57 protein-coding genes and 1 pseudogene (2 of these 58 running past the window's edge) are annotated in these 55449 nt (G+C 67.3%); 29 read left to right on the plus strand and 29 right to left on the minus strand.

The window, feature by feature from the left end; all coding sequences use genetic code 11:
• Positions 1 to 735, plus strand: the 3' portion of a protein-coding gene (locus tag AB0M14_RS09905) for an MFS transporter (protein ID WP_364991657.1). Its footprint begins 717 nt before the window's first position; the window shows 735 of its 1452 coding nt (coding positions 718-1452); its start codon lies beyond the left edge, outside the window; its stop codon occupies positions 733 to 735.
• Positions 736 to 756: 21 nt separating this feature from the next.
• Complete coding sequence (locus AB0M14_RS09910) at positions 757 to 1653, plus strand: TIGR03619 family F420-dependent LLM class oxidoreductase (protein ID WP_364991660.1); 897 nt, start codon at positions 757 to 759, stop codon at positions 1651 to 1653.
• Between the two features lie 9 nt (positions 1654 to 1662).
• Here AB0M14_RS09910 and AB0M14_RS09915 read toward each other — a convergent pair whose 3' ends face one another.
• Positions 1663 to 2550: an NmrA/HSCARG family protein gene (locus AB0M14_RS09915; RefSeq protein WP_364991663.1), complete on the minus strand. Its 888-nt coding sequence runs from the start codon at positions 2548 to 2550 to the stop codon at positions 1663 to 1665.
• A gap of 113 nt (positions 2551 to 2663) precedes the next feature.
• Here AB0M14_RS09915 and AB0M14_RS09920 point away from each other — a divergent pair, with 113 nt between their 5' ends.
• Complete coding sequence (locus AB0M14_RS09920) at positions 2664 to 3494, plus strand: helix-turn-helix transcriptional regulator (RefSeq protein ID WP_364991666.1); 831 nt, start codon at positions 2664 to 2666, stop codon at positions 3492 to 3494.
• Between the two features lie 48 nt (positions 3495 to 3542).
• Here the strand turns inward: AB0M14_RS09920 and AB0M14_RS09925 are convergent, their stop codons facing one another.
• From AB0M14_RS09925 to AB0M14_RS09935, 3 genes are all read right to left on the minus strand, one after another.
• Complete coding sequence (locus tag AB0M14_RS09925) at positions 3543 to 5495, minus strand: restriction endonuclease (RefSeq protein WP_364991668.1); 1953 nt, start codon at positions 5493 to 5495, stop codon at positions 3543 to 3545.
• 289 nt (positions 5496 to 5784) lie between these two features.
• On the minus strand, positions 5785 to 5991 hold the full coding sequence (locus tag AB0M14_RS09930) for a hypothetical protein (protein ID WP_364991671.1): 207 nt from the start codon (positions 5989 to 5991) through the stop codon (positions 5785 to 5787).
• Positions 5992 to 6267: 276 nt separating this feature from the next.
• Positions 6268 to 7404, minus strand: a complete 1137-nt coding sequence (locus AB0M14_RS09935; RefSeq protein ID WP_364991674.1) for a helix-turn-helix transcriptional regulator — start codon at positions 7402 to 7404, stop codon at positions 6268 to 6270.
• Positions 7405 to 7651: 247 nt separating this feature from the next.
• Here AB0M14_RS09935 and AB0M14_RS09940 point away from each other — a divergent pair, with 247 nt between their 5' ends.
• From AB0M14_RS09940 to AB0M14_RS09950, 3 genes are all read left to right on the plus strand, one after another.
• Positions 7652 to 7903: a hypothetical protein gene (locus AB0M14_RS09940; protein ID WP_364991677.1), complete on the plus strand. Its 252-nt coding sequence runs from the start codon at positions 7652 to 7654 to the stop codon at positions 7901 to 7903.
• Positions 7900 to 8214 carry a hypothetical protein gene (locus AB0M14_RS09945; RefSeq protein ID WP_364991680.1) on the plus strand — a complete coding sequence of 105 codons (315 nt, stop codon included), beginning with the start codon at positions 7900 to 7902 and terminating at the stop codon, positions 8212 to 8214. Before AB0M14_RS09940 ends, AB0M14_RS09945 begins: the two co-directional genes overlap by 4 nt.
• 432 nt (positions 8215 to 8646) lie before the next feature.
• On the plus strand, positions 8647 to 9375 hold the full coding sequence (locus AB0M14_RS09950; protein ID WP_364991682.1) for an SDR family oxidoreductase: 729 nt from the start codon (positions 8647 to 8649) through the stop codon (positions 9373 to 9375).
• A 6-nt stretch (positions 9376 to 9381) separates the two neighbouring features.
• On the opposite strand, the gene AB0M14_RS09955 is transcribed toward AB0M14_RS09950, so the two are convergent.
• The 3 genes from AB0M14_RS09955 to AB0M14_RS09965 are packed head-to-tail and all read right to left on the minus strand — an operon-like array spanning position 9382 to position 10686.
• Positions 9382 to 9708 (minus strand): hypothetical protein, encoded by a 327-nt coding sequence (locus tag AB0M14_RS09955; RefSeq protein ID WP_364991685.1) that lies wholly within the window; start codon positions 9706 to 9708, stop codon positions 9382 to 9384.
• Positions 9709 to 9733: 25 nt separating this feature from the next.
• Positions 9734 to 10081 (minus strand): hypothetical protein, encoded by a 348-nt coding sequence (locus AB0M14_RS09960; RefSeq protein WP_364991688.1) that lies wholly within the window; start codon positions 10079 to 10081, stop codon positions 9734 to 9736.
• Between the two features lie 35 nt (positions 10082 to 10116).
• Positions 10117 to 10686, minus strand: coding sequence for a TetR/AcrR family transcriptional regulator (locus AB0M14_RS09965; protein WP_364991691.1), 570 nt, complete (start codon positions 10684 to 10686; stop codon positions 10117 to 10119).
• 100 nt (positions 10687 to 10786) lie between these two features.
• Here AB0M14_RS09965 and AB0M14_RS09970 point away from each other — a divergent pair, with 100 nt between their 5' ends.
• On the plus strand, positions 10787 to 11224 hold the full coding sequence (locus tag AB0M14_RS09970) for a hypothetical protein (protein ID WP_364991693.1): 438 nt from the start codon (positions 10787 to 10789) through the stop codon (positions 11222 to 11224).
• A gap of 159 nt (positions 11225 to 11383) precedes the next feature.
• Here AB0M14_RS09970 and AB0M14_RS09975 read toward each other — a convergent pair whose 3' ends face one another.
• Complete coding sequence (locus AB0M14_RS09975; RefSeq protein WP_364991695.1) at positions 11384 to 12133, minus strand: SDR family oxidoreductase; 750 nt, start codon at positions 12131 to 12133, stop codon at positions 11384 to 11386.
• A 19-nt stretch (positions 12134 to 12152) separates the two neighbouring features.
• Entirely contained in the window at positions 12153 to 12524 is a 372-nt protein-coding gene (locus AB0M14_RS09980) for a hypothetical protein (protein WP_364991698.1), read from the minus strand.
• A 232-nt stretch (positions 12525 to 12756) separates the two neighbouring features.
• Here AB0M14_RS09980 and AB0M14_RS09985 point away from each other — a divergent pair, with 232 nt between their 5' ends.
• The 3 genes and pseudogenes from AB0M14_RS09985 (at position 12757) to AB0M14_RS09995 (ending at position 16020) form a co-directional block, all read left to right on the plus strand.
• Positions 12757 to 13236, plus strand: coding sequence for a sigma-70 family RNA polymerase sigma factor (locus AB0M14_RS09985; protein WP_364991701.1), 480 nt, complete (start codon positions 12757 to 12759; stop codon positions 13234 to 13236).
• Positions 13237 to 13370: 134 nt separating this feature from the next.
• Positions 13371 to 14153: pseudogene (locus AB0M14_RS09990) on the plus strand (N-acetylmuramoyl-L-alanine amidase); the annotation flags it as partial.
• An 829-nt stretch (positions 14154 to 14982) separates the two neighbouring features.
• A complete protein-coding gene (locus tag AB0M14_RS09995; RefSeq protein WP_364991703.1) occupies positions 14983 to 16020 on the plus strand; it encodes a GTP-binding protein in 1038 nt (345 codons plus the stop codon).
• Between the two features lie 135 nt (positions 16021 to 16155).
• Here AB0M14_RS09995 and AB0M14_RS10000 read toward each other — a convergent pair whose 3' ends face one another.
• The 4 genes from AB0M14_RS10000 to glp form a co-directional block, all read right to left on the minus strand.
• Complete coding sequence (locus AB0M14_RS10000) at positions 16156 to 17127, minus strand: AraC family transcriptional regulator ligand-binding domain-containing protein (protein WP_364991706.1); 972 nt, start codon at positions 17125 to 17127, stop codon at positions 16156 to 16158.
• 81 nt (positions 17128 to 17208) lie between these two features.
• Entirely contained in the window at positions 17209 to 17637 is a 429-nt protein-coding gene (locus AB0M14_RS10005; protein ID WP_364991709.1) for a molybdenum cofactor biosynthesis protein MoaE, read from the minus strand.
• Positions 17630 to 18652, minus strand: coding sequence for a bifunctional molybdenum cofactor biosynthesis protein MoaC/MoaB (gene moaCB, locus AB0M14_RS10010; protein ID WP_364991712.1), 1023 nt, complete (start codon positions 18650 to 18652; stop codon positions 17630 to 17632). The genes AB0M14_RS10005 and moaCB overlap by 8 nt, the downstream gene beginning before the upstream one ends.
• Positions 18653 to 18685: 33 nt before the next feature.
• Positions 18686 to 19891 (minus strand): gephyrin-like molybdotransferase Glp, encoded by a 1206-nt coding sequence (gene glp, locus AB0M14_RS10015; protein ID WP_364991715.1) that lies wholly within the window; start codon positions 19889 to 19891, stop codon positions 18686 to 18688.
• A 169-nt stretch (positions 19892 to 20060) separates the two neighbouring features.
• Between glp and moaA the strand changes: the two genes are divergently transcribed.
• The 4 genes from moaA to AB0M14_RS10035 all read left to right on the plus strand — a co-directional run bounded on the left by moaA (position 20061) and on the right by AB0M14_RS10035 (position 23414).
• The gene (gene moaA / locus AB0M14_RS10020) at positions 20061 to 21119 is read left to right on the plus strand and encodes a GTP 3',8-cyclase MoaA (RefSeq protein WP_364991718.1); all 1059 of its coding nucleotides are present in this window, start codon (positions 20061 to 20063) and stop codon (positions 21117 to 21119) included.
• A complete protein-coding gene (locus tag AB0M14_RS10025) occupies positions 21112 to 21354 on the plus strand; it encodes a MoaD/ThiS family protein (RefSeq protein ID WP_364991721.1) in 243 nt (80 codons plus the stop codon). The genes moaA and AB0M14_RS10025 overlap by 8 nt, the downstream gene beginning before the upstream one ends.
• Before the next feature lie 102 nt (positions 21355 to 21456).
• Complete coding sequence (locus AB0M14_RS10030) at positions 21457 to 22170, plus strand: YciI family protein (protein ID WP_364991725.1); 714 nt, start codon at positions 21457 to 21459, stop codon at positions 22168 to 22170.
• 5 nt (positions 22171 to 22175) lie between these two features.
• Positions 22176 to 23414 carry a sigma-70 family RNA polymerase sigma factor gene (locus AB0M14_RS10035; RefSeq protein WP_364995617.1) on the plus strand — a complete coding sequence of 413 codons (1239 nt, stop codon included), beginning with the start codon at positions 22176 to 22178 and terminating at the stop codon, positions 23412 to 23414.
• A 7-nt stretch (positions 23415 to 23421) separates the two neighbouring features.
• On the opposite strand, the gene nadE is transcribed toward AB0M14_RS10035, so the two are convergent.
• Both nadE and AB0M14_RS10045 read right to left on the minus strand, forming a co-directional pair.
• Positions 23422 to 24246 carry an ammonia-dependent NAD(+) synthetase gene (gene nadE / locus AB0M14_RS10040; RefSeq protein ID WP_364991728.1) on the minus strand — a complete coding sequence of 275 codons (825 nt, stop codon included), beginning with the start codon at positions 24244 to 24246 and terminating at the stop codon, positions 23422 to 23424.
• Positions 24247 to 24252: 6 nt separating this feature from the next.
• A complete protein-coding gene (locus AB0M14_RS10045; RefSeq protein WP_364991731.1) occupies positions 24253 to 24879 on the minus strand; it encodes a helix-turn-helix domain-containing protein in 627 nt (208 codons plus the stop codon).
• 99 nt (positions 24880 to 24978) lie between these two features.
• Between AB0M14_RS10045 and AB0M14_RS10050 the strand changes: the two genes are divergently transcribed.
• The 4 genes from AB0M14_RS10050 to nrdE all read left to right on the plus strand — a co-directional run bounded on the left by AB0M14_RS10050 (position 24979) and on the right by nrdE (position 28813).
• A complete protein-coding gene (locus AB0M14_RS10050; RefSeq protein WP_364991733.1) occupies positions 24979 to 25548 on the plus strand; it encodes an NAD(P)H-dependent oxidoreductase in 570 nt (189 codons plus the stop codon).
• A 392-nt stretch (positions 25549 to 25940) separates the two neighbouring features.
• Entirely contained in the window at positions 25941 to 26174 is a 234-nt protein-coding gene (locus tag AB0M14_RS10055; RefSeq protein WP_364991736.1) for a redoxin NrdH, read from the plus strand.
• 36 nt (positions 26175 to 26210) lie between these two features.
• A complete protein-coding gene (gene nrdI, locus AB0M14_RS10060) occupies positions 26211 to 26666 on the plus strand; it encodes a class Ib ribonucleoside-diphosphate reductase assembly flavoprotein NrdI (protein WP_364991738.1) in 456 nt (151 codons plus the stop codon).
• A 65-nt stretch (positions 26667 to 26731) separates the two neighbouring features.
• Positions 26732 to 28813: a class 1b ribonucleoside-diphosphate reductase subunit alpha gene (gene nrdE / locus AB0M14_RS10065; protein ID WP_364995620.1), complete on the plus strand. Its 2082-nt coding sequence runs from the start codon at positions 26732 to 26734 to the stop codon at positions 28811 to 28813.
• A gap of 65 nt (positions 28814 to 28878) precedes the next feature.
• Here the strand turns inward: nrdE and AB0M14_RS10070 are convergent, their stop codons facing one another.
• The 9 genes from AB0M14_RS10070 to AB0M14_RS10110 all read right to left on the minus strand — a co-directional run bounded on the left by AB0M14_RS10070 (position 28879) and on the right by AB0M14_RS10110 (position 38301).
• On the minus strand, positions 28879 to 29871 hold the full coding sequence (locus AB0M14_RS10070) for an LLM class F420-dependent oxidoreductase (protein ID WP_364991741.1): 993 nt from the start codon (positions 29869 to 29871) through the stop codon (positions 28879 to 28881).
• Positions 29872 to 29937: 66 nt separating this feature from the next.
• Positions 29938 to 30264 (minus strand): ferredoxin family protein, encoded by a 327-nt coding sequence (locus AB0M14_RS10075; RefSeq protein ID WP_364991743.1) that lies wholly within the window; start codon positions 30262 to 30264, stop codon positions 29938 to 29940.
• On the minus strand, positions 30261 to 31835 hold the full coding sequence (locus tag AB0M14_RS10080; RefSeq protein WP_364991746.1) for an FAD-binding protein: 1575 nt from the start codon (positions 31833 to 31835) through the stop codon (positions 30261 to 30263). Before AB0M14_RS10080 ends, AB0M14_RS10075 begins: the two co-directional genes overlap by 4 nt.
• Positions 31832 to 33064, minus strand: coding sequence for an MFS transporter (locus AB0M14_RS10085; RefSeq protein ID WP_364991748.1), 1233 nt, complete (start codon positions 33062 to 33064; stop codon positions 31832 to 31834). The genes AB0M14_RS10080 and AB0M14_RS10085 overlap by 4 nt, the downstream gene beginning before the upstream one ends.
• Positions 33065 to 33113: 49 nt before the next feature.
• On the minus strand, positions 33114 to 34454 hold the full coding sequence (locus AB0M14_RS10090) for an LLM class flavin-dependent oxidoreductase (protein WP_364991751.1): 1341 nt from the start codon (positions 34452 to 34454) through the stop codon (positions 33114 to 33116).
• Positions 34455 to 34471: 17 nt separating this feature from the next.
• Entirely contained in the window at positions 34472 to 35350 is an 879-nt protein-coding gene (locus tag AB0M14_RS10095) for an ABC transporter permease (protein ID WP_364991753.1), read from the minus strand.
• Positions 35343 to 36200 (minus strand): ABC transporter ATP-binding protein, encoded by an 858-nt coding sequence (locus tag AB0M14_RS10100; RefSeq protein WP_364991756.1) that lies wholly within the window; start codon positions 36198 to 36200, stop codon positions 35343 to 35345. The genes AB0M14_RS10095 and AB0M14_RS10100 overlap by 8 nt, the downstream gene beginning before the upstream one ends.
• Entirely contained in the window at positions 36197 to 37276 is a 1080-nt protein-coding gene (locus AB0M14_RS10105) for an ABC transporter substrate-binding protein (protein ID WP_364991759.1), read from the minus strand. The genes AB0M14_RS10100 and AB0M14_RS10105 overlap by 4 nt, the downstream gene beginning before the upstream one ends.
• Before the next feature lie 308 nt (positions 37277 to 37584).
• Positions 37585 to 38301, minus strand: a complete 717-nt coding sequence (locus tag AB0M14_RS10110; RefSeq protein ID WP_364991762.1) for a helix-turn-helix domain-containing protein — start codon at positions 38299 to 38301, stop codon at positions 37585 to 37587.
• A 119-nt stretch (positions 38302 to 38420) separates the two neighbouring features.
• Here AB0M14_RS10110 and AB0M14_RS10115 point away from each other — a divergent pair, with 119 nt between their 5' ends.
• The 5 genes from AB0M14_RS10115 (at position 38421) to AB0M14_RS10135 (ending at position 42585) form a co-directional block, all read left to right on the plus strand.
• Positions 38421 to 38942 carry a hypothetical protein gene (locus AB0M14_RS10115; protein WP_364991765.1) on the plus strand — a complete coding sequence of 174 codons (522 nt, stop codon included), beginning with the start codon at positions 38421 to 38423 and terminating at the stop codon, positions 38940 to 38942.
• A 296-nt stretch (positions 38943 to 39238) separates the two neighbouring features.
• Complete coding sequence (gene mgtE / locus AB0M14_RS10120) at positions 39239 to 40618, plus strand: magnesium transporter (RefSeq protein ID WP_364991766.1); 1380 nt, start codon at positions 39239 to 39241, stop codon at positions 40616 to 40618.
• A 157-nt stretch (positions 40619 to 40775) separates the two neighbouring features.
• Positions 40776 to 41591: an intradiol ring-cleavage dioxygenase gene (locus tag AB0M14_RS10125; protein WP_364995623.1), complete on the plus strand. Its 816-nt coding sequence runs from the start codon at positions 40776 to 40778 to the stop codon at positions 41589 to 41591.
• An 82-nt stretch (positions 41592 to 41673) separates the two neighbouring features.
• A complete protein-coding gene (locus AB0M14_RS10130) occupies positions 41674 to 41943 on the plus strand; it encodes a hypothetical protein (protein WP_364991768.1) in 270 nt (89 codons plus the stop codon).
• 120 nt (positions 41944 to 42063) lie between these two features.
• Positions 42064 to 42585 (plus strand): hypothetical protein, encoded by a 522-nt coding sequence (locus AB0M14_RS10135; protein ID WP_364991771.1) that lies wholly within the window; start codon positions 42064 to 42066, stop codon positions 42583 to 42585.
• 42 nt (positions 42586 to 42627) lie between these two features.
• On the opposite strand, the gene AB0M14_RS10140 is transcribed toward AB0M14_RS10135, so the two are convergent.
• Positions 42628 to 43776, minus strand: a complete 1149-nt coding sequence (locus AB0M14_RS10140; protein ID WP_364991773.1) for a DUF3089 domain-containing protein — start codon at positions 43774 to 43776, stop codon at positions 42628 to 42630.
• Between the two features lie 53 nt (positions 43777 to 43829).
• Positions 43830 to 44792 carry a class 1b ribonucleoside-diphosphate reductase subunit beta gene (gene nrdF / locus AB0M14_RS10145; protein WP_364991776.1) on the minus strand — a complete coding sequence of 321 codons (963 nt, stop codon included), beginning with the start codon at positions 44790 to 44792 and terminating at the stop codon, positions 43830 to 43832.
• Between the two features lie 406 nt (positions 44793 to 45198).
• Here nrdF and AB0M14_RS10150 point away from each other — a divergent pair, with 406 nt between their 5' ends.
• Positions 45199 to 47289 carry an MMPL family transporter gene (locus tag AB0M14_RS10150; protein WP_364991779.1) on the plus strand — a complete coding sequence of 697 codons (2091 nt, stop codon included), beginning with the start codon at positions 45199 to 45201 and terminating at the stop codon, positions 47287 to 47289.
• Positions 47290 to 47302: 13 nt separating this feature from the next.
• Positions 47303 to 48175 (plus strand): glycosyltransferase family 2 protein, encoded by an 873-nt coding sequence (locus AB0M14_RS10155; RefSeq protein WP_364991782.1) that lies wholly within the window; start codon positions 47303 to 47305, stop codon positions 48173 to 48175.
• 1 nt (position 48176) lies between these two features.
• Here the strand turns inward: AB0M14_RS10155 and AB0M14_RS10160 are convergent, their stop codons facing one another.
• The 3 genes from AB0M14_RS10160 to AB0M14_RS10170 form a co-directional block, all read right to left on the minus strand.
• Positions 48177 to 49196 (minus strand): TIGR03617 family F420-dependent LLM class oxidoreductase, encoded by a 1020-nt coding sequence (locus tag AB0M14_RS10160; protein WP_364991784.1) that lies wholly within the window; start codon positions 49194 to 49196, stop codon positions 48177 to 48179.
• An 8-nt stretch (positions 49197 to 49204) separates the two neighbouring features.
• A complete protein-coding gene (locus AB0M14_RS10165) occupies positions 49205 to 50254 on the minus strand; it encodes an ABC transporter substrate-binding protein (protein ID WP_364991787.1) in 1050 nt (349 codons plus the stop codon).
• 71 nt (positions 50255 to 50325) lie between these two features.
• Positions 50326 to 51123, minus strand: coding sequence for a VOC family protein (locus AB0M14_RS10170; RefSeq protein WP_364991789.1), 798 nt, complete (start codon positions 51121 to 51123; stop codon positions 50326 to 50328).
• Positions 51124 to 51328: 205 nt separating this feature from the next.
• On the opposite strand from AB0M14_RS10170, the gene ctaD reads away from it, so the two are divergent.
• From ctaD to AB0M14_RS10190, 4 genes are all read left to right on the plus strand, one after another.
• Positions 51329 to 53068 carry a cytochrome c oxidase subunit I gene (gene ctaD / locus AB0M14_RS10175; protein ID WP_364991791.1) on the plus strand — a complete coding sequence of 580 codons (1740 nt, stop codon included), beginning with the start codon at positions 51329 to 51331 and terminating at the stop codon, positions 53066 to 53068.
• A gap of 121 nt (positions 53069 to 53189) precedes the next feature.
• Positions 53190 to 54425 carry a phosphoserine phosphatase SerB gene (gene serB / locus AB0M14_RS10180; RefSeq protein ID WP_364991794.1) on the plus strand — a complete coding sequence of 412 codons (1236 nt, stop codon included), beginning with the start codon at positions 53190 to 53192 and terminating at the stop codon, positions 54423 to 54425.
• 100 nt (positions 54426 to 54525) lie between these two features.
• Entirely contained in the window at positions 54526 to 55017 is a 492-nt protein-coding gene (locus AB0M14_RS10185; RefSeq protein WP_364991797.1) for a protease inhibitor I42 family protein, read from the plus strand.
• Positions 55017 to 55449, plus strand: the 5' portion of a protein-coding gene (locus AB0M14_RS10190) for a peptidyl-tRNA hydrolase (protein ID WP_364991800.1). Its footprint extends 347 nt past the window's final position; 433 of the gene's 780 nt are visible here — the first part of the coding sequence; the start codon lies at positions 55017 to 55019; the stop codon falls past the right edge of the window. The genes AB0M14_RS10185 and AB0M14_RS10190 overlap by 1 nt, the downstream gene beginning before the upstream one ends.

Raw genomic sequence — 55449 nt, forward strand, 5'->3', positions numbered from 1 at the left:
CGGCGCGAAACCCTCACGCTGATCGGCCTGGTCGTGGCCCTGAACGTGGTGAACTACACCCTGCTCACCTACCAGCCGACCTACTTGCAGAACACCATCGGCGTCAGCGACTCCACCACCACCGCGATGATGCTGATCGGTCAGCTGGTGATGATGGTGGTGCTGCCGTTCTTCGGCGGCCTGTCCGACCGGGTCGGCCGGCGGCCGATGTGGCTGGTCTCGCTGATCGGCCTGATCGTGCTCGCGCTGCCGATGTACTGGCTGATGGGTCAGGGCATCGTCTGGGCGGTCATCGGCTTCATCGTGCTCGGATTGTTCTACGTGCCGCAGCTGGCGACCATCAGCTCGACGTTCCCGGCGATCTTCCCGACGCATGTGCGCTACGCCGGCTTCGCGCTCGGCTACAACGTGTCCACCGCCGCGTTCGGCGGCACCGCGCCGCTGGTCAACGAGGCGGTGATCGAGAAGACGGGCTGGGCGCTGTTCCCGGCGGCGTACATGATCGGCGCCTCGCTCATCGGGCTGGTGGCGTGGACCTTCCTGCGCGAGACCGCCGGAACGTCGTTGCGCGGCACCGAGGTTCCGGACGCGGAGAACGAGGAGATCCCGGTTCCGGTTGCGGCAGTGACGAATACCGCGGTGCTCGATCCGATCAAGGACACCGCTGTCCTCGACGCGATCGGTCCCGATGCCGACGAGTCCGGCCCGGCCACACCCGCTCCCGCCCCGGCCTGAGAAACCTGGTACGACAGTGCCATGAAGATCGGTTTCTCGTTACCGCAGATCGGTAGGCACGCCCGGGAAGCGAGTCGGATCCCGGAGTTCGCCGCGGCGATGGAAAAGGCGGGCGCGGAGAGCCTTTGGGTCGGCGACCGGCTGATCGCGGCGACCGACCCCAAGGTCGGCTACGGCGGATCCCCCACCATCCCGGCGGAATTCAACCAGGTGCTGGATCCGTTCCTGGCCCTCGCACTGGCGGCGTCGGCCACGGAGCGGGTGCGCCTGGGTGCGAATGTGCTGATCGCGCCGCTGTATCCGCCCGCCGTCCTGGCGCGTGCGCTGACCACACTGGACGTGGCCAGCGGCGGCCGCCTGATCCCCGGCTTCGGAATCGGCTGGTCGCCTGAGGAGTACGAGGCGGCGGGCGTGCCGTTCAGCAAGCGCGGCGCGCGGCTGGAGCAGACTCTCGATGCGCTGGAAGCGATCTGGACCACCGATCCCGCCGAGTACGCGGGCAGCCTGGTGTCGGTGCCGCGGCATCGCACCGAACTGAAGCCGGTCCAGCAGCCGCGTCCGCCGATCCATCTCGCCGCTTTCACACCGGCGGCGATGGAACGCATCGGCCGCCGGGGCGATGGCTGGCTGCCGGTGGTTCCGGTGCCCGGCCCGCCGGAGTGGGGTGCGCAGCTGCGTAAACTGCGCGGCGTGGTCGACGCCGCCGCCGAGCGGGCCGGTCGTGCGCCCGCGGCGATCGAGACGATCGTCCGGGTCAACGTGAAGGCCGGAACCCCGCTCGAGCAGGTCGCGGAGGCGGTGCGGCGCACCGCCGAACAGTCCGGCTTCGACGACTTCTTCCTCGACCTGACCTACGTGTCCGCCTCGGTGGACAACCTGCTCGAGGATGCCCACCGGCTGCTCGACCTGCTCGGCTGATCGCACGGGTCACGGCTTCCAGTTGTTCGTACGCAACCAGGTCTCCAGATCCAGCAGGCCGGTGTGGTGCTCGCGCAAGGGTGCGAGGTCGATCGGCTCGTCGGCGCCTTCGTTGAAGTAGGCGAACATCTTTCCGACCTGCTCGTCGAACGCCTTGACCTGGTCGACCGGGATCTGGTTGCTGTGCGCGGGCAGGTTCGCGACCCGGCCGAAGACCTCGGCGATCTGCGGGGGCGTGAGGCGGTCGCCCGAGATCGGCACGGTGCGGCCCAGGTAGTCCGCGGGACGATCGAAGGCGATGGCGGCGAACGCGCCGATGTCGTGCACGGAGATCAGCTCCATCGGAATATCGGGCCGCACCGCGAGATTCACCAGAATGTCGCCGTTCTCGTTGCGGACCGGCCGGTTGAACGCGTGGAAGTTGTCCATGAAGAACACCGGCCGCAGGATGGTCGCGGGCAGTCCGGCCTCCTGGATGTACCCCTCGATCGCCTCTTTGGCCGCGTAGTACTCCACGCCGGAGTTCTCTCCCGCGCCCTTGAGCGAGCTGTAGACGAAGTGCTCGACGCCGAGCTCCCGTGCCAGCTCGACCACCGCCTTGCCCCGGCGCTGTTCCGCCGCAATGCCTTCGGCGGTGATGTGTACCCCTTCCATCATGGTCAGCATCATGAAGACCCCGTACGCGCCGGTCATGGCGGCCCGCACCGAGTCGATGTCGTCGAGATCGCCGACGGTCAGATCCGCACCCGCGTCACGCAGTGCCAGCGCCGCCGGCGTCTGCGGGTTGCGGACGAAAGCCCGTACGTCCCAACCCCGTTCGAGCAGCTGCTGGGTGGTTGCCCGGCCCTGCTGCCCGGTCGCTCCGATTACCAGAACCGGTCCTTTGTTGTTACTCATGTCATGCTCCTTGTCGGTGGTGATCGGTGTCGATCACCTGATGACTAGAACGTTAGAGACGAGTGGCGGTCTGGTCCTGGCACCAATACTGCTACCCACAAAGGGATCTCGGGATGAAGGACAACCATCGCGCCGAGCTGGCCGATTTCCTCAAGGCGCACCGCTCCCGGCTGCGCCCCGCCGATGTCGGCCTGCCCGGCGATCTGGAGCCCGGCCGCCGGCGCACCCCGGGCCTGCGGCGCGAGGAAGTCGCCGAACTCGCCGGGGTCAGCCTGACCTGGTACACCTGGCTGGAACAGGGCCGCAAGATCGCCGCCAGCCCGCAGGTGGTGGACGCGCTGGCGCGGGCCCTGCGCCTGGAACCGGTGCAGCACCGTCAGCTCCGCCGTCTCGCCGGACTCGCCGATCCGGTGGTGAAATATCAAGTGGGGGAGGGCATCACGCGCCTGCAGCGGCTGGTCGACGCGATGCATCCGTCGCCGGCGGTGGTGCACGATGCCCGGCTGGATTTCGTCGTCTGGAATGCGGCGTTCAGCCGGATTCGCACCGACCCGGGCGCGTTGCCGCCTGAACGCCGGAATCTGCTGTGGTGGATGTACACCGACAAACGTAACCGTGCCATGATGCGCCGTTGGGAAGCTGCCGCGCGGGCCATCCTCAGTCAGTTCCGGGTGCTGCTCGGCAACACCCCCGGCGATCCACGCCTGATGCAGGTGGTCACTGAATTATCCGCTGCCAGTACGGAATTCCGCACCTGGTGGTCGGAGTACCCGGTTCAGGACTTCCAGGCCACCACCATCGGCATCGACCACCCTGAGGCGGGGCCGATCGACCTGGAACTATTCCAACTGCGGCTGGTAGAGAACCCGGAACTGCTACTCGTCGCCCAACTTCCGGCAACCGACAGCGACCGCGAACGCATCCACACTTACCTGAACACGTGATGGTCGAAGAAGTTGTATCGAGATCGGTGCGTGGGGCAGCTATCCCCGCTAATTTGAAGAGCGCCAACAACGTTGCACCGCGAAAGCGAGGGCGGACAACCGCGCACCGACCGACTCGACCGGGAGCCCCGGCAGGTAGCCATCCTTTGTGCCTTTACAGACACCGCCGACAAGTGGGGAGGCCAGGAGGTCCAGTGCAGCGGTAACTTCGTCCATGCTTGGCGACGGTTGGATCGCACGACGCAAGGCACGATGGATGTCGTACTGGTCGAAGCTGCGGCCAGTCTCCGCCACATACTCCGACTCATCTGCAACTGCGGTGATGACGGCGTTCAGCACCTCAGCCCGGCGATCAGCCTCACCCCATAGATCACCCTCATACTCAGCGGAGAAGAGGGGGATCAGGTCGACCGGTGTGAGTGGTTCCGAACGAGATCTTGAAAGTATGTCTGCGAGATCTTGAATGGTGATCAGGGCACAACCTGATTTGGCCGCACGACTGCGGACACGACCGGTATCGAACCCGGGGGCGACAAGCGCGACGTGTGTGGCGCCGTATTTGACCCGATGTTCCTCCAAGGTGCCGAAGTCCACAGCGGTTTCGAGGATCGACGGATACTTGGAAGCCTTGGTATCAATGATGATTCGAATCGACTCTGTCGGGCTCTGACGTATGGTTATCAAAATGTCGGTTTGCCCCTGGCCGCCGATGTGCCTTACATCCAATCCCAGCTCTTGGAACACAGCCGTGACCGCTTTTTCGAGTCTTTCAGAGTGCGCAGCGTCGGTGGCTGAGTCGAAAAGTGTAGCCAGAGTAGGGTCCTCGGGTGCAGCCGCTATCACGTCAGACGATTCCTGCTCGACGTTGGGTGCGGCCTCCAGGGGGAGTGTCCTTGCGAAAGTCCGTCCCAGTGGGGTTACGCGAAACGATGTGTTCGTAGGTTGCTCAATGAGACCGGCCTCTCGCAGGAGGTGGAGTCGATTGCGCAATGCACCTATTCCGAACGACAGGCCGGGGTAGGTTGACTCGATAGCACCACTCAGTTCTCCGACTGTTCGGGTCTCATCAAGCAGGGGAAGCAGCTCGCCGACACAACGGATGTGTGCGTGGACAATCCCGACAAGATCGAGACCGAGGCCGGATGCCCGCCACGCCCGAGCGGCTTCGGATGGCTCAAATGCAGCGCGGTCGACCTGGATAAATAGCCCCGCGTTCCGGACGGCATCGAGTGCTGATATGGCAGATGAGGGTTTGGCTCGGAACTCGGATGCGCAAAACTCTATGAAAGCGCCTCGCTCGATCCGTGGAGTAGCAGCATCTACTTGAGCAGCTAGCGAACTGATCAAGCTGTGCTTCGCTCCTTTCGGGACATGGTTCAGCCCTGCGGTCACGCGAGATTCAAGGAGTCCTTGATCAAGATCTTTTAGGACCTTTGATGTAGCTGGCATTAGCTGCGGCAAGTCCTCAAGTAGCACTGCTGCCTGTGACTCAAAATCCCTGGGACAGGCCAACTTCAAATGTGTGAGCACCTCTCGACCATGAGCGGTGAGAATGACTTTGCCGGTGAACAGAAGCTCGGCCATGCCCGATGCGCGCAGCCAATAGCACCGTCGCTGAACGGGGTCGAGTGATTGCCACCCCAGGTAGTAGTACTGGTTGGCCACGTCGTTGATCTCAGACACGGTGAGTCCAGTGCCGGAGATCTCGTACATCAGCTCTCCGATGAAACGAAGATTGGTATGGAGGGCGCCGACTAGCTCGGCGTGATCTTGTGATGCGAGCCAACGACGAGCCTGATCGGTCGCCACGATTGTCCCGTCGTTATTCCGTTGGACGAGTCCAGCTGGAGCGAGATGATTTGCAACCTCAGCAGCGGAAATCGCCGAATCGGCCGACGGCCACGGGATCTTCTCATCACGAGGTTGCGGGGTGGTCAGTGTCTCAAGGATTGTCCGTAGACGAGTCAGGTAGCCGTCGAATCCGCCAGGAAGATGTGGCATGGACGTCTTCCGCTGTTGCCAAGGTGAGCTACCGCCGACACCCTGACTACGGCCTACATTATTCATGTGATGACTTTCCTTATGAATCCCAGTACCACCGCTAGCAACCGTGTGAACGGGCGATACCGTAGCGCATAACTCCGTGGTGATGTGTGTTTCCACAGAAAGTTCGCGAACGCGCGCAGTCGCGGACCGCCGGGCGGTGTGCGGTTTCCAGGCGGGTGGTACTCAAACTTCTCAGACCGTTGGACCTTTGGAAGACCCGACTTCGAATGCAAGCGCTCCAAGATCAAAGTGCTCTTCGTCGAACTGACCGACCATCCCGCTCCAAGGGCCCGAAACAGAAGTTGTCGACCGTATCGTCTGCGGAGACCTCCTCGCCCTCCTCAACGAAGACGACCGCGAGGTAGTCGTCCTGCTCCACAGCGGCGTTACCAGCCTCACCGAAATCGCCGAGATCATGGGCTACAGCAACAACGACCGCGAACGCATCCACACCTACCTGAACACGTGAAGGTCGACGAACTGGCCCGGGATTGTCTGCGGTCCACAGGGGCCGGCGGATCGCCCGCCAGCTCTGGCCGCAGGGAGTGTCGAGCTGGCTGAGTGATCATCGCAGAAACATGGCAACGGTGGGCGTGTGGCACTTGCGCATGGCTATATTCAGACTTATATAAGTAACACTTGCGGCCGCGCGGCCAAGGTTGAAAACTACTTCTTCAATGACTCAATAAACTAATGGACACGCGCGACAGAGTCAGCTGCAGTGCGCTTATCCGATGCTCGTAGTCTTTGGCCCCTCGATCTCGTCCATCAGCATGCGCAGCGTGAGTGAATGTTTCTCGGCAGGCAGAGCGTCAAGCGCGCCACGAGCCAGTCTCACGCCTTGATCGCGATCTCCGGCGCGGACCAGCATCAGACCGCGATGCATATCGAGATGAGTGGCGAATCGCGGCAACTCGGGCGGCAACTCGCGGCGCGCGTCGGCCTGGGCTTGCACAGCGATCCTCTCGTCGCCCATGCGTGCCGCCAGCAAGCTCAGGAATACGTTGACGCGCCACCACGGCACCGCGTAGTCGGAGGTTTGCTCGTCGCTGTAGGACACATCGAACTCACGTCGGCCGGTATCGATCAGCTCTCGCACGGTCCGGGAATCGCCCTGGATCACTGCCGCGTGAGCCTTCCCCCAGATCGCATTCAAACGCCCCAGACTGTGCCGGTCGCTAATCGCTATCGCCTGATCAGCGAAGCGTCGCGCCACGGGCAACGATGCACCCTCGTAGCCGAGCGCGATAGCGGCACGGCCACGCACCCACACCCGAATGGCCGCATCGTCTGATCGGTCGGCGGACTCAGCAGCCATCCGATACCACGAGATCGCCTTGTTGCCGTCCCTGCCTGGATACGTCTTCGCAAACAAGGTCATCAACCGAGCCGCGACAGCCCACATGCGTGGCGAGTCCAATTGCTGTTGCAGCACAACGAGATCGGCGGCCAACCGTTGCTGTATCTGGGCCGCACCCTGGCTCATGTAGTCGGTGCCGTACTGAGCAAGCTTCGCTTCCCACGTATCCACGCTGGGGCCGGTCGAGTGCAATCGCGTCGAAAATCCCTGTGACAGGAGATCAGACGCGACGACCGGCGCAATCGAGGTAGCGGCAAGGTGTGTTAAGAACTCTCGACGGTCCACATCGCCCTCCAATAGTTCCGCCGGGCAATCCAGCACGGTCGCAAGATGGCTCAGCCAGAACGGCGACGGCTCGGTTTTGCCCGACTCCCAGTGCCGCGAGATGTATTCGCGGGTCATGTTGCACCCCGACACCTTGGACAGCTCGCTGGCAAGTTTGCCCTGACTCCACCCTTTAGCAACACGCAACTGTTTGATCAGTCTTCCCGTGGCCGCCGACATGCCACTAAGCCTGCCACCAAACCCGTCCCCGGCGCGCCCCCGCGGACTGCGTGCCACCCCCGATGCCACTAGCGCCGGTTCCGGGCTTCGAGGGCCCGCCTCGAGCGCACGCCACATGCCACTGTCTTGCCACTCCTGCTGCACCCCGACAAACCGGAACGCTTTCTATAGGCCCCGAACCGAGAGGCACGCCGACATCCTTCTCCGGGTTGGGGCGCGATCCGAGAATCACAGGGAGGCAACACTTATGGTCCAGGTCAACCCGTCACACGCCACCGGCGACAGCAACCTTTCCGGCGTTCTCCGCGAGTTGGAAATTATCGCAGAAGAGCTCAGGAGCCAGTCGGTTCCGCAGGCCTCCACGCTGGAGGCCATCCGCGATCTCAGCCAGTACGAGGACATGCTGAAGGCCCTGGACTCCCTTACCGACGCTGGGCTTGTCCGCCATGGCCATGAACGCGCAACCGACGCGGTCGACCACGGCGGGCGACGACGATGAGCTTCAACTGGTGGCGAGAAGCCGAACCCGACGAAAGCTCACCACAAGCCATCATCGATCGCGTCCAGGCCGAGTGGCGTGCCGAACAACGCCGCGAACAGGAAACCCCGCAGTCGACTATTGGCGGACTGCGGCCTACCGGATGGCCGCACGAGGCCCCTGAGTATCCGCTTAGCGTTCCGGAGGCGCACCAGGCGATGCAGAGCCACCGGGGGTGCAGCGTCAATCATTGTCCGCGCAAGGCGGCAGCTCGCCGCGCGCTGATCCAGGCGGGAAGGATGACGCCGGACACCTCACGGGAGTCCCGATGAGCTTCGCCGCCGACTGCCCATCTCTCGAAGCGCGTGACCGGTCCCCCGGACCGCCCGGCCGGCCTCGGGTCGCATTCGACATCGCCCCTTTCCATTGTCATCGCGACCGGGAGTACATTTCGACGAGAACGCATCGGTGCACAATGATTGGCGCAACGAATTCCTTTGCTCACCAACAGAAGTCAGAGGCAACCTATCTCGATGTGGCCGCGAACGACCACGGCCACGAGAAAGGGCTACTCGTTCAACGTGCCCTGACCCGGGTAGCAGATGCCGACCCGCACTCGAACCGGACACGATGCGGCGGCACATCGAACTGGCCCTGCGGAGCCTGTCCTGAACCGGGCGTCCGCACGGAGGTTTGTCCGGCAGCGATGACTTTGGCGGGGCGGGGTCGTCAGTCCTGGTATGCGATTGAGTGGGAAAACTGCTGTGGTGTACGGGGCGGGCGGAAAGATGGGCGGTGCGGTGGCGCGCGCGTTCGCCGATGCGGGCGCGCAGGTGTATCTGGTCGGGCGGACCCGGGCGACACTTGAGGCGGTGGCCGCCGAGATCGCTGATGCCGGTGGCCGTGCCGCGGTCAGTCCGCTCGACGTGTTCGATCAAGCGGCGGTCGAGGCGCACGCCGATCACGTCGTCGACCAGGCCGGGGCGCTGGACATCTCGTTCAACGCGGTGGGCATGGCCGCGGTACAGGACGTGCCGCTCATCGACATGAAGCTGGAAGACTTCATGACCCCGATCGTGGACGCGGCGCGTTCGAATTTCATCACCACCACCGCGGCGGCCCGCCGGATGACGGCTCAGGGCTCCGGCGTCATCGTCTTGCTCTCCGCGTCGGCGGCCGGCGAATCCCGCCACCGTATGGGCGGATTCAATCTGGCCTGCGCCGGCATCGAAGCACTCAACCGGAGCCTCGCGGGCGAGGTCGGCCCGGCCGGGGTGCGCGTGGTGTGTCTCCGGCCCAACTTCACCCCGGAGACCGTCCCCGGCCTGTCCGAGGACGATCAAGCCCTGCGGTCGTTGATCCGCGACACCCGGCTCGGGCGGCTGCCCCGGTTGGCCGAGGTCGCGGCGGCGGCGGTCTTCGCGGCCTCCGACGGGGCAGGCGCGATGACCGGCACGGTCCTCAACCTCACCTGCGGCGCGCTCGTCGACTGAGCCGTGTCAGCTGTAATCCACTGTCACGCAACCATTTCGATCCACAGTGATGACGAAGCTGTCCCACGGGTCGTAGTCGCGCATCAGTCGATGCAGCGCCAGCACGGCGCTGGTGATCGACCGGGCCTCGGGAGCGGGCAGCCGGGCGAGGGCGAAGCCGACGAAAATTCCTGTGCTGTCCTCGAATTCGAGGGTGGCGCGGGCCCACTCGTCGCCGGCGTCGCCGAGGGCGCGGATCCGGGTGGCATCTGCCGGCATCAGGGCGTGCAAGGTCCGCCCGATTCGATCGGTGATCTCGGTGGCCGGATCGTCTTCCGCGGCTGGTGAACTCATGATCCCTCCCCAGGCGGAGGCTGGGTCAGCCCTCCGCGGCACCCGGCCAGTCGTCCTCGATGATCAGACCGGCGTCGGCGAGCGCCGCTCCATAGCGCTCGGCGACGACGGCGACCGGGTAACTCGGCCAGTATGAGACAGCACCGGTGGCCTTGTCGATGACCGAGACCGGCGTGAGCGGCGGTGCGATGGTCTGATCGGCGGTGCTCGGGACGATCGCGACGACGGTGAAGCAGGACTCGAATTCGGTGACCACGTGCTCGACGCCGCCGGTCGTATCCCCCGGATCCGACAGGTGGGTGGCCGCGATCCGCTCGGCCTCGGGCAGCTGCACCGGAACGGTGGCGTCGGTCGGATAGGCATGGACTTGCATGGTTCTGCCTATCACAGATAAAAATCGCCTGCGGCTCAATCGAGTTGGACGGTGGCCAGCATCTCCCGGGCCAGCGCCTCGGGATCGTCGGTGGTGGCCAGCGCCGAATTCCGCAGCGCCCCTTCCCGCCACAGCGACGCGAAGCCGTGGACCAGCGACCAGGCTGCCAGCTGAGTGGCCTGCTGGCGCTGCCGCGGCTGGGCCGGCGACAGTTCCGCCACCCCCGAGCGCAGCGCGGCGCCCGATCGGTCCCGGGCCGCCGCGAGCCCGGGGTCGTCGCCGTGCAACAGATCTCGGCGATACATCACGTCGAAGTGCCCGGGGTGACGCAGGGCGAAGCGCACGTAGGCGACCGCGACCTCCCGGAAATCCGTTCCCGCGGAGGTCAATTCGGCCCCGAGCAGGTCGAAGCCCTCGATTGCCAGTGCGGTGAGCAAGCCCGCGCGGTCTCCGAAGTGGTGGGCCGGCGCCGCGTGCGAGACGCCCGCCCGGCGGGCCAGCCCGCGCAGGGACACCGAGTCGACACCCTCGGTCGCGATCTGCTCGGCGGCGGCGGCCAGGATCGTGGCCCGCAGATCGCCGTGGTGATAACTGCTCTTTCCCATGCGTCGATCATGACCCTCAATCTAGCCATTGACAAGTTCGAGTCGACGGACCTAATCTAGTCACTGTCAAGATTCGCTGCCACAGCTCAGGAGTTGTCCGATGGCACCGCTGTTCGTCCTCGTCGTCATCACCGCGATCGCCCGCCTCGCGGGGTGGCTCGGCGATATTGCCTGGCTCGATTCCTGGTCGCACGCCGCTGCCCTCGGCCTGGCCGCCATGTTCCTGCTCACCGCCACCGCGCACTTCGCCGAACCGCGCCGCGGCGCGCTGGTCGCGATGGTTCCGCCGCGACTGCCGAACCCCGGCGCGTGGGTCGCGCTCACCGGAGTCCTGGAAATCGCGGGCGCGATCGGCCTGCTGATCCCGGCCACCGCGAAACTCGCGGCCGTCTGCCTGGCACTCATGATGATCGCGATGTTCCCGGCGAATATTCGGGCCGCTCGCGAAAACCTCGGCATCAAGACCATGCCGTTGCCGGTACGCACCCTGGTCCAGGGCGTCTTCCTGGGTGCGGCGGCCCTGGTGGTGTTCGGCTGAACAGCGGAAACGCCGAAAAGCCCGGCGGCACTGGTTGTGCCGCCGGGCTTTCATTTCCCCGGTGGCCCTGCTCCCCCCTCCTGGAGCAGGCCCTGCCGGTTGATAAGAACAATGCCTTGGGGTACTTGACAGGCCCTTAAAACACCCTTAAAGGAACGATCACCCCATCCGGGCGATCACCGATCCGGGCAGTCGGGGGAGCAGCACGTCGAACAGCCGCCACGGCCACTCCGGCACACAGGCCCGGACCTGCTCTTTCTCGATCGCGCGCACCATCGCGCCGACGCCCTTGTCCAGCGGCGCGACCAGTTTCGCGTCGCCGGCCTTGGCCGCCATATCGGTGGCGATGAACCCGGGCAGCAGGGTCGTCACGGCGATCGGGGACTTGGCGAGCTCCACCGCCAGCGCCTCGCCCAAGGCGGCCAACCCGGCCTTGCTCGCCGAATATGCCGCCTTCTTGCCGGGTAGTCCGCGCACCGCGCTCATCGAGGACACCAGCACCAAGTGCCCCGCGTTCTGCGCCCGGAAGATCTCCATGGCGGCCTCGGCCTGCGCTAGCGCACTCACGAAATTCGTTGTCGCGGTGGCGATGTTCGCGTCCGCGCGACCGCCGCCGATGCGTGCGCCCTTCCCGATGCCCGCGTTCACGATCACCCGGTCCAGCCCGCCCAGGTCGTCCTGGAGCTCGGCGAACACCCGTGGCACCGCCGCGTGCTCGTCGACGTCGAGCGCTCGTACGGCGACGGTGATATTCGGGTGGGCGGCAGTCAGTTCCGTGCGCAACGCTTCCAGCGCGTCCAATCGCCGGGCGCACAGGGCCAAGTCGCGTCCCTTGGCCGCGAACTCACGCGCCATGCCCGCGCCGAGTCCGGCGCTGGCTCCGGTGATCAGAATTTTGGTCCTCGTCATACCGAGGACCCTAACTGTCTCAGCCGCCGAATGACCCGGTGCTGGGCTTCGGTGGAACCAGCTGCCAGGGCCCGCAGTTCGTGGTCTTGAACGCCACGTCGGTCGGCTTGATCAGGGTGCGCACCGGACGTACCCGGGTGAAGTCGTTGCCGATGATGTTGTACTGGTCGGTGTTGTCGCCCTCCACCTTCCACAGCCGCCGGAAATCACAGCCGTGGGCGAGGTCCGGAGTGCCCGGCGCCTCCCAGGTTCCCGGCACGATGTCGATGCCGACCAGGTAGAGGCCGTCCTCGGGCATCACGGTCGCGGGCTCGGCCGCCGCGACTCCGGACATGGACAGGGTTATCGCGGACGCCATCGCCCCCACGACCACGAACGTGCGTGCACGCATGATCTGTTCTCTCTCTTCGCGAATCGGGCCCGACCTCAGCGGTCAGAGATACCAGAGTTCAGTCATAGCCGCAGGGATTCCAGGAGATTCCGGTCACCTGCGCAACGCGCACCCGTTTCGGATGTGCTCGGTCCCTCCGGTTGTCATTCGGGGGCTCCGCCGCGATATCGATGGCGTGAAGGGTTGTGGCATCACTTGCGCCGGCTTGTGCACCGAGCAGGGCATCTCGTCTGTGTTGAAAGCGGATCGCGCGCTGTTGCATTGGCGCGCCATGCGGGGGCTCGGTGACTCCGGGCTGGCCGAACAGGCGGTGCAGGAGACGCTGTTGCGGGCCTGGCGGGCCTGCGCTCGCTTCGACGCGAACAAGGGCAGCGTGCGGACCTGGCTGCTGGCGATCGAGCGCAACGTGCTGATCGACATGGGTCGCGCCCGCGCCGCCCGGCCGGTGGACGCGGAATGGTCCGAGCACGGGGAGCTGATCGATCTGCGGCACGCCAGCCCGGATTTCGCCGACGGGCTGATCGACGGTCTGGTCGTCGACGATCTGCTGGCCCGGCTGCCCCGGGTGCAGCGCGAGGCGGTGACCGAGGTGATCCTGCGCGACCGCGCCTACCGCGAGGTGGCGGCCGAGCTCGGAGTCCCGGTCGGGACCGTGAAAACCCGCGTGTTCTACGCCCTGCAAACGTTGCGTAGGCTCCCACTGGCCGCCTGACCAGCATTGATAGGCAATCACAGTTCTATAAAGGTGCTTGCACTTGTGTGACGAATGTTGCAAGAGTGATCGATGAGTCTGGTGTTACTAGTGGGAAGGGAGGGGTGCTCCGTCCCGGGGCACCGACACCGCACATGAAGCCAAGCACTCTGAAAACGGGTCTCTGCACCGGCGCGGCGGCCGCGATCGTGGCCACGATATCCGGATTGTTGCCCGCCACCGCGCACGCCGCTCCGGCGCCCGCGGAGATGGCGACGAAATTGCTCGGCAGAACGATCTTCCTAGACCCCGGCCATCAGGGACCCGACCACGGTGAGAACCTGTCGCGCCAGGTCGACAACGGTCGCGGCGGCACCAAGGACTGCCAGACCACCGGCATGGTCACCGTGAACGGCATCCCCGAGCACACCATCAACTGGAATGTTGCCCAGCTGGCCAAGGCGTCGCTGGAGAGCCTCGGCGCGCGGGTCGTGCTGAGCCGCAACGACGACAGCGGCTGGGGCGGCTGCGTCGACGACCGGGCCCGTGCCGCCAACGCCTCCGGCGCCGAGGTCGCGGTGAGCATCCACGCCGACAGCGCTCCCGCCTCGGTGAACGGCTTCCACCTCATCGTGCCGCAGCTGCCGATCCCGGACGCCGCGGTCGAGCAGGCGCAGTCCGCCGGCGGCCTGACGGCCTCCAAGCTGGTGCGCGACGCCTACCTGCACGCGGGCTTCACACCCGCCGGTTACGCCGGAGCACAGGAGGGTCTGCAAACCCGCGTCGACATCGCCGGGCCGGCGCTGTCCACGGTGCCGACCGTGTTCCTCGAGATGGGCAACGGGGCCAACCCCGAGGACGCCGCCTTGCTGGAGAGCGAGGCGGGCCAGCTGCGCCACGCCGTCGCGATCACCACCGGACTGGCCAGCTATCTGCTCGGCGTACCGGCGGGCGGAACCGGTTCGGCGGCAGGAGCGCCCGCCGCCACCGCGCTGGCTCCGCAGTTCCCCGCGCTCCACACCCCGGACGCCGCGCCGCAGGTGATTCCGGACGCGTCGCAGGTGCCGAGTGCGCCGCTGGCCCAGGGCTATCGAGTTGCTCCGGGCACGCTGAGTCAGGACCAGAGCCCGGCCTCGCCTGGTACGCAGGACCAGACTCCGGCCTCGCCGGGTACACAGAGCCAGAGCCAGAGCCAGGCCCAGAGCCAGCCGCAGACCCAGGCTCAGCCCCAGAGCCAGCCGCAGAGCCAGGGCCAGAGCCAGGGCCAGTCCCAGGACCTGCTGCAGAACCAGGGCCAGTCGCAGCCCCAGGCCCAGAGCCAGCCGGGTACACAGGGCCAAGGGCAGAGTCAGAGCTCGCCCAGTGCTCAGGGCCAGAGCTCGCCCGGGACTCAGGGCCAGAATCTGAATCCGCAGGCCGCTCCTGGCTGTCCCACGACTCCGGGCGCGGCGAAGGTACCGGGCTGCCCCGCTCCGGGCACCCAGGGGCCGGGCAAGGAGCAGACCGAGCCCGGCGAGAAACTGGACAACAGCGCGCTCCTGAGCGCCGGTATGCAACTGCTGCTTCCGCTGATCCGCTCGTTCGGCATGGACAACTCCGCGATCACCTCGGAACTGATCAACCTGGCCTACACCTTGGCGAGCACCCTGCTCGGTCCCGCCAAATAAGTCTGCGACCTGTCCCGGCCGCCCGGAATGCCGGACGCCCCGTCGGAACCCACCCTCCGACCCGGCGTCCGGCATTTCTGGTTCCACTAGGCTCTCCCGGGTGGCTGAGCGGATTCCTGTTCTGATCGTGGCCGGATTTCTCGGATCCGGGAAGACGACGCTGCTCAACCATCTGCTGCGCAATACCCGGGGCACCCGGATCGGGGTGGTGGTCAACGACTTCGGCGCGATCAATATCGACGCCATGCTGGTCGCGGGGCAGGTCGACGCCATGGTCTCGCTGGGCAACGGCTGCGTCTGCTGCGCGGTCGACGTCTCCGAACTCGACGACATGTTCACCGCGCTGTCCGAACCGCGCGCCCGCATCGATGTGATCGTGGTCGAGGCGAGCGGCCTGGCCGAGCCGCGCAATCTGATCCGGATGGTCGTGGCCAGCGAAAATCCGCGCATCCGCTACGGCGGTCTGGTGGAGGTGGTCGACGCCGAGCAGTTTCCGGCCAGCCGCGCCCAGCATCCGGAGCTGGCCAAGCACTTGCGGCTGGCGGATCTGGTCGTGCTCAACAAGGCCGACCGGGTCCCGGCGGCCGATCTGGCCGAGCTACGCGGTGACCTCACCGAACTGGTCGGCCAGGTCCCGGTCTACGCCACCACGCACGGCCGCGTCGAGCCCGGCCTGCTCTTCGACGAGCCGCTGCGGGAAACCGGCACGGCCGCGGAGCAATTGAGCTTCGACGAACTGCTGGCCGAAGCCGACCACGATCACGACGCGCCGGGCCACCGGCATCTGCACGACGACTACGCCAGCGTGTCCTTCACCAGCGACGCGGAATTGGATCCGCGCCGCCTCGTCGACTTCCTGGCGCACCCGCCCGCCGGACTGTTCCGCGCCAAGGGATTCGCCGCCTTCGCCGTCGCCGGGGAACGCCGGAAGTTCTTGTTCCACCTGGTCGGCCACCATCTGGTCTTCGAACCGGCCGCCTGGTCTCGCGGTGAACCGCGCACCACGCAACTGGTTCTCATCGGTGCGGGCCTGGACGCCGAGACGATGCTGAAACGTCTCCAGGACACCGTGCACACCGCCGCCGAACCGCTGGATCCGCAAGCGCTGCTGAGCGTTTGGCGCTACACCCCGCACTGATCGAAAATTGGCGCGTTCGGCCGGACGCTGGCGTATTGGTCCCTGCCCCGGGCCGCGTGCCCGGACCAGAATTGAGCTCTGCCTGCCGAGTCGGGGCCTGCGCAACGGGGCGCAGACCCCGGCGCGGCGCGGGAACTACGTGGACAGGCGACGCGCCGCACGGCGCATCGAATCCGCGTTCGCGTAGCCGAGTAACTGGGCTTGGTGCGCCCGGCTCAGCCGTCCTGCCGTGGTGGCCTGCCGCAGGCGGGCGCCGCGCGCCCGGTCCAGTTCCTCGCGCCAGGTGGTGCCCGCCTCCCGCAGCCGGCGTTGCAGCGTGCGCGGGCTGGTCGCGAGCCGGCGCGCTACCCGTTCCAGCGAGACCTCCCCCTCGGCAAGCGCTTCGCCGAGCGCGTGCGCGACCAGGTCCCGCCAGCCCACGGCCAGCGGCGGCGGTGGCGGCAGCGCGTCGGCCAGCGGCCGCAAGACCGCGGCGAGCATCGGGTCGGCGGTGGTCAGCGGCAGCGCCATGTCCGCGGTGCGAAAGGTGAGGCAGTCGTCGTCGGCGTCGAATTCCAGTGCGGTGGTACCGAATACCTCGACGAACCGGTCCAGGTCGGCGGGCGCGGACTGGCGCAGCGAGACGCGCAGCGGGGCCAGCGGCGCGGCCAGCGTGCGGCGGGCGCGGTGCAACACCCCGGCCAGCCCGAATTGCAGGGTCAGGTCGCGGCCCCGGCCCTCGCCCTCGAACATGCTCAGGTGCAAGCTGGTTTCGCGGTCGTCGGCCACCAGCTCGAAGCGGTGATTGGTGGACACCGCGGTGATGAAGGGATCGCAGGTGGCCAGGCCCGCCCCGAGCGTGGGCGCGGAGGAGAACAGATAGTCGTAGAGCCCGAGCTGGTTCAGTTCGTAGCGCTGGCCTACCCACAACGCGATGTCCGGGCCGGTGCCGTGCTCGGCGAGCTCCCAGAGCCGGGTCAGGATTCCGCTCGGCACATGCAGATTCGGGCCGGTCGCCAGCGCCCACTCGGGCAGTCCGGAATCCCGGACCAGGCGGTCCCGATCCAGCCCGGCGGCAACCAGTTGGGCGAGGACGAACCGATGCAGCAAAACCTGGTTGGTACCCATGCGCCCCTCCTGCCGCCGTGCTGGACCACCTGGGATGACGCTAGCTCGGCCGGCGGGTTTCGGCGACCGGATCAAGGGGGCTCAACCGCAGGCGTTGACCCACTCGGAGAGGCCGTCGGCGAACAGCTGGCGCTTCCAGATCGGCACCTCGTGTTTGATCCGGTCCACCAGGTCGGCGCAGACGCTGAAGGCCTCGGCGCGGTGCGGGGCCGCGACCGCCACGACGATGGCGAGATCCCCGATTCCCAGCGGTCCGATCCGGTGCACGGCCGCGACCGGCAGCCCGGACGCGGCGGCCGCCTCGGTGCAGCATTTGCGCAGGAAGCGTTCGGCGTCCGGGTGCGCGGAGTATTCCAGGGCCGAAACCGACTGTCCGCCATCATGATCGCGGACCTTTCCGGTGAACACCACGACCGCGCCGTGCGCCGGGCCGGTCACCGCCTGTTCCACCGCCGCGGGATCGAGCGGCTGATCGCTGATCCGGGCGAGTGTGACTGCTGATTCACTCATGGTTGCCGCCTCCGGCTACTTGCGCGAGCAGATGATCGAGGAGTGGTTCGAGGACCGCGATGCCGTCCTTGACCCCGCCGGGGGAACCCGGCAGGTTCACCACCACCGAGCGCCCGGCCAGGCCGGCGACGCCGCGGCTGAGCGCGGCCAGCGGGAACTTCGCGGTGCCGCGCAGCCGGATCGCCTCGGCGACGCCGGGCAGCTCGCGGTCGAGCAGCGCCAGGGTGGCCTCGGGGGTGGCATCGGTGGGCGAGGCGCCGGTGCCGCCGGTGGTGATCACCAGGTCCGGCTCGAAACGCAGGGCGTCGGCCAGGCCGAAGGAGATGTCGGCGTCGGCGTAGACGAGCGGGCCGCGGGCCGAGAAGCCCAGCCCCGCCAGCCAATCCACCAGCAGCGGGCCCGTGGTGTCTTCCCGGGTGCCGGCCGCGGCGCCGGTCGAAGCGACGAGGACCACCGCGGATCCCCCGCCGGGGGTGTCCGGATCGCCACGGTGCGCTTCGTGCAACTGGGCCAGCGGATCGCCGGATCCGGTTGTGGTGGAGTCGTCCGGCCGGACCCAATGTCCGTGCTTGCCACCCTCTTTGGTGAGCAGCCGGACCCCGTTCAGCGTGGCCGCCGGGTCCACCGCCTTGACCATGTCGTGCAAGGTCAGCCCCGCCACCGCCACGGCGGTCAGCGCCTCCATCTCGACACCGGTCTGGCCCCGGGTCTTGGCCGAGGCCTCGATGGTGATGGTGGACTCGGTGAACCCGAACTCCACCTTCACCGACGACAGCGCCAGCTGGTGGCACAGCGGGATGAGCTCGGAGGTCTTCTTCGCGCCCATGATCCCGGCGATGCGCGCGGTGGACAGCACGTCGGCCTTGGGCATGTCGTCGGCCCGCACCAGCGCCACCACCTCGGCGGTGGTCTGCAGCTCACCGGCCGCGACGGCGATCCGGGTGGTTTCGCTCTTCGCGCTCACGTCGACCATGCGGGCCCGGCCCGCACCGTCGACATGCGACAACTCACTCATACATTCCAGCCTCGCACAATCGGGCGCACATCTTCACAGCGCGCGCACGCTCACCGTCGTCCCGGCGGGCACCTCGGTGTCCGCGGCCGGGATATCGATCAGGACATCCGCCCACGCCATCCCGGCAACCAGGTGCGAGCCCTGCCCGGACACCGGTTCCACCCCCTCCGGGATGATCCGGCCCCGCAGGAACTGTCGCCGGCCGGCGGGGGAGCGCACCGTCTGCGACAGCGCCAGCTCGCGGAGCTCGACCGCGGGCAGGCCGGAGAGCTGCCGCAGGATCGGCCGCGCGAACACCTCGAACGACACCATGGTGCTGACCGGATTGCCGGGGAAACTCAGCACCGGGACCCCCTCGAAAACCGTCAAGCCCTGCGGCCCGCCCGGCTGCACGGCGACCGCGCCGAAGGTTCCGCCCAGCGGCCGCAGCACATCCTTAACCACCTCGAAATCGCCCTGCGACACCCCGCCCGAGGTGAACACCAGGTCGGCGGAATCGGTGGCCGCGTGCAGCAATTCGCGGAACTCGGCGGGGTCGTCGGTGCTGTGCCGCACCGACACCACCTCGACGCCGTTGGCGGCCAGCGCGGCGGCCAGCGCGATGCCGTTGGAGTTGTAGATCTGCCCGGGCCGCAACGGAGTTCCGGCCGGGACGAGCTCGTCGCCGGTGGTGATGATCGCCGCGCGGATCTGCTCGAAAACCGGCACCTCGGCCAGCCCGACCGCCGCCAGCGCCGCGATGTGCCGGGGCGTCAGCGCCACGCCCGCGGGCACGAGCAGTTCGCCGGCGCGCACGTCGGTGCCGGCCTCGCGCACGAATTCGCCTGCGGCACGGCCACGTTCGATGGTGACGGTGTCGCCGTCGGAGCGCGTGTGCTCCACCGGCACCACACAGTCGGCGCCCGGCGGGATCGGCGCGCCTGTCATCACCTTCAGCGCGGCGCCGGACGGCAGCGGCGTCTCGCCGGGATTGCCCGCCGCGACCACACCGGCCAGCGGCAGGGTCACCGGCGTCACGGCCACCGAATCGGCGCGGACCGCGTATCCGTCCATGGCGGAATTGCGGAATACCGGCAGGTCGACCGGCGAGCTGACGTCCGTGGCCAGCTGCCGGCCCAGCGCCTGCGGCACCGGTACGGTCGCCACCGCCCGCGCCGCCAACGGGCGCAGCAACTGGTCGATGCTGTCGCGGTACTCGTCGACGGACCGCGTCGTGCCGCTGGCGGGTCGAGAACTCATGCCTGCAGCCTAGGACGCGGCGGCCCGCGCACTCCGCTCCGTGCACGCTTTCGGTGCTTCGACCGAGTTCGGCTCACCGCTGGAACGCCCAGCTCGTGAGATCATCCGAACCTGTGCTGGATCCCACGCGCCTCTGCCCAGCGGAGGGTATGGCGTACATAATGAAGTCGTGACGTTGGTCGAAATGGGCATCCCCGCCGTGCGATCAGGGCGCCCAACACTCGATGGGCGTCCGGAAACGCCGTTCCTGGTGGACAGATTCGGCCGCACCGCGCGTGACCTCCGGGTCTCCATCACCGAGAAGTGCTCGCTGCGCTGCACTTATTGCATGCCGGAAGAGGGCCTGCCGCCGATTCCCAAGGACGAACTGCTGACCGTCGACGAGATCGTCCGGCTGGTCGTGCTGTCGGTGCGCGAGCTCGGCATCCAGGAGGTGCGTTTCACCGGCGGTGAACCGCTGCTGCGCCGGGATCTGGAAGAGATCATCGCGGGCTGTCACGAGCAGGTGCCGGGCGTACCGCTGGCGATCACCACCAACGGCGTCGGCCTGCAGCATCGCGCCCGCGGCCTGGCCGAAGCCGGGCTGCACCGGGTCAACGTCTCCCTCGACACCGTCGACCGGCTCGGTTTCGCCCGCCTCACCCGCCGCGACCGCCTGGAATCGGTCTTCGCCGGAATCCGCGCCGCCCGGGACGCGGGCCTGGCGCCGATGAAGGTGAACGCGGTCCTGATGCGCGAGACCTTGTCCGGCGCCGCGGACCTGCTGCAATGGTGTCTCGACGAACAGTGCGAACTGCGCTTCATCGAAGAGATGCCGCTGGACGCCGATCACGAGTGGGCGCGCGCCAACATGGTCACCGCCGCCGAACTCCTCGACGTCCTGGGCGCTCGCTTCGACCTCGTCGAGGCCGGTCGCGCCGACCCGTCCGCCCCGGCCGAGAAATGGCTCGTCGACGGCGGCCCCGCCACCGTCGGCATCATCGCCACGGTGACCCGCAAATTCTGCGACACCTGCGACCGCACCCGGCTCACCGCCGATGGCATGCTGCGCTCCTGCCTGTTCAGCGACCAGGAGTACGACCTGCGCGCGACCTTGCGCTCGGGCGCGAGCGACGAGGAGATCGCCACGCTCTGGCGCGGCGCGATGTGGAACAAGTGGGCCGGCCACGGCATCGACGCCGCGGACTTCGTGCCCCCGGAACGCACGATGGGAGCTATCGGTGGTTGAGATCCGCTACTTCGCCGCCATCGCCGACGCGGTCGGCAAGGCGAGCGAAACCCTCGATCTCCCCGCCGCGGCGACCATCGCGGATCTGCGCACGGTCCTCGCCGATACCTACGGCCCCGACCTGGACAAGATGCTGGGCGTCTGCGCCTATCTGATCGGCGACGAACTCACCCGGGACCCGTCGACGGCCCTGACCCCGCGGGTCGACGTGCTGCCACCGTTCGCGGGCGGCTGAGGCCGGAAAACTTCTTCGCGGATCGATGTAGAGAACACCGTGCCGTGTTCGTCGTCTGGGTAGCGTGGGGTACCGGACCTCGCGATTCGAGAGGATGGCGACATGCATTATCTGGCGACGTTGGCGGGACCGGCCGAGGCGAGCACCGCGGAGCCGGGCAGCCCGGAATTCGACGCGGAAATCCAGCGCTACGCGGATTTCGAGCAGCAAGCCGGAGCGGCCATCGCGGGCGGTGCGGCGCTGTATCCGGTGGAGACGGCGCTGACCGTGCGCCACGGCGCGGGCCAGGCCCTGATCACCGACGGCCCGTTCGCCGAGCAGGCCGAGGTGGTCGGCGGTTTCTATGTCCTGGACTGCAAGGACCTCGACGAGGCGATCCAGCTGGCCCGACTGATCCCGGCCGCGACCGACGGGCCGATCGAATTGCGGCCGATGGTCATGTACTCCCCGCATGAGGTTCCCGGCGCGGACTGGTGGATGGCGTTGCTGTGGGACCAGCCGGACGCGGTGATCGCGCCGGAGACTCCGGAGTGGGACGCGGCGGTCGCCGAGCACAGGCAGTTCGGCGACGAACACGGCGCGGTGATCCGCGGCGGCGGGGCGGTGCTGCCGCCGTCCACCGCGACCACGGTGCGGGTACGCGACGGCGAGGTGCTGATCAGCGACGGACCGTTCCCCGAATTCGCCGAGGTAGTCGACGGCTTCTATCTCTTCACGGCGCCGGACCGCACCGCGGCCGCCGAGATCGCCGCACGGATCCCGTGCGGCGAGAAGGGTCACGTGGAGGTGCGTCAGGTCGTGGACCTCGGCGCTTGACCAGCATGGACCCGGCCGAGTTCGACGCCGTCTACCGCGCCGAATTCGGCCGGGTCCTGGCCACGCTCGCGCGCCTGGTCGGTGACATCGGGCTGGCCGAGGACGCGGTGCAGGAGGCCTTCGCCGACGCATTGCGCAGCTGGCCCGCGCGCGGGCTGCCCGCGAACCCGGGCGCATGGATCACCACCGCCGCCCGCAACCGGGCCCTGGACCGGCTCCGGCGCGAAAGTTCCAGGGCGGCAAAGGAACAGGACGCGGCACGGCTCGACCGGAACGGCTTTCCCGCGCCGGACGAGGAGCTCGACATGGCACCGGTCGCCGACGACCAGTTGCGGATGATCTTCACCTGCTGTCATCCCGCGCTGTCGGCGGAATCCCAGGTGGCGCTGACCCTGCGGCTGGTGTGCGGTTTGCGCACGGCCGAGATCGCCCGGGCCTTCCTGCAACCGGAACACACCGTGGCGCAACGGCTGACCCGCGCCAAGGCGAAGATCCGGCAGGCGGGCATTCCACTGCGCGTGCCGCCCGCACATCTGCTGCCCGAGCGTACGCCCGCCGTCCTGTCCTGCGTCTACCTCGTCTTCACCGAGGGGTACTTCGCCACCTCGGGCGCGTCGGCGCTGCGAGATGAGTTGTGCGACGAGGCGATCCGGCTGGGCCGGCTGCTGTGCGGGCTGCTTCCGGACGAACCCGAAGCCCGGGCGCTGCTCGCCCTGATGCTGCTCAACGACAGCAGGCGCGACCAACGACGATCCCCCGCAGGCGAATTGGTGCCCCTGGAGGAACAGGACCGCTCCCGCTGGAACCGCACGGCCATCGACTCGGGTCTGCGCTGCCTGGTCTCGGCCGCCGCGGACGGTCACCGCGGTCCTTACCTCGCCCAGGCCAGAATCGCCGCCGCGCACGCCATCGCGCCGAGCTGGGCGGAAACCGATTGGGGCGCGATCGTTTCCGCCTACGACGAGCTGGCGCTGTCCAGCCGATCGCCGGTCGTGCAGGTCAACCGGGCGATCGCCGTCGCCTTCCGCGACGGCTTCGAGGCCGGGTTGGCCGCGCTGGACGCGATCGCCGACCATCCGCGCTTGGCCGATTCCCACGTGGTCGCGGCCACCCGCGCCGACCTGCTCCGCCGCGCCGGTCGGGACCAGGAGGCCGCCGACTACTACCGCCAGGCCGCGGCGAGTGCCACCAACGAGCAGGTGCGGCGCTTCCTCACCAGGCGACTGACCGAAGTGCAGCCCTGACCCGCGGTCAGCGCCACCAGTCGTCGAGTGGTGTGACCGGAACGGTGCGCTTGTGCCGGGTGTTCAGGAAGACCGACTCGACCTTCTTCGCCACGTCGTCGGTGACCTCCTTGCCTTCGAGGTAGTCGTCGATCTCGCTGTACCGCAACCCGAGCGCTTCCTCGTCGGGCAGCGCGGGGCGATCGTCTTCCAGATCGGCGGTCGGCACCTTGGACCAGATGCTCGACGGCGCACCGAGTTCCTGGAGCAGCGCCGCGCCCTGCCGCTTGGTCAGACCGGTCAGCGGGGTCAAATCCACGCCGCCGTCACCGTATTTGGTGAAGAACCCGGTCACCGCCTCGGCCGCGTGATCGGTGCCCACGACGAGCAGGTTCTCCTGCCCGGCGATGGCGTATTGCACCACCATGCGTTCGCGGGCCTTGATATTGCCGCGCACGAAGTCGCGTAGCTTGTCCACCTTCACCGCGGCGGCCACCTCGGCCGCAACGGCATTGGCGCTGGGCCGGATGTTGACGACCACCGACCGTTCGGGCTGGATGAAGCGCATCGCGGTCCGGGCGTCCGCTTCGTCGGACTGCACGCCGTAGGGCAGGCGCACGGCGACGAAGGTCGCCTCGTACCCGTCGGCGCGCAACTCCTCGGCGGCCAGCTGACATAGTCGACCGGCCAGTGCGCTGTCCTGCCCGCCACTGATGCCGAGTACGAAACCCTTTGCGGGAGTGGCGCGCAGATAGTCCTTGAGGAAATCGACCCGCCGGCGTACCTCTTGCTTCGGTTCGATGCTCGGCTGGACACCCAGCTCCGTGACGATCTGTTCGCGCAGACTACCCATGGCAAATCACTCTACGATGCGCCGCACGAAGGCTTCCCAGTTGTCGCCGATTTGCTCGCGGGTGTAGCCGAGGACGTGGCGCTGATGCATGACCAAGGGCGCGGCGAGGACGGCGAGCAGTCCGTCGGCGAGCAACGGTATCTCGCCGCGTGTGCCGGCCACGCGCAGCAGCATCGATACGTGGGCCTTGAGCAAGCCATAGGGGGCGCCGGCGTAGCGGTCGACGCCCTCGCCGATTTCCGCGGCGCGGTGCAGTTCGCCTTCCACCTCGATATCGAGCAGCCGGGCGCGGCCGAACGCGATGAGCCGGTCCTGTGGCGCCGCGCCGGGCCCGAGCGGTGGCGGGCCGAACATGAACGCGGCTTGGAATTTCTGCTCGGAGTGATCCAGCAGTGCTCGCATCAGTCCGGAGCGGTTGCCGAAACGCCGGAAGACGGTCCCTTTCCCGACGCCGGCCCGTTTCGCGAGCGCGTCCATGGTCAGGCCGTCGGCGCCCTGTTCGCGCACCAGCTGCTGGGCCGCGTCCAGCAACAACTGCCGGTTACGCGCCGCGTCGGCGCGTTCGCTGGGTTCGGCGCCGGCCGACAGCGGCAGCAGGTTCCGTACGCCGGGCAGCGATGTGCCATAGGTCACAGTACTTCTCGCACTCTCGAAGGAATGGAACCGGACTGTGGTCCGGTTAGTGTCTGGTGAAAGCTTCCCACACACCAGCTCAGTACATCAGGAGTCATCATGTCGGAGACCCGGATCCTCGCTCTCGTCGGTAGCCTGCGCGCCGCGTCGATCAACCGTCAGCTCGCCGAGGCCGCGGTGCAGACCGCCCCGGAGGGTGTCGAGATCACCCTCTTCGAGGGTCTCGGCGATATCCCCTTCTATAACGAGGACATCGACGTGGACGGCGCCGTGCCCGCCGCGGCGCAGGCGCTGCGCGACGCCGTCGCCGCCGCGGATGGCGTGCTGGTGGTAACCCCGGAGTACAACGGCACCATTCCCGCCGTGCTGAAGAACGCCATCGACTGGGCCTCCCGGCCCTACGGCGTGGGCGCGCTGCAGGCCAAGCCGTCCGCCGTGGTGAGCGCGTCGATCAGCTCGAACGCGGCGCGCTGGTCGCACGGCGACGCGGTCAAGGCGCTGGGCGTGGCGGGCAGCGCGGTCGTGGAGTCGGCGCACGCGCACTTCGGCGTGATCGGTGAGCGGTTCGGGTCCGCGCACCCGCGGGACGACGCCGAGGCGCTGACCGAACTGGGCGCCACGGTGCACGAGCTGGTGTCGGCCGCGCGAGGTGAACTTGTGTCCGCCTGAGTCCGCGCCCGCCTGTAAAGAGGCCGTCCGGTAGCCACCGGGCGGCCTTTTGTTATGGGCGGGACCTGTGTGACGCAAGTGCCGAAAAATGTTTGCTGAGAAAGAGCTGCGCTGCGAAATTGTGATCTAGACCATTGTCGTGTCGGGTTGCGTATCAAGCGTCCAGGTACTTACCGCGGGGGAATTTCATCTTTGTGACTCGCAACATGTCGTGTTGGATGAATCTGTCGGCCACTAGGTGTAGTGTCTTCACTGCTGGAGGGCGACGCGAGACACCCTTCGGGGAGCACCACTTCGAGGCGGTGCGAACAGGGGTTTCGCGGTCGGATCCAAGAGTTTGCGCAGCACCCTGCCGGACCGCCACGCACTGACTTCACTGGAGGGAACACACTATGACGATCACCGTGTACACCAAGCCCGCTTGCGTCCAGTGCAATGCCACCTACAAGGCCCTCGACAAGGTCGGGCTGGACTACGAAGTCATCGACATCTCCGAGAACGCGGAGGCGCGGGACTACGTCATGGCCCTGGGTTACCTGCAGGCCCCCGTCGTCGTCGCCGGCGAGGACCACTGGTCCGGCTTCCGGCCCGACCGCATCAAGTCGCTCGCGACTGTCGCCGCTTGATCGTTCTGTAGTTCCTTCGAGGAAGGAGAACCGACCATGACCGGTCTGGTGTACTTCTCCAGCGCCTCGGAGAACACACATCGTTTCGTCGAGAAGCTGGGCCTCCCGGCAACTCGCCTTCCACTGCACACCGCCGCTGAGACATTGTGCGTCGACGAGCCCTACGTGCTGATCGTCCCCACCTACGGGGGCGGTCGGCACGTACTCGGGGGCACCAGAGACGACAAGGAATTCGTCCCGCGGCAAGTCGCCAAGTTCCTCAACGATCCGCACAACCGTGCCTTGCTGCGCGGGGTGGTCGCGGCCGGCAACACGAACTTCGGCGATACCTTCTGCGCTGCCGGTGAGGTCATCTCGCGTAAATGCGGGGTGCCCTACCTGTATCGCTTCGAACTCATGGGAACCGCTGAGGACGTCGCACGCGTCCGCGAGGGATTGGGATTGTTTTGGCAACAGCAACGACAGCACCGGCAGGCAAGTCAGCTCGTCTAGAGCAGCAGCAGTCGGTCCGGAACGCGGAGGCCGGTGAGGTCTTGGACTACCACGCCCTCAACGCGATGCTGAACCTGTACGGCCCGAACGGCGAGATCCAGTTCGACAAGGACCGCGAGGCCGCGCACCAGTACTTCCTCCAGCACGTCAACCAGAACACCGTCTTCTTCCACAACCTGGACGAGAAGCTGGACTACCTGGTCGAGGAGAACTACTACGAGCCCGAGGTGCTGGAGAAGTACAGCCGCGCCTACATCAAGAAGCTGTTCAAGCAGGCCTACGCGCACAAGTTCCGGTTCCCCACCTTCCTCGGCGCGTTCAAGTACTACACCAGCTACACGCTCAAGACCTTCGACGGCAAGCGCTACCTGGAACGCTTCGAGGACCGGGTCTGCATGGTCGCGCTCACCCTCGCCGACGGCGACGAGGTGCTGGCGAGCAAGCTGGTCGACGAGGTCATCGACGGGCGTTTCCAGCCGGCCACCCCGACCTTCCTGAACTCGGGCAAGAAGCAGCGCGGCGAGCCGGTGTCCTGCTTCCTGCTGCGCATCGAGGACAACATGGAGTCCATCGGGCGCTCCATCAACTCCGCGTTGCAGCTGTCCAAGCGCGGCGGCGGTGTCGCGCTGCTGCTCACCAACATTCGTGAGCACGGCGCGCCGATCAAGAAGATCGAGAACCAGAGCTCGGGCGTCATCCCGATCATGAAGCTGCTGGAGGACTCGTTCTCCTACGCCAACCAGCTCGGCGCGCGGCAGGGCGCGGGCGCGGTGTACCTGCACGCGCACCACCCCGACATCTACCGCTTCCTGGACACCAAGCGCGAGAACGCGGACGAGAAGATCCGCATCAAGACGCTCTCGCTCGGCGTGGTGATCCCGGACATCACCTTCGAGCTGGCGAAGAAGAACGAGGACATGTACCTCTTCTCGCCGTACGACGTAGAGCGTATTTACGGCAAGCCGTTCGCCGATATCGACGTCACCGAGAAGTACTACGAGATGGTCGACGACAAGCGGATCCGCAAGTCGAAGATCAAGGCGCGCGAGTTCTTCCAGACCATCGCCGAGCTGCAGTTCGAGTCGGGTTATCCGTACATCATGTTCGAGGACACGGTGAACCGGGCCAACCCGATCGCCGGCAAGATCACGCACTCGAACCTGTGCTCGGAGATCCTGCAGGTGTCCACGCCGTCGCTGTTCAACGACGACCTGTCCTACTCGCACGTCGGCAAGGACATCTCCTGCAACCTGGGTTCGATGAACATCGCCAAGTCGATGGACTCGCCGGACTTCGCCCAGACCATCGAGACCGCGATCCGAGCGCTGACCGCGGTGTCGGATCAGACCCACATCTACTCGGTGCCCTCGATCGAACAGGGCAACAACCAGTCCCATGCCATCGGCCTCGGCCAGATGAACCTGCACGGGTACCTGGCGCGCGAGCGGGTGCACTACGGGTCCGAAGAGGGCATCGATTTCACCAACATCTACTTCTACACCGTTGTCTTCCACGCGATTCGGGCCTCCAACCTGATCGCGCAGGAGCGCGGCAGCTACTTCGGCGGGTTCCCCGAGTCGAAGTACGCCAGCGGTGAGTTCTTCGACAAGTACACCGAGCAGGTGTGGGAGCCCAAGACCGACAAGGTCCGCGAGCTCTTCGCCGACGCGGGCGTGCACATCCCGACCCAGGACGATTGGCGTCAGCTCAAGGGCCTGGTCATGGCGCACGGCATCTACAACCAGAACCTGCAGGCCGTCCCGCCCACGGGTTCGATCTCCTACATCAACAACTCGACCAGCTCCATCCACCCGGTGGCGTCGAAGATCGAGATCCGCAAGGAAGGCAAGATCGGCCGCGTCTACTACCCGGCCCCTTACCTGACCAACGACAACCTCGAGTACTACGAGGATGCCTACGAAATCGGCTACGAGAAGATCATCGACACCTACGCCGCGGCCACCCAGCACGTGGACCAGGGCCTGTCGCTGACGCTCTTCTTCAAGGACACCGTCACCACCCGCGACCTGAACAAGGCCCAGATCTACGCCTGGCGCAAGGGCATCAAGACCCTCTACTACATCCGCCTGCGCCAGATGGCCCTGGAAGGCACCGAAGTCGAGGGTTGCGTGTCCTGCATGCTGTAGGCAGCACACGGTGAAAGGGGCGGCCTCCGCTGGGAGGCCGCCCCTTTCGTGGTATCAGGAACGAATCAGCGCAGGGCCGGGGCGATCTCGCGTTCGAAGAGTTCGATGCCGGAGGTGTCGTAAGCGGACTCGGGGAAGTTGAAGATGCCGTAGGCGAGGCCGAGGTCCTTGATGGCGGTGAGGTTTTCGAGGACCTGTTCCGGGGTGCCGACCGCGGGGGAGGTGCGGAACATCCCGTCGACGAAGCCCTTGGCCTGGTCGTCGCCGATCACCGCGGCCAGTTTGGCTTGCACCGCCGCCAGGCGGTCCTCGACTTCGGCTTCGGTGGATCCGATGACGGTGTTGAAGTTCGACGAGCGGGTGATCGCGTCGAAATCGGTGCCGACGGTGGCGCAGTGGGCGCGCAGGATCTCCGACTTCGCCTCGAATTCGGCCAGGTTGCCGCTGAAGTTGGTGTACTGCGCGTACTTCGCCGCGATCTTCAGCGTCACCTTCTCACCGCCGCCGGCGATCCACAGCGGAATGCCGCCCTCCTGCACGGGCAGGGGCCGCACGATGGCGCCGTCCACCTGGTAGTACTTGCCGTCCAGGGTGGCCTCGCCCTTGGTCCAGGCCTGCCGGAAGATCTGCACGCCCTCGTCGAGGCGGCCCAGCCGCTCCTTGGCGGGCGGGAAACCGTAGCCGTAAGCCCGCCATTCGTGCTCGTACCAGCCGGCGCCGATACCCATCTCGGTGCGGCCGCCGGAGATCAGGTCGACGGTCGCGGCCACCTTCGCCAGGTAGGCCGGATTCCGGTAGCGCATCGCGGTACACATCTGGCCGAGGCGGATTCGCGAGGTCGAGGCGGCGAACGCCGACATCAAGGTCCACGCCTCGTGGGTGGCCTCCTCGGTCGGCACCGGGACGGTGTGGAAGTGGTCGTACACCCACAGCGACTCCCAGACCGCCGAAGCGTCGGCGCGCTGGGCGAGATCGCGCATCACCTGCCATTGCGCGGCCGGTTCGATGCCGGCCAGGTCGAGCCGCCAACCCTGCGGGATGAAGATGCCGAAGCGCACAGATATCTCCTTCGTGTGTTTACTCGAACCTAGCGGCTGCGAAACCGCGCGGCTCGCTCTTCCCGGTCAGGGCAGTTCGGGGCCGATCGCGTCGCGCGCGGTGAGGCGGCCGCCGCCCCAGCCGAGGGCTTTGCGGTAGCTGCCGAGCAGGTTCCGCGCGATCAGGTGCTGTTCGTCGCGTTGCGGGTCGTCCGGCGGTAGCGGCGCGGTGCGCGCTGCGACGAACAGGGCGTCGGCGGGGCAGTAGGCCTCGCACAGGAAGCAGGTCTGGCAATCGGATTGCCGTGCCAGGACCGGGATTCCGTCCGGGCCGCGGTCGAAGACGCGGGTGGGGCAGACCTCGATGCACTTGTCGCATTCGATGCAACGGCCGGCGGAGACGAGTTCGATCATGCCGGCACCAGCGGCCGGCGACCGCGGAAGACGGGTTCGGGCGCGGTCCAGAGGTCGTCGAGGCCGCCGGTGAGCAGGCGATGGTGCTGGGCGGGGTCGAGATCGGGGAAGTCCTGCCGCCGGGCCATGCCGCGGGATTCGGTGCGGGCCAGGGCGGCGGTGTACATCCAGCGGGCGTGCGCGGTCATCGCGGCCGCCGACCGCGCCTTCGAACTGTCGGGTGCGCTCAGCCCGGAACGGGCCTGCTGCCACAGGTCGTTCAGGGTGGCCAGGGCGGGCCGCAGCCGATCGCCGTGCCGCAGATAGTTCTTGTCGTAGGGCAGCACCTCGGCCTGCACCGCCGCGACCAGGTCCGCCGGGCGCAGCTCGGCATCGGGCCGGTCCAGCGGGCGCAAGCCCGCGCCGCCCGCGCCGAGCCGGGGTCGCGCCACCGAATCCCGGTGCCGCAGTGCGTAACTGCCCGCGCCGGCGCCCGCCCAGCTGCCCGAGGACATGGCCCAGGCCGCGTTGTGGCTGCCGCCGCCGGTGAAGCCGCCGCAGATCAGCTCCCGGGTGGCGACATCGCCGGCCACATACAGCCCGGGCACGCTGGTCGAGCAGTCCGGGCCGGTGACCCGGACGCCGCCGGTCCCGCGGACGGTGCCCTCGAGCAGCAGGGTGACCGGGAAGCGGTCGGTGAAGGGATCGATGCCGAGCCGGTCGAAGGTGAGGAAGAAGTTCGGCTGGCCGCGCCGCATGGCATGCTGCTGATCCGCGTCGGCGCGATCCAGAGTGCAGAACACCGGCTCGGTCAGCAGTGCCTTGGCGATCGGGGTGCGGGCCTTGCCGGAGGCGCCCGCCAGCGGTTCGCCGCTGCCCAGGTAGAAGGTGGCGAAGGAGTAGTAGGCGGTCTTGGTGACCGAGGTGAACTCCGGCGCGATCGCGTAGGCGTTGGAGAACTCCATGCCGGACAGTTCGGCGCCCGCCTCGACGGCCATCAGCGCGCCGTCGCCGGTATTCACGTTGCAGCCCAGGGTCTTCGAGAGGAAGGCGCAGCCGCCGGTGGCGAGTACCACCGCCGCGGCGGCGATGTCGAGCTGCGTGCCGTCGGCCAGGCGTTGCAGGCGGGCGCCCGCGACGCCGCCGCAGGGATCGACGAGCAGTTCCACGGCGGGGGCGTGATCGAAGACGCGTACGCCGGCGCGCTGCACCCGAAGCCGTTGCCGCTTCATGTAATCGGGGCCTTGGATGCCGGTGCGGACCTGCCGGCCGTCGGACCCCACGGGGAACGGGTAGCGGCCGTCGGTCGCGAGTTCGTTGACCCGGTCGAAGGTCTCGTCGAGCACCCGCGCCATCCATTCGCGGTCGGCGAGGTAGCCGCCGAGACCTTCGCGACTGGCCATCGCCTGCTCGCGTAGCTCGGGTTCCGGCTGGACGTACCAGATTCCGGTGCCCGCGGCGGCGGTCGCGCCGCTGCTGCCACAGAAACCCTTGTCCGCCAGCAGGACCGAGGCCCCGGTCGCCGCGGCCTTGAGTGCGGCCCAGGTCCCGGCGGGTCCGCCGCCGAGGACGAGCACGTCTGTTTCGATCATGAGATCACCTTCTGTGGAAGAGGTTGCGGAAGCGGAGGCCACGGGACGTGGCGAGGGATGAACCGGCCCATCACCGCCGCCCCGAGGGCCGCGACACCGCCGATGGTGAGCGCGGCGGCGGCCAGCGGTGCGGCGCCGGCCAGGACGCCGAGCAATAGTGGCCCGCCGAAAGCGCCCGAGTCGTGGGTCAATCGCCAGGCGGCGAGGAACTCCGCGCGCATGCCCGGCGGCGCGACATCGGCCCCGAGCACCATGATCAGCCCGTTCCCGATGCCGTTGCCGACTCCCAGCGCGACCGCGACCGCGCCCAGCGTGAGCGTCGAATAAGTCAGCGGCACAGCGATATAGGAGGCAGCCAGGATGCCGAGCGACGGCACCGCGATCAGCGCGCGCCCGTAGCGGTCCATGAGATGTCCGGCCGGATAGGCGAAGACGAGCTCCAGGGCGGCGGCAATGCCGAAAAGCACACTGGCGGTGGCGGCATCGATCCCGATGTGGTGGGCCCACAGCGGCAGGATCACCTCCCGCGAGGCCCGGGCCGCGCCCATCAGCATCGACCCCGCGCCCAGCGTGCACAGCACCAGGCGATGCTGCCGGACCACGCCGAGCAGCGAAATCGGCGGTGCCACCGAGGGTTCGGTGTAGCTGCCGCCCGGCAGCGGCAGCCGCACCATCATCCAGCCGGCGATCAGGAACGCCAGGAACTGCACCGCGAACGCGCCGCGGATCCCGACGGCGAGGATGGCGCCCGCGCCGAGCAGCGGCCCGAGGAAGAAGCCCAGCCGCATCGCGCCGCCGAACAGCGACATGGCGCGGGCCCGCAGCGGTATCGCGATGGCCTCGGCCATGAAGGTCATCCGGCCCAAACCCCAGACGGCATTGGACAATCCGACGATCAGCAGGCCGGCGCACAGCACCGGCACGTTCGGAGCGAACAGGCACAGCAGCACGCCCGCCAGGCCGACCGCGGTGCCCCAGATGGTCGAGACGCGCTCGCCCAGCCAGGCCACCAGCTGACCGGACGGGATACCGCCGAGCACCTGGCCGAGGCCGACCAGCGCCACCGCCAGACCGGCCATCGCCACCGACGCGCCGAGGTCGACGGCGGTGAGCGTCATCACCGGTGCGGCTGCGCCCATCCCGATGCCCCGCGCCAAGGTGGGCACGTAGACCGTGAGCACCAAGGGGCGCAGGGAATCGATCGGGGCGGCTGCGGGACATGCGGTCACGCCCGCGGCTCTGCGGCGTCGGCGGCGGACCGGAACATGGTTCGCGCGCTCACGCGCTCACTTCGGTGCGCACCGTCGCGAACTGGCTCTCGACCGGCTCCAGGCCGTAATGCCCGCGGAGACTGTCGGATTCGTAGTCGGCGCGGAACAGGCCCCGCTCTTGCAGGATCGGGACGACCTTGTCGACGAAATCCTCCAGGCCGCCCGGCAGGAACGGCGGCATGATGTTGAAGCCGTCGGCCGCGCCGCCCTCGAACCAGGCTTGCAGTTCGTCGGCGATCTGGACCGGGGTGCCCGCGAACGAACGGTGCCCGCGGCCGCCGCCGAGCTTGCCGATGAGCTGGCGAACGGTGAGGTTCTCGCTCTCGGCCAGCTCCTTGACCAGCAGGAACCGGCTCTTGCCGCCTTCGATCTCGGTGACCGGCGGCAGCGGCGGCAGCGGTGCGTCCAGCGCGTGCTGGGTCAGGTCGACGCCGAGCAGTCGGGAGAGCTGGCTCAGGGCGTAGTCGGGGGAGATCAGGTCGGTGAACTCCTGCTCCAGGGCCTTGGCCTGTTCCTCGGTATCCGCGATGTAGGGCACCAGACCGGGCAGCACCTTCAGCTCCTCGGCCGAGCGGCCGTACTTGGGCAGTCGCGACTTCAGGTCGCGGTAAAACGCCTGTCCCTCCGCGAGGGTGCGCTGGGCGGTGAACACGGCCTCGGCGTACTGGGCCGCGAATTCCTTTCCGGCCTCGGAGGATCCGGCCTGCACCAGCAGCGGACGGCCCTGCGGGCTGCGCGGGGAGTTCAGCGGTCCGCGGACCTTGAAGCGCGGGCCGTCGTAGTCGAGGGTGTGCACCTTGTCCGGGTCGGCGAAGACGCCTTCTTCCTCGTCGAGCACGATCGCGCCGGATTCCCAGCTGTCCCACAGCCGTACGGTGAGATCGACGAACTCCTGGGCCCGCTCGTAGCGGCGGGCGTGCTCGGGGATCGCGTCGTAGCCGAAGTTGAACGCCTCCTCCTCGCTGCCGGAGGTGACGATGTTCCAGCCGGCCCGGCCGCCGCTGATGTGGTCGAGCGAGGCGAATTTGCGGGCCAGGTTGAAGGGTTCGTTGTAGGTGGTGGACGCGGTCGCGATGAGCCCGACCTTGGAGGTGGCCGCGGCGATCGCGGCCAGCAGGGTCACTGGCTCGAAGACGGCCAGGGTGTTGCGCTTGATGCGCGGGCCGACCGCGAGGCCGTCGGCGAAGAACACCGAATCCAGTTTGCCGCGTTCGGCGATGCGGCCGAGTTCCTGGAAATGCGCGACATCGAGGACGTCGTGCGACTTGGTGCGCGGGTGCCGCCAGGCCGCCTCGTGGTGGCCGACGCCCATCAGGAAGGCGTTGATGTGGAACTGCTTGGGGGACATGGAGCTTCCTTAGTGGATCAGGAGTTGGACTGGACGCGCCAGCGGGAGAACCGGCGCTCGAGGGTGACGAGCAGGCCGTTGAAGGTGAGCCCGAGCAACGAGATGGCGAGGATGCCCGCGTACATGTTCGGGATCTGGAAGTTCTGCTGGGCAGCGGTGATCAGGTAGCCGAGACCGGCTCGGGCGCCGACCATCTCGGCGGCCAGCAGCACCAGGATGGAGCTGGCGGCGGCCATCCGCAGACCGGTGAAGATGGACGGGATGGCCGCGGGCAGGATCACCTTCTGGAACAGCCGGATCGGCTTCAGACCCAGGGACACAGCGGATTTGATGAGCAGCGGGTCGACCGTTCGGACACCGGTGATGGTGTTCAGCAGGATCGGGAACGAGCTGGCGTAGACGACCAGCGCGACCTTGGAGGTCTCGCCGATGCCCAGGATCAGCACGAACACCGGCAGCAGTGCCAGCGCGGCGGTGTTGCGGAACAGCTCCAGGATCGGGTTCAGCAGCTCCGAAACCGGTTTGTACCAGGCGATCGCAATGCCCAGCGGCACTGCGATCAGCAGCGCGATGCCGAAACCGGTGACCGAGCGGCCCAGGCTGGTGGACACGTGGTTCCACATCTCGCCGCTGCGCACCAGGTCGGCGAAGGCCTCGGCGACGACGGTGAACGGCGGCAGGAACACTTCGTCCACCAGTCCGGCGGCCGGGGCGAACTGCCACAGCAGCAGGAAGGCGGCGATGGCCAGGAACGGCTTGGTCAGCCGCCAGGCCAGTTGTCCGGCGGCCGTCAACGCCCGCGATACCGGTGCGGGAGAGCGGGTTCCGGCCGGCTGATAGGGCGCGGCGACAGTGGTGCGGACGGGCGGTTCGACGAGTTCCACGGCGCTAGACATGACTCGGCCTTTCGGTGCGGGATTCGGCGGCGGCGCTCTCGGAGCGGGATTCGAGTTCCAGGCCCTGCGCGCGTTCGACCTCGCTGCGCAACAGGGTCCAGATCTGGTGCCGATACGCGCGGAAAGCCTCGGTCGAGCGGATGTCCGCATCGCCCGCGCGGGCGATGTCCACGTCGACGACGGCCTTGACTCGGCCGGGTCGGGAGGTCAGTACCGCGACCCGCTGCCCCAGATACACCGCCTCATCGATGCCGTGGGTGATGAACAGGATCGTCTTGCCGGTGGCCTTCCAGATCCGTAACAGCTCGTCCTGCAACGACTCCCGAGTCTGGGCGTCCAGCGCCGCGAACGGCTCGTCCATCAGCAGTACCTCCGGATCGAAGGCGAGGCTGCGCGCGATCGCGACGCGCTGCTTCATGCCGCCGGAGAGTTCGTGCGGGTAGCGGTCGCCGAATCCGGTGAGGCCCACCAGGTCCAGGTACTCCGCGGCCCGGGCGCGCCGCTCCTTGCGGCGCAGTCCCTTTGCCTCCAAACCGAATTCGATATTGGCCCGGGCGGTGCGCCAGGGGAACAGGGCGTACTGCTGGAAGACGATGCCGCGGTCCAGCCCGGGGCCGGTGACCGGTGCGCCGTCCAGCAGGATCTCGCCCGAGCTCGGCTTGGTCAGCCCGCCCAGCAGATCCAGCAGCGTGGACTTGCCCGAGCCGCTCGGTCCGACCAGGACCAGGAATTCGCCGGCCCGCACGTCCAGCGAGATCTCCTCGATCGCGGTGAAGGTGTCGTTCGCGCCGCGGACCGGGAATCGCTTGCTCACCCGGTTGATCGCGAGTTTCGGTGTGCTGCCGCTCATTTCGCCGCCACCGCCTCGCCGGTCGGGCCGCTGGCGGGCTGGTAGGTGCCGTTGGCGTAGGGGTTGAACTTGTTGGTGAACAAATCCGTGCTCTGCACCTGGTCCTTCTTCAATTCGCCGTTGCGGACCAGCCAGTCGATCCAGATCTGGATCTCCTTCTCCTGCACCACCGCGCCGGGCGTCGGGAGACCGGAGCTCTTCCAGTACTTCAGGAGATCGATGTTCTCGTTGCGGCCGCGTTTCTGGATGATCGAGGTGAAACGTGCCAGCACCTCGTCGCGCGGGGTGACCTGCAGCCAGCGGGTGGCGCGCGCGGTGCCCTGGACGAAGTCCCGTACCGCGTCGGAGTTGGCGGCGAGGAACTCGTTGCGGAACACATAGGTGCCGTAACTGGCCTGCCCGAAGATGGCAGTGTCGGTGTAGAGCGGGTGGATGCCGCCGCGCTCCAGGGCGGAATCGCGGAACACCTGGCCCAGGGTGCCGACCTCGACCTGGCCCTTGCGCAGCGCGTCCTCGGTGTTGGCCGGCGGGACCACCAGCAGCTGGACCTGCTTGATCTCGTCCTCGGTCAAGCCTTCCTTGTGCAGCCATTCCCGGGTGATGAACTCGTGGTGCGCGCCGAGGGTGTTGACCGCCACCTTCTTGCCGATCAAGTCGCGCGCGGTCTTGATGGGGGAGTCGTCGCGGACGTAGTAGCCGGTGAAGGTCTTGTCGTCCGAACCGTAGGAGCTCAGCACCGAGGTGACCTTTGCGCCACCGGCGATCAGCTTCACCACCGCGCCGTTGAAAGCGCTACCGAACTCGACCTGGTTGGTCGCCGCGGCCTGGATGTTGGCCGGACCGCTGGTGGTGTCGCCCTCCCACCGCAGCGAGATCTTGCTGAAATAGCCGAGGTCCGCGGCCAATTCGTACGGGGTGACCTGGCCGGTGCTGCCCTGGTAGCGCAGCACGGTCTTGCCGTCGGCGGTCGTGCCCGCGTCGGACTTCCCGCAGGCGGCGAGGGCGGTAACGCTGGTGAGCAGGGCGAGGGTGGCGGCGATCGCGCGGTGTCGTCGCCGCGGTGCGGTGAAACGCATGGTGTTCCTTCAGATGAAAATGCTGCCGCGCAGGCGAAAAGGGCATGCGGCGGCCAAGAGCCGGGGATCTGGAATAGGAGCCGGTCCGCGGGATCCGCGGTCCGGACGCGGAGCGTCAGAGTCGACAGATCCCGTGCGGAACCCGCATGAGGTCGATCGCGCGGCGGCGGATCAGCGCAGTGGGTGTCAACACGTGGGTACTTCCATGGTCTGAATCGGGGTTCGGGCGAGGCCCGTGGTTTTCCATGGTGTGGGTGTGCCGGGTGTCAGACAACGGCCATTCCACATTGTGAAAATCATGGTGAGTCTTATTCGGGCGTGCTGTTCGGCACGACGGAGCCGATCCGCACCGCGAAATGCTGCATGGCGGGCAGGATCTCGCGGACCAATTCGTCGGTGAGCCGCGCCGACCGCGCCTGCACGCTCAGCGCGCCCCAGACCTGCCGTCCCGGCCCGAACACCGGCACCGCGACCGCCCGCAGCGGGTCCGCCACGGCGATCTCCTCGAGCGCGAAACCCTTGCGCCGCACCAGATCCAGATCGGGGCCGCGGCGGTTATTGGTGGCCGCGTAGGCGAGCAGGGCGTGCCCGGCGGCGCTGGATCGCAGCGGCTGCCGGGGCCGGGGCAACTGGTTGTTGCAAAACAGGACCGGCGGGCGCGCCTGCAGGATCGTCACGGCGTCGCCGGCGTCGATTACGCTCAGGCTCACGGTGATTTTGATCCCGGCCGCCAGCGCGTACATATGTGGTGCGGCGGAATCGATTCCGAGCCGGGTCAGCGCCGGACGGGCCAGCGTCGCCAGGCCCTGGCCCACCCGATAGCGATCGGTGGCCGGATCCTGCTCCAGCAGCCGGCCGCCCACCAATGCCTTGGCCAGCCGGTGCGCGGTGCTCACCGGAACCCCGGCGAGGTGGGCGAGCTCACTGAGCGAGAACTCGGGGTCGTCGCCCTCGAAACAATTGAGCAGATGAATGGCCCGCTCGACGGCTTGTGACCCCGAACGCGGCTGATCGGTGCTGGTCATAGCGTAGATCCTCGGTGCTGGGGCGGCCGCTGAACAGGGTTAGACGCCCGGTGCATCTAATGCTGGCCGCCGTAATTCACTGGCGGTGTTTTCGCGCGCGGGTCATCCTCGAAGGCGATATGAAAACAAGTGAAGTACCTCGGCTCGGAGTCGATTTCGGGCGAGTGATCCAAGGGGCGCTACTGGAACCAGGAGACGCCGATACCGCTTTTCTCGATGGGGGATTCGACGAGGCGATGCGAACGCCGCCCAGCCCCAACGCTTTTGAAGTCCTGACGCGCTTGGTGGCGCGGTTCGAGGGCCGGGCCTGGGTGATCTCCAAGTGCGGGCCGCGGGTGCAGAAACGGACCCGGCAGTGGCTCGACCACCACGACTTCCACGCCCGGACCGGGCTGCCGGAGGGCAACGTGCGGTTCTGCTTGCAGCGGGCGGACAAGGCGGGGCACTGCGCCGAGCTCGGCATCACCCACATGATCGACGATCGGATCGACGTGCATCGGGCGTTGCGCGGCCTGGTCCCGCACCTCTACCTGTTCGGTGCCCAGACCCAGCCGGTTCCGGATTGGGTCCGGCACGTTCGGACCTGGGACGATGCCGAGCCGGTGATCCTCACGACGCTCGCGGCGCACCAGCGTGACTGAGCAGAGTCCCCGGTCGGGGCGAGGGGACGGCCCGATCCATGTATCCTTCTCGGGGGATGCATTCGCATTCGTTCTAGTTTTCCGGTAGGCGACGCGTAGACCGTCCGGTCCGCGGCACGACGAGCAGGAGGTGGGTCGCCATGCGCAGTGAACCTCCGAGTCGAAGGCCGCGCGGCGCCGCCCCCTCGCAGCTCTAGCTTTCTCGCGACATCCGGCCGGCGCCTCGCGGTGTGAAGTATTCGACCTCACATCTCACTCCCGACAGGGCCTAACCGCCCCCTGCGCGAGGAACACTCATGTCGCCGACCGATCTGATCGAAGCACGCCCGCAGATCGACAGCCCCACGCTGTCGGAATCACTCCAGGACATCGTCGAAAGCCACCGCGTCGACGTTGCCCAGGAATGGCTGGCCAATCATCCGCCGCACCTCATCGCCGACCAGCTTGCCCGCATGGACGCCGTCCAGGCCGGGGTGGCGTTCCGGTTGCTCGACAAGGACGCGGCGCTGACGGTGTTCGAGGAACTCGAACCGGTCGACCAGCAGCAGATCCTGCAGGGCCTGCGCGATCAAACCTTCCGTGAGCTCGTCGAGGAGATGGCTCCCGACGATCGCGCCCGCATGCTGCGCGAGGCGCCCGCGAAGGTGGCCAAGAAGGTGCTCGCCGGGTTGAGCCCGCGCGAGCGGCGCATGACCGCGAGCCTGCTCGGGTACCCCGAGGGTTCGGCCGGCCAGTACATGACCCCCGAGGTCGTCGCGCTGCCCCGCAACCTGTCGGTCGCCGAGGCGCTGGCCATGGTGCGCGCCAAGGGTTCCAGCGCCGAAACCGTCTACACGCTGCCCGTGGTCGACGGCGGCAGACGGCTCACCGGCATCGTGGAACTGCGTGAGCTGGTGCTCGCCGAGCCCGGCGCCATGGTGTCCGAGCTGGTCGTCACCGAACCCGCGTTCGCCCGCGCCACCGACTCCGCGGAGAAGGCCGCGCGGTTGATGCGCGAGACCAACGACATCAACCTGCCCGTCGTCGACAGTGAGGACAGGTTGGTCGGCCTGCTCACCATCGACGACGCCGTCGAGGTCATCGAGGCCGCCGACAGCGAGGACGTGGCCCGCCAAGCCGGTTCCGCGCCCTGGGAGGGGCACTACATGGCGGCCGGCGTCTTCCAGCTCGCGCGGTACCGCGCGCTCTGGCTGATGCTGCTGCTCTTCGCGGCCACCCTCACCGTCAGCGTCACCGACTTCTTCGCCGGCACCCTGGAACAAGCCGCCCACCTGGCCTTGTTCATCCCGCTGCTGATCGGCGCGGGTGGCAACGCGGGCGCCCAGGCGGCCACCGCCTGTGTGCGCGCCCTCGCCGTCGGCGAGGTCCGGGTCTCGGACCTGTTCAAGGTGATCTGGCGGGAATGCCGCGTCGGCCTGGTCCTCGGATCCCTTTTGGCCAGTGCGGGTTTGGTGATCGGCGCGTTGTTCGTCGGCCCCGGCGTAGCCGCGGTCGTCGCCATCACCCTGGTCCTGATCTGCGGCTGGGCCGCCACCATCGGCGGCACCATGCCGCTGCTGGCGAAAAAGCTCCGCATCGACCCCGCAGTCGTCTCCGCCCCCATGGTGACCACTTTGGTCGACGCCACCGGCCTGATCATCTACTTCACCACCGCCAAACTGGTCCTCGGCATCTAACCGGTACGCGCTCACAGCGGACTCGCAGGGAGGTCCCAGGGTTCGCGGAGCGCGGGTGCCTAACGTCGCTGGTGTTATCGACGGCGACGGTTAGGAGTTGGTTGTGGATCGCGGTGACAGGGAGGTGCACGAGCACGATCTCGGGCTCGCGCACGATATGCGGGTGATGTCCCGGCGGCGGGCACTGTGGTTCTTCGGCGCCGCCGGGGCGGCGACCGTCGCGGCGGGGTGCGCTGCCGGTGAGACCGGTTCCAGCGCAACGGCTTCGAGCTCGACCACGGCCGGGACCGTTGCGGCGATCCCGCAGGAGACAGCGGGGCCATACCCGGGTGACGGGTCGAACGGTCCGAACGTCCTGATCGAATCCGGCGTGGTCCGCTCCGACATCACCACCAGCTTCGGCTCGTACTCCGGTGTCGCACAAGGTGTTCCGATGACCCTGACGCTGTCTCTGAAGGACCTGGCGAAAGACGGCGTCGCCGGTTCCGGCATGGCCGTCTACCTCTGGCACTGCGACCGCGAAGGCCGCTACTCCCTCTACAGCGACGGCGTCACCAACCAGAACTACTTACGCGGCGTCCAAGTAGCCGACGCCGCCGGCACCGTCACTTTCACCTCGATCTTCCCGGCCTGCTACGCGGGCCGCTGGCCCCACATCCACTTCGAGGTCTACGACTCCCTCACGACCGCCGTGGCCGGCGAAAACGCCCGCCTCACTTCCCAAATCGCCCTCCCGGAAGCCACCTGCGACCAGGTCTACGCCCACGACCCCGGCTACTCCGCCAGTCCCCGCAACATGTCCAGCGTCTCCCTCGCCTCCGACAACGTCTTCGGCGACGGCTGGGACGCCGAACTGGCCACCGTCACCGGCACCCCCGCCACCGCCCTGAACGTCACCCTCACCGTCGGCGTCGCCGAAAAGTCCGCCAACATCCACTCCGCACCCGGCCCCGGCGGCCCACCGCCCCGCTGAATGTCCTCTGGCTTAAGCCACCACGAGTGGCTATCGTACGGGCATCATTTCGAAGCACCGCCGGATCAAGGAGGGCTCGACCATGGGTGACACAGGCAAGCCAGCGGCTGAACGATTGGCCGAAATCGAAGAGTGGCAAGCGTTCCGCGGCGAAGTCGACGCTTGGGCCTTCGACGAAGTAGAGACCCGCCTGGACAGCCTGCACCTGAAACTTCGCGAGTCCGATCCGCCGCCAACCCTCGCCAGCATCGGTTCCGAAATCGAAAACCTGCAAGCCGTCATGCACCGCCGCCGCAGACGCTTACGCCTGTACGAACGACAGGTCAGAGTATCTACCCGCCGCAACCAGTAGATCTCCAAGTTTGCTGAAAGTGCCTGTCCAGCAAACAATCTCAGTGTCCAGTTCACCCGCAGCGAACGTCGGCAAATCCCCGCAACTTTTCCGCCGTATCCATGGCATAAGCCATGTCCAATGGCTATTGTTTCGGGCATCTGTTCGAAGTTCCACCGGATGAAGGAGGGCTCGACCATGATTGGAAACGGCAACGGACAGGACAGCGTTCCACAACGGCTACAGGCGGTCGAGAATCGGGTCGACGCGCTCGAAGAGGTGCTGAAGCGGCTGGTGATCCGCGATAATGAATTCGTGACGCAGTCCAACGGGCACCTGACGAAAATGCGCGAGGATCTCACAGGTCTTCGGAACGATGTCGGCATCGTCGACGGCCGGTCGCTTGTCTCCCGTCTCATCTTCAACGACGAGGGCATCAAGAGATTGGCAATCGGTCAGGAGGACCTGCGCCAGACGTTGCGCTCGGTCAAAGCCAGCCAGGCCGCCATGAGTGAAAAACTGGATGCGTTGACCTTCGATATGGGCGCGCTGAAAACCGAGCTCGTGCGGGACATGGGTGAGCTCAAGCGGGATATGGGCACGTTGGCGGAAGGGATGGCCGAGGTGCTGCGGATCCTCGAGGAGCGTGGACACACCAACTAGGGCCCGATGGCCGGTGCTGCCGTCACGTGCGGCGGCACCGGTTCAGCGGTTGGTGGACCAGGTTGCGATTTGCTGGGCGGCGATGGAGACCAGGCGGTCGTAGCCGAGGTTGATGTCGAGGAGATGGCTTGTGGCGTAGGGGAGTTCGTTGATTTGGGGGCCGGTGGGGTCGAGGGTTCGGTACTGGTAGATGTGGTAGCCGTGCCTTTCTTGGCACTCGCCTTGCATGCGTTGAGCGCTGGTGGTCCAGGTCGAAGTGGATTTGGGCATGCCCTGGGGGTAGGCCATGTAGTCCAGGAGCAGGGCGAGGTAGCCGAAGGTGTAGGGCGCGGTGGGGACGGTTAAGCCGACGGGGGCGGGGGCGCCGCTGAGGATCGCGGGGTCGGTGCAGGCGATCTCGAAGTGCGGGCCGGAGGGGGCGCCGACGCTGGGGGAGAGGATGTCGAAGGCGCTGTTGCCGAAGATCGAGAGGGCGTTGATCGGGTCGACCTGGCTGGTGGAATAGGCTACGGCGCAACCGGATTCACCCTGTCGAGTGCAGATCGGGATGTTGGTGAAGTCTCCGCCGACGGTGCTGCCGCGCAGGGTTTCGACGTTGCCGCCCATCAGGAAGGCGCCGACCAGGCGTTGGCGCAGGTCGGGGTCGGGGTCGATGTGTTCGCGAATCAGCTTGCGCAGCAGCAGGGTTCCCTGGGAGTGGCCGATGAAGATGACGCCGCGCCCGTTGTTCTCGTGGACCAGATAGTGCTGCCAGGCGTCGAGGACGTCGCGGTAGGACTGCTGGATCAGTGGGAGGCCGAGCAGCTGGAGGGATATGCCCGGGTACAGCGTCAGCTGACGGTACAGCGGGGCGAAAACCCGGCATTGACTGGAGAATCGGGCCGCCTGCATGCTCGCGATCGAGTCGACCTCGGGCTGGCGGGGTGGGTCGGCGTAGATGGCGAGTTGGTCGCTGACCGTCGGATAAACGTAGAAACAGTCCACCGGCTTCTCGGATTCCGTTGGCACGGAGTGTGTTTCGATCGAGCCCGTGAGCTGGTCGGTGGTGTCCAGTGGAATATCACACGGATCCGCCTCGAGGGCGGGGCTACACAGCCACTGCACTGGTGGGTTGGGATCAGCGGCAGCGGGGGCGGCCCACAGGCCGACGAAAAGCGCTAGCGCGCCGACTATTCCAACGATCCGCGCCATGCCCTGTTATAGCAGAAGGCCCCGCCGGAGCGGGGCCTTCGCGGGATCAGTGATCAGAATTCCCAGTCTTCGTCTTCGGTGTTGACAGCCTTGCCGATGACATAGCTGGAGCCGGAACCCGAGAAGAAGTCGTGGTTTTCGTCGGCGTTGGGGGACAGGGCCGAGAGGATGGCGGGGTTGACCTCGCACTCGTCCTTCGGGAACAGGCCCTCGTAGCCGAGGTTCATCAGGGCCTTGTTGGCGTTGTAGCGCAGGAACTTCTTGACGTCCTCGGTCAGGCCGACTCCGTCGTAGAGATCCTGGGTGTATTCCACCTCGTTGTCGTAGAGCTCGAAGAGCAGCTCGAAGGTGTAGTTCTTGAGCTCTTCGCGCTCGGCCTGCGAGACCAGCTCCAGGCCGCGCTGGTACTTGTAGCCGATGTAGTAACCGTGCACGGCCTCGTCGCGAATGATCAGGCGGATCATGTCGGCGGTGTTGGTGAGCTTGGCCCGCGAGGACCAATGCATCGGCAGGTAGAAGCCGGAGTAGAACAGGAAGGACTCCAGCAGGGTGGAGGCCACCTTGCGCTTGAGCGGGTCGTCGCCGTTGTAGTACGACAGGACGATTTCGGCCTTGCGCTGCAGGTTCCGGTTCTCCTCGGACCAGCGGAAGGCTTCATCGATCTCGCGGGTGGAGCACAGCGTGGAGAAGATATTGCTGTAGCTCTTGGCGTGCACCGACTCCATGAACGCGATGTTGGTGAGCACCGCCTCCTCGTGCGGGGTCAGCGCATCCGGGATCAGGCTCACCGCGCCCACGGTGCCTTGAATCGTGTCGAGCAGCGTCAGGCCGGTGAATACCCGCATGGTGAGCTGCTTCTCGTCGGCGGTGAGGGTGTTCCACGAGGGAATGTCGTTGGACACCGGGACCTTCTCGGGCAGCCAGAAGTTGCCGGTCAGCCGGTCCCAGACCTCGGCATCCTTCTCGTCGGGGACCCGATTCCAGTTGATGGCCGCTACCCGATCGATCAGTTTCATCCTGCCTCCACGCCCTTTCCCGAGACCGTTCTCGAGCACACTGCCGTCCGGTATTCCTCGCACTGAACACTACTCCTAGTGGGTGACAAGTCCATGCAGCACAACACCTTGTGTCGCCGCGGGTGTATGTCACATCCGCCATAGCCGGCGGTGACCACCGCGTGCGGCTCCCTATTGTGCGGTACGGGCTCAGGGGTGGATGCGGCGGTCCGGAGGGGTCCGGATCGATCGCCTGCAGTTTGCCGGTTCGCGGCGGCCGGCGCGGGGAGGTGGTCGGTGCGCCGCCTCGCGGTTTGCCGGACTCCCGGTGGCGCCGGTGCGCGCTGTCTAGGCGGGTGGACGACGCCCCGGAAATGTCGGATTCCACACGTAAGATCGGGCCGTACGCAGCACGAGGGGGACTGTGATGCCCGCACCCACCGATCCCGATATGACGGATCTGCTCGGCAGACTCGCGCGGATTCCGAGCGGCCGCCGGAGCAAATGGGTGGTGCTCGGTGTGTGGATCATCGCACTGCTCGCCCTGGGTTCGTTCGCGGGCAAACTCACCGGCGCGCAGGAGAACGACAGCGTCAACTGGCTCCCGGACAGCGCCGAATCCACCCAAGCCTTCAAGCTGGCAGAGACTTTCGGCAACAGCGAACACATCCCGGTCGTCCTCGTCTACGAACGCACCAGCGGCATCACCGACGCCGATCGGGCCGCGATCGCAGCCGACGCCGCCCGCTTCAAACAGGTCGAGCACATCGTGGCCGACAAGGTGATCGGGCCGATCCAGTCGCAGGACGGCCAAGCCGTGGAGGTGCTCGCCCCGATCGACATGGGCTCGGAAGGCTGGAGCCGGCTGACTCCGGTCGTCGAGGACATCAAGGCCGCGGCCGGGGAGCGACCGGACGGATTGTCCTTCCACGCCACCGGCCCCGCGGGCTACGGCGCGGAGTTCGGCGAGGCCTTCGAGGGCATCGACGGGCTGCTGCTCTACTCCGCCGCCGCGGTCATCGTGGTCATCCTGCTGTTCACCTATGGACCCATGCTGTGGGTGTTGCCTTTGCTAGCGGCGGGTTTCGCGCTGGCGGTCTCGCAGGCCGCGGTGTACGGGGCGACCCAACTCGGCCTCACCATGAACGCCCAGAGCCAGGGCATTCTCACTGTCCTGGTCTTCGGCGCGGGCACCGACTACGCGCTCCTGCTGATCGCGCGCTATCGGGAAGAGCTACGCCGCCATGAGGATCGGCACGAGGCGATGGCGGTCGCGCTGCACCGCGCCGGCCCGGCCGTGGTCGCCAGCGGGGCCACGGTGATCGTCGCGATGCTCGCTCTGCTTGTCGCGGAGATGAATTCGACTCGCGGCATCGGCCCGGTCTGCGCCATCGGCGTCGCGGTGGCCCTGCTCGCGATGCTCACCCTGCTGCCCGCCCTGCTGGTCATCGCGGGCCGCTGGATCTTCTGGCCGCGCCACCCCAGCTACGGCACCGCCGACCACACCGAGACCGGGCTGTGGGCCAAGGTGGGCGCGTTCATCGCCCGGCGGCCCCGTGTGGTGTGGATCGGCACCGCACTGGCCCTCGGCGCGCTGGCGCTGGGCGCGACCGGCCTGGAAGCCAACGGCATCGCCAACAAGGACTCCTTCGTCGGCGCCTCCGACGCGGTAGACGGCACCGAAGTACTGGAACGCCATTTCGAAGCCGGCATCGGCAACCCGGTCATCGTCATCGGGCAGGCGGACCGGTCCGAGGCGATCACCGCGGCGCTGAAATCCACGCCCGGCATCACCAGCACCACCGAACCGGTGCCCAAGGACGGACTGCTCTACCTGGAGGGCACCCTCGCCGACCCGCCCGACAGCCGCGCCGCCGACAGCACCATCGACAAGGCCCGCGCCGCCGTGCACGCCGCCGACCCCGACGCCAAGGTCGGCGGCCAGACCGCGACCGTGCTCGACATCAAACGCGCCGTCGCACAGGACAATCGGGCGATCGGCCCGGTGGTGCTCGTCATCGTGATGGTCATCCTGATGCTGCTGCTGCGCTCGCTTCTCGCGCCCGTCCTGTTGACCGCCACCGTGGTGCTGTCCTATTTCGCCGCCCTCGGCCTGAGCCGCTGGATCTGGGACCTCGTCGGCTTCCAGGGCGCGGACGCGGGCCTGCCGCTGATCGCGTTCGTCTTCCTGGTCGCCCTGGGCATCGACTACAACATCTTCCTGATGTCGCGAGTCCACGAGGAAGCCGGCAAGCATCGCACCCGCGCCGGCGCGCTCATCGGCCTGTCGGCCACCGGCGGCGTCATCACCTCCGCGGGCCTGGTTCTCGCCGGCACCTTCGCGGTCTTCGCCACCATGCCGGTCGTCACCTTCGCCCAGATGGGCATCCTCATCGCCGTCGGCGTCCTCCTGGACACAGTGATCGTCCGTTCCATCCTGGTCACCGCTCTCACCCTCGACATCGGCGACAAGATCTGGTGGCCGAGCACCCTGTCCCGCCCACCTGCTTCGGAGTGATAGGTTCGCCGGCATGCCGCACCGCGACGATAAAACGGTTGGCCTGATTCTCGTGACCTATCAGTCGGCCGAGGATCTACCGGCGTTTCTGGAGTCGTTGCCTGCCGCGGTCGAGCCGTACACGCTCGAGGTGATCTGTGTGGACAACACCTCGACCGATGGCAGCGCTGACATCGTCGAGGACTTCGGTGGCCGGGCGATTCGCAACGGCGAGAATGTCGGGTTGTCGGCGGCGATCAATCAGGGGGCGGCGGAGACGGACGCCGAATGGCTGCTGGTGGCGAATCCGGATACGCAACTCAGTCCCGGGTCGATCGCGGCGCTGGTGGAGACGGCGCGTGCGGATTATCGGATCGGCATGATCGGGCCGCGGATCGCCCGGTTGGACGGGACGCCGTACCCGAGCGGGCGGCGCTTCCCCTCGCTGCTGACCGGCATCACGCATGCGTTGCTCGGCGGCGTCTGGCCCGGGAATCCGGCGACGCGCGCGTACTTCGGCGAGCCGGTCACCACCGTCAGCGACGTGGACTGGATTTCGGGCTGCTGCATGCTGTTCCGCCGCGGCGCCTTCGATTCTGTCGACGGCATGGACTCCCGGTACTTCCTCTACTTCGAGGAAACGAAGATGGCGCTGGACATGCACCGGGCCGGCTGGCGCGTGGTGCTGGACCCGAGCGTGGAGATCCGGCACCGGGAGGGCGGCAGCATGCGCCACGCCCCCTTCCGCAAGGTGCGCACCCACCACCGCAGCGCACTGCGCTTCTACTGCGATTATCACCGGCGCTCACCGTGGTTGGTGTTCGCGCCGCTGGTCGCGGCCGGTTTGGCCGTGCGGGGCGCGCTCGCGGTGTTGCGGACCGCGTTGCGGCAGCGGCGGGAACGCTGAATCAATCGATGGCGCGCAGGCGCTCCAGCATGGCGCGGAACTCCGCGTCGTCCGCGGGATCCTGGGGTGGTTCCAGCGAAATCCCTTGGCACAGGCCCTGATACCAGCGCGCGAGCACATCCGGGAGATCGGCGTAGGTGGCTTGGGGAACCAGGCCGGCAACCATCTCGTCGGTGAGTAGGTCCGGCAGCCGCTCCCATTGCTTTTCCTGGGCCGCGGCCGCGAGGGCGGTCGCGGTCTCCCCCAGCCCCAAGCGGTCGAGGGTGCCGCGGTAGGCGGGGGTGGAGTAGAGGAACGCGAGCTCCTTGCGGATCGCCGCCCGCGCGCGGGCGACCGCGGACTCGTCGCGGCCGGTAATCACCTTGGGCACCACCACAATTCGGGGCAGCCCGCGGTTGCGGGTCTGCGCACCCGCGAGCAGCGCGGGCCGGACCTGCTCGGTCAGCGAGCGTGGATGCGACCCGGTCGGGTGCGCGACGAAGCCGTCGGCGACCGCGCCCGCGAGTTCGCACATCCGGGTGTTGACGCCGCCCAGCCACACGGTCGGCGCGGGCACCTCGAGCGGCCCCGGATTGAAGAACGGCTGCAACCGCGTGAACGTGTAGTGACTGCCGTGATGCTCCAGCGGCGTCCCGTGCTGGAAGGCGTCGAAGATCGCGCGCAGGCTGTCGGCGTAATCGCCGAGCTGCGCCACCGGATCGGTCCACGGCATCGAGAATCGCCCGACGATATTGCCGCGCACCTGTGAGGAGATCCCGAGCTGGAACCGCCCGCCGGAGAACCGCGCGAGATCCCAGGCGGCGCAGGCGGTGAGCATCGGGCTGCGCGGAAACGCCACCACCATGCTGGTCCGCACGGTGAGCCGGGTGCTGTGCTCCACCGCGAGCGCGCACACCGCGAACGGATCGTGCACCGTCTCCGACACGTGCACCGTGTCGAACCCGAGCTCCTCGATCCGCCGGATCCGCGCGGCGACCCGCGCCAGCCCCGTATCGGCGGGTAGTGATGTCACGATCTCCATGGCGAACGTCAGTCGGTGACGTACCCGTTCAAGGTGTTCCGCAGGTCGGTGAGCAGCGCGCGGGCGGCTGTGAGGCCATTGCCGTGCCAGACCGGATCCTCGACCACGAAAACGCGCTTGTCGGTGGCCGCGCTGAGGTCCTTGAACTCGTCGGAGCGAAGCGTCTTCTCGCCGAAGGTCTTTCCGCCGGCGCCGTCGAACATGACGTAGACGATGTCGCCTTCGATCGGTTCCAGATCGGCGGGCGGCACGTCGGCGGAGGCGCCGCGCTGCGCGGTGGGCCGCTGCACGCCGGCGTCGGCGAGCACCTGCCCGGCGAAGCTGTTACTGCCTTGGATCTGGATGGCGCCCGGTGTGAATCGCACGACCGAGGCTTGGCTCTGGTTGGCGGCGAGCTCGTTGCCGGTGTTCGCGGCCTCGACGCGGTAGTCGGCGAGCGCCTGCTCGGCGGCCGTCACGCGGTCCAAACCGGAGGCGTAGCCGAGGAATTCGGCCTGCCAGCCGTCATCGCCGCCGACCAGCACGGTGGGCGCGATCTTCTGGAGCCCGTCGAAAGCGGCGGTACCGCCAGGGGTCTCGCCGAGAATCACGTCGGGACGCAATTCGGCGATCTTGGCGAGATCGGGTTCGGCGGCCGACCCGATGGCCGGAATCTCGACGACGCCGTAGCCGAGGTACTGCGGCTGCGGACGCGGCCCGGCGATGGTGACCGCGCCGACGACGCGCTCCCAGAGCCCGAGTGCGCACGCCGCGTCCAGCGCGGCCGTGGACAGCACCACGATGCGCTGCGGATCGGCCGGCACCTGCGCGACGCCAGCGGCGTGGGTGACGCTGCGGGTGCCGCCGGCCTGATCGGGCGCGCTCGGCAGCGGGCACGTCTTCGTGGTGTCGCGTTCCACCCCGACCACGCCCGCTCCCGCGATATTCGTGGTGGTGCGGACGATCGAACTCGCGTTGTCCGCCTTGCCGCAGCCCGCGACCAAGGCGACTACGGCCACGGCGCACAAGACCAAGGCGCGACTGTGATTTCGGGTGCGATCCGAGACGCTCACCGGCATGCCGGAGAGGGTACATGGGCCTCGGACGGCGCCGGTCGCGCACCACAGACCCGTGCGCGACCGGCTGTTGCTCAGGCCGCGTCCCCGCCGAGGTTGAAGCGGGCGCCGGTCACGTCGGCGACCGTGGCCATCCGGCCGTACGGGGTGTCCATGGCGGGCGAGAGCACGCTGCCGCCGAGTTCGACGACCTTGGTGACCGCCTTGTCGACATCGTCGGCGCCGAAGTACACCGACCAGCTCGCGGGCTGTCCTTCCGGCAGGAACGCGGTGGCATCCATCACCCCGCCCAGCATCGGCGAGGTCGAATGAATGGTGCTGTAGCGGAATCCGGGCGCCTCCGGCATCGCGAAGAGGTCGTTCCACTCGAACACGTCGCGATAGAAGTCCAGCGCGCGCTGGTAGTCGCGGGTGTGCAGTTCGAACCAGGACGGCGCGCCCGCGGCGTCGGTCCACTTGCCGCCCTCGACCAGTGCGGCGGTCTCGATGCCGGCGAAGGTGCCCGGCTGCCAGATGCCGATGCCGGCGCCGCCGGGGTCGCCGAGCACCGCCATCACGCCCAAATCGCCGACGTCCATGGGCGGTACGACGATGTCGGCGCCGTGCGCCTTCGCCTTCTCGGCGGTGGCCCGGGCATCGGGGGAGGACAGGTAGATCGTCCACTGATCGGGGCCGTCCGCCTCCCCGTTCGTCTTGCCCATGCCGCCTGCGACGGCCTTGCCGTCTTTGCGGAAGGTGATGTAGCCGCCGAACTCCTCGTCCGCGCGTTCGGCGGTCCAGCCGAAAAGCTCGGTATAGAAGGCGATGCTGGCGGCGGGGTCAGCGGTGAAGACATCGACCCAGATCGGGTCTCCAGGCTTGGGGTGAGTCATTGGCGCAATCTCCTGTCAAGTGGTGGAACACTCTCTGCGGATAGAGACGACGCGGGTGGCCGAGATTCATCGTCGCACGTGACGGCGCCGATCGGCGCTTCGAATACGACACAACGTAGGACCCGTGCGGATCCCTGTCGCAGCACGGTTTACGATCTCAGGAGCGCAAGCGAACTGTCGTTCGTTCCGAAGTTCAGGAGGATCAGTGACTGCGGTAGAGCCCCAGCCAGTCCAGTTGGAAGCGACTCGGCCGTATCCGGCTCGGACCGGGCCGAAGGGTTCGTTCATCTACAAGGCGGTCACCACGACCGACCCGAAGGTCCTCGGTGTCATGTACCTGGTGACGGCCATGACCTTCTTCATGGTCGGTGGACTCATGGCGCTGCTGATGCGCACCGAGCTCGCCCGTCCCGGCATGCAGTTCCTGTCGGCCGAACAGTTCAACCAGCTGTTCACCATGCATGGCACGATCATGCTGCTGTTCTACGCGACGGCGATCGTCTTCGGCTTCGCCAATATCATTCTGCCGCTGCAAATCGGCGCCCCCGACGTCGCGTTCCCGCGACTGAACGCGTTCAGCTACTGGCTGTACCTGTTCGGCGGCACCATGGCCACGGCGGGCTTCATCACCCCCGGCGGCGCGGCGGACTTCGGCTGGACGGCGTACTCGCCGCTGACCGACATCGTGCACTCGCCCGGCGTGGGCGGTGACCTGTGGATCATGGGTCTGGCCGTCTCCGGCCTCGGCACCATCCTCGGCGGCGTGAACATGCTGACTACCGTCGTGGTGCTGCGTGCCCCCGGCATGACCATGTTCCGGATGCCGATCTTCACCTGGAACATCGCCGTCACCGCCGTCCTCGTCCTGCTGGCCTTCCCGCTGCTGACCGCCGCTCTGATGGGCCTGGCCGTGGACCGGCACCTGGGCGGGCACATCTACGACCCGGCCACCGGCGGCGTGCTGCTCTGGCAGCACCTGTTCTGGTTCTTCGGCCACCCCGAGGTCTACATCATCGCGCTGCCGTTCTTCGGCATCGTCTCCGAGATCTACCCGGTCTTCTCGCGCAAGCCGATCTTCGGTTACACCACGCTGGTGTACGCGACGCTGGGTATCGCCGCGCTGTCGATCGCGGTGTGGGCGCACCACATGTACGCCACCGGCGCGGTGCTGCTGCCGTACTTCTCGTTCATGACCTTCTTGATCGCGGTCCCGACCGGTGTGAAGTTCTTCAACTGGATCGGCACCATGTGGCGCGGTCAATTGACGTTCGAGACACCGATGCTCTGGTCCATCGGCTTCCTGGTCACCTTCCTCTTCGGTGGTCTGTCGGGTGTCATCCTGGCCTCGCCGCCGCTGGACTTCCACGTCACCGACTCGTACTTCGTGGTCGCGCACTTCCACTACGTGCTCTTCGGCACCATCGTGTTCGCCACCTTCGCGGGCATCTACTTCTGGTTCCCGAAGATGACCGGCCGCATGATGGACGAGCGCCTGGGCAAGTGGCACTTCTGGACCACCTTCGTCGGCTTCCACACCACCTTCCTGGTGCAGCACTGGCTGGGCGCCGAAGGCATGCCGCGTCGTTACGCCGACTACCTGCCCTCGGACGGCTTCACCGCGCTGAACACGATCTCCACCATCGGCGCGTTCATCCTGGGCGCCTCGATGCTGCCGTTCGTCTGGAACGTCTTCAAGAGCTACCGGTACGGTGAGGTCGTCACCGTGGACGACCCGTGGGGTTACGGCAACTCGCTGGAGTGGGCCACCACCTGCCCGCCGCCGCGGCACAACTTCTACGAGCTGCCCCGCATCCGCTCCGAGCGTCCCGCGTTCGAGCTGCACTACCCGCACATGGTCGAGCGCATGCGCGCCGAGGCGCACGTGGGCTGGGGCTCGGGCAAGCACTCGCACGCGGTCACCGAGGACGCGGTAGCAACTAAGTAGTATTCACAACGACTACGTGTGCACCTGCTGGTCATCAGCGGGTGCACACGTGTTTGAAGACCTGGTTACGCCCCTTTAGGTCCGCGACAACGGCGACGCAGCACAGGGAGGGCAAACAAATATGGAGCAGGACTTGGCTGACACCACCGTTCTCGTCACCGTCACCGGACCCGACCGGCCCGGCGTGACGTCCGTGCTGCTCGCGGCGATGTCGCGGCATCGGGTGAGCCTGCTCGACGTCGAGCAGGTGGTGATCCGCGGCCGGCTCACCCTGGGCGTGCTGGTCACCTGCCCGAGCGATCCCGAGGCGCTGCAGGACGAACTCGAAGAGGCGATGAACACCGTCGGCATGCATGTCGACGTGGAGGTCGGCGCGGCCATCGGCCGGCAGCCGATGTCGACGCACGCGGTGGTGATCCTGGGCGCCCCGGTGACCGCGCGCGCGTTCAGCGAGGTGTCGCGGCAGCTGGCCACCCTCGGCGCGAACATCGACACCATCCGCGGGATCGCCGACTACCCGGTCACCGGTATGGAGCTGCTGGTCACTGCGACAGACACCGGCGCGGACACCGATTCCCGGCTGCGTACCGCGCTGGCCGAGGTGGCGGTCGCCGAGCAGGTCGACGTCGCGGTGGAGCGGGCCGGGCTGGCGCGCCGGGCCAAGCGGCTCATCGTTTTCGATGTCGACTCCACGCTGATCCAGGGTGAGGTCATCGAGATGCTGGCCGCGCACGCCGGCGTCGAAGAGGAGGTCCGCCAGGTCACGGAGGCGGCCATGCGCGGTGAGATCGATTTCGCCGAATCGCTGCGCCAGCGCGTGGCGACGCTGGAGGGCTTGGACGAATCGGTGATCGAGGAGGTCGCCGAGCGGATCGAGCTGACCCCGGGCGCCCGCACCACCATTCGCACGCTGCGCCGGATCGGGTTCCGCTGTGGCGTGGTCTCCGGCGGCTTCCGGCAGGTGATCGAACCGCTGGCCCACGAACTGGAGCTGGACTTCGTGCAGGCCAATACCTTGGAGGTCAAGGACGGCAAACTCACCGGCCGGGTCGTCGGCGAGATCGTCGACCGCGCCTTCAAGGCCACCGCCCTGCGCAAGTTCGCCGCCGAGGCGGGCGTGCCGATGGAGCAGACCGTCGCGGTCGGTGACGGCGCGAACGACATCGACATGCTGAACGCGGCGGGTCTGGGCGTGGCGTTCAATGCCAAGCCCGCCTTGCGTGAGATCGCCGACGCGGCCCTGTCGCACCCTTACCTGGACGCGGTGCTGTTCATTCTCGGCGTCACCCGCGACGAGGTCGAGGCCGCCGACGCCCGCGACGGCGGTGTCCGCCGGGTGCCGCTCGTCGGCACCTGAGCAGGCCCCGACACGGCCCGATCAAAGGGTTGCTCAGCGGTTACCCGGTGCTCGCAGCGGTAGGCTTGGGCCAGTTGGTCATTCGGCGAGCGGAGGCGTGGTGCGGAAATCCCTGGTGATCCTGCTGCTCGGTCTGACGGTCGCCGCGTGCGGTACCGACTCGGGCGACGAACACGCCGGTCACTCCTCGACCTCGCCGGTGACCTCGTCGCCGGAAACCTCGGCGCCGGCGACCAGCGGCGCGTCGGGAACGGTTGTGCCGCAAGGAGGTACGGTGACGGTCACGGATGCCGACAACGGCCGGGAGCGCAAGCTGAACACCGGCGAGCAGCTGGTGGTTCGGCTGGGTTCGAACCCGTCGACCGGCTACGGCTGGCAATTGGCGGGGCTCGATCAGAATGTGGTGCGGCAGTCCGGTGAAAAGGAGTATGTCTCCGATCAGCCGGTGCTGCCGGGTACGCCGGGTACCGAGGTGTGGACCTTTGTGGGTAACGCCGCGGGCGTGACCGAGCTGCGGATGGAATACAAACGGCCCTGGGAGCAGGGTGTGGAACCGTCGAAGACATTTACTGTGGTGCTAGTGGTGGTGTGATGAGTTTCCCGGAGACGGGTGGTGTAGATACCGAATTGCCGACGCCTGATCTGGATTTCGGCGTTCGGCACGCGGAGTTGGCGCGCGGTTACGGTGGCGCGGGCGATCCGGTGGACCCGGATCAGGTGCAGGCCATGCAGATGGTGCTGCATCTGCCCAAGGCGGATCCGCCGCCGCGCAGTGTGCTGCTGGCCGCCGCGGCGACCGCGGTGGTCGCGTTGTGCATGGACCGGCGGGTCGGACCCGAGGGGCCCTGGCAGGAGCGGTATCTCGCGTGGAAGCGGTCCCGTATCCGCAAGGTGGCCCGCCGCGCGCGGGGTGCGCAGTGGCTGGCGGCGAACGAGGTGGACGGCGTCACCGTCGAGGTCGGCGGTGCGCAGGCCCGGGCCTTCGTGCCCAGCGCGGTGGGCGAGGTCGACCCGCGGATCAAAC

The sequence above is a fragment of the Nocardia sp. NPDC051832 genome, from assembly GCF_040681285.1.
Lineage (GTDB): Bacteria > Actinomycetota > Actinomycetes > Mycobacteriales > Mycobacteriaceae > Nocardia.

Excerpts from the sequence above, each read along its gene's own strand:
- AB0M14_RS09910 (WP_364991660.1), top strand. The coding sequence starts at position 757 with ATGAAGATCGGTTTCTCGTTACCGCAGATCGGTAGGCACGCCCGGGAA.
- AB0M14_RS09915 (WP_364991663.1), bottom strand. The coding sequence starts at position 2,550 with ATGAGTAACAACAAAGGACCGGTTCTGGTAATCGGAGCGACCGGGCAG.
- AB0M14_RS09920 (WP_364991666.1), top strand. The coding sequence starts at position 2,664 with ATGAAGGACAACCATCGCGCCGAGCTGGCCGATTTCCTCAAGGCGCAC.
- AB0M14_RS09925 (WP_364991668.1), bottom strand. The coding sequence starts at position 5,495 with ATGCCACATCTTCCTGGCGGATTCGACGGCTACCTGACTCGTCTACGG.
- AB0M14_RS09935 (WP_364991674.1), bottom strand. The coding sequence starts at position 7,404 with ATGTCGGCGGCCACGGGAAGACTGATCAAACAGTTGCGTGTTGCTAAA.
- AB0M14_RS09940 (WP_364991677.1), top strand. The coding sequence starts at position 7,652 with ATGGTCCAGGTCAACCCGTCACACGCCACCGGCGACAGCAACCTTTCC.
- AB0M14_RS09945 (WP_364991680.1), top strand. The coding sequence starts at position 7,900 with ATGAGCTTCAACTGGTGGCGAGAAGCCGAACCCGACGAAAGCTCACCA.
- AB0M14_RS09955 (WP_364991685.1), bottom strand. The coding sequence starts at position 9,708 with ATGAGTTCACCAGCCGCGGAAGACGATCCGGCCACCGAGATCACCGAT.
- AB0M14_RS09960 (WP_364991688.1), bottom strand. The coding sequence starts at position 10,081 with ATGCAAGTCCATGCCTATCCGACCGACGCCACCGTTCCGGTGCAGCTG.
- AB0M14_RS09965 (WP_364991691.1), bottom strand. The coding sequence starts at position 10,686 with ATGGGAAAGAGCAGTTATCACCACGGCGATCTGCGGGCCACGATCCTG.
- AB0M14_RS09970 (WP_364991693.1), top strand. The coding sequence starts at position 10,787 with ATGGCACCGCTGTTCGTCCTCGTCGTCATCACCGCGATCGCCCGCCTC.
- AB0M14_RS09975 (WP_364991695.1), bottom strand. The coding sequence starts at position 12,133 with ATGACGAGGACCAAAATTCTGATCACCGGAGCCAGCGCCGGACTCGGC.
- AB0M14_RS09980 (WP_364991698.1), bottom strand. The coding sequence starts at position 12,524 with ATGCGTGCACGCACGTTCGTGGTCGTGGGGGCGATGGCGTCCGCGATA.
- AB0M14_RS10000 (WP_364991706.1), bottom strand. The coding sequence starts at position 17,127 with ATGGGTACCAACCAGGTTTTGCTGCATCGGTTCGTCCTCGCCCAACTG.
- AB0M14_RS10005 (WP_364991709.1), bottom strand. The coding sequence starts at position 17,637 with ATGAGTGAATCAGCAGTCACACTCGCCCGGATCAGCGATCAGCCGCTC.
- moaCB (WP_364991712.1), bottom strand. The coding sequence starts at position 18,652 with ATGAGTGAGTTGTCGCATGTCGACGGTGCGGGCCGGGCCCGCATGGTC.
- glp (WP_364991715.1), bottom strand. The coding sequence starts at position 19,891 with ATGAGTTCTCGACCCGCCAGCGGCACGACGCGGTCCGTCGACGAGTAC.
- AB0M14_RS10030 (WP_364991725.1), top strand. The coding sequence starts at position 21,457 with ATGCATTATCTGGCGACGTTGGCGGGACCGGCCGAGGCGAGCACCGCG.
- AB0M14_RS10035 (WP_364995617.1), top strand. The coding sequence starts at position 22,176 with ATGGACCCGGCCGAGTTCGACGCCGTCTACCGCGCCGAATTCGGCCGG.
- nadE (WP_364991728.1), bottom strand. The coding sequence starts at position 24,246 with ATGGGTAGTCTGCGCGAACAGATCGTCACGGAGCTGGGTGTCCAGCCG.
- AB0M14_RS10050 (WP_364991733.1), top strand. The coding sequence starts at position 24,979 with ATGTCGGAGACCCGGATCCTCGCTCTCGTCGGTAGCCTGCGCGCCGCG.
- AB0M14_RS10055 (WP_364991736.1), top strand. The coding sequence starts at position 25,941 with ATGACGATCACCGTGTACACCAAGCCCGCTTGCGTCCAGTGCAATGCC.
- nrdI (WP_364991738.1), top strand. The coding sequence starts at position 26,211 with ATGACCGGTCTGGTGTACTTCTCCAGCGCCTCGGAGAACACACATCGT.
- nrdE (WP_364995620.1), top strand. The coding sequence starts at position 26,732 with ATGCTGAACCTGTACGGCCCGAACGGCGAGATCCAGTTCGACAAGGAC.
- AB0M14_RS10075 (WP_364991743.1), bottom strand. The coding sequence starts at position 30,264 with ATGATCGAACTCGTCTCCGCCGGCCGTTGCATCGAATGCGACAAGTGC.
- AB0M14_RS10080 (WP_364991746.1), bottom strand. The coding sequence starts at position 31,835 with ATGATCGAAACAGACGTGCTCGTCCTCGGCGGCGGACCCGCCGGGACC.
- AB0M14_RS10090 (WP_364991751.1), bottom strand. The coding sequence starts at position 34,454 with ATGTCCCCCAAGCAGTTCCACATCAACGCCTTCCTGATGGGCGTCGGC.
- AB0M14_RS10095 (WP_364991753.1), bottom strand. The coding sequence starts at position 35,350 with ATGTCTAGCGCCGTGGAACTCGTCGAACCGCCCGTCCGCACCACTGTC.
- AB0M14_RS10100 (WP_364991756.1), bottom strand. The coding sequence starts at position 36,200 with ATGAGCGGCAGCACACCGAAACTCGCGATCAACCGGGTGAGCAAGCGA.
- AB0M14_RS10105 (WP_364991759.1), bottom strand. The coding sequence starts at position 37,276 with ATGCGTTTCACCGCACCGCGGCGACGACACCGCGCGATCGCCGCCACC.
- AB0M14_RS10110 (WP_364991762.1), bottom strand. The coding sequence starts at position 38,301 with ATGACCAGCACCGATCAGCCGCGTTCGGGGTCACAAGCCGTCGAGCGG.
- AB0M14_RS10115 (WP_364991765.1), top strand. The coding sequence starts at position 38,421 with ATGAAAACAAGTGAAGTACCTCGGCTCGGAGTCGATTTCGGGCGAGTG.
- mgtE (WP_364991766.1), top strand. The coding sequence starts at position 39,239 with ATGTCGCCGACCGATCTGATCGAAGCACGCCCGCAGATCGACAGCCCC.
- AB0M14_RS10125 (WP_364995623.1), top strand. The coding sequence starts at position 40,776 with ATGCGGGTGATGTCCCGGCGGCGGGCACTGTGGTTCTTCGGCGCCGCC.
- AB0M14_RS10130 (WP_364991768.1), top strand. The coding sequence starts at position 41,674 with ATGGGTGACACAGGCAAGCCAGCGGCTGAACGATTGGCCGAAATCGAA.
- AB0M14_RS10135 (WP_364991771.1), top strand. The coding sequence starts at position 42,064 with ATGGCTATTGTTTCGGGCATCTGTTCGAAGTTCCACCGGATGAAGGAG.
- AB0M14_RS10140 (WP_364991773.1), bottom strand. The coding sequence starts at position 43,776 with ATGGCGCGGATCGTTGGAATAGTCGGCGCGCTAGCGCTTTTCGTCGGC.
- nrdF (WP_364991776.1), bottom strand. The coding sequence starts at position 44,792 with ATGAAACTGATCGATCGGGTAGCGGCCATCAACTGGAATCGGGTCCCC.
- AB0M14_RS10150 (WP_364991779.1), top strand. The coding sequence starts at position 45,199 with ATGCCCGCACCCACCGATCCCGATATGACGGATCTGCTCGGCAGACTC.
- AB0M14_RS10155 (WP_364991782.1), top strand. The coding sequence starts at position 47,303 with ATGCCGCACCGCGACGATAAAACGGTTGGCCTGATTCTCGTGACCTAT.
- AB0M14_RS10160 (WP_364991784.1), bottom strand. The coding sequence starts at position 49,196 with ATGGAGATCGTGACATCACTACCCGCCGATACGGGGCTGGCGCGGGTC.
- AB0M14_RS10165 (WP_364991787.1), bottom strand. The coding sequence starts at position 50,254 with ATGCCGGTGAGCGTCTCGGATCGCACCCGAAATCACAGTCGCGCCTTG.
- AB0M14_RS10170 (WP_364991789.1), bottom strand. The coding sequence starts at position 51,123 with ATGACTCACCCCAAGCCTGGAGACCCGATCTGGGTCGATGTCTTCACC.
- serB (WP_364991794.1), top strand. The coding sequence starts at position 53,190 with ATGGAGCAGGACTTGGCTGACACCACCGTTCTCGTCACCGTCACCGGA.